Here is a 56,701-nt window from a genome sequence, read left to right as displayed (position 1 = left end):
ACCCGGCCCAGCCGCCGGTCGTCGCCATCGACCAGTCCAGGATCGCGTTGAACGGGAATCCGACGAAACCGGTTTCGTTGAAGCTCGGCGCATGAGTCAGGATCACGTTGAACAGCCTCAGCATATGCTGGTAGTCGCGCACCTGCGGCAGCCCGAGCAGGGTTTTCTTCTTGTCCGCCGGAACTTCGTCGAACATCTGGTTGAAAAACATGTAGGCCTTGGCGTCGGTTTCGATGAAATTCTTCAGATTTTCGACGACCGGCAGCAGCGGACCCGTGTCCTTCTCCGCCTTGTCCATGACTTTCTGCATCCAGTTGACCAGCGTTTCGCGGTCCCTGGGCATCCACTTGCCGGCTGTAAACGTCTTGTTGATCGGTTTGATCGTTGTGCTCATGATGATTTCTCCTCTTTTGGTTTTTTTATTGAACGGCGTCGATGACGCATCCCGCCGCCCAAACCTGAATGGGACCTGAAGTGTTCAGGCCCTGATCTTCTCCTCATACCAATGACTATAGCCCCGAAAAATGAAAATGCAAGAGTTTTTATGCCGAATTTTTGTAAATTCCGTTTTTTTCGCCTCAAACGGCCCGGGAGGGGTCTATCATCTTTATTTCAGATGACTTAACTATCTGCACGGATATCACGGCCGGCCCGGGGCGGCCGGAATGAGTCCCGTTAAACGCAATACTGCTCGTGAAACGCGGCCGGCGGGGGAATGCCGGCTTCCCGGAAGCTGTTGTCCGGTCCGGGCGGTTTCCTCAAAAATCGGGAAAAACGGCGGAGGGCTCTTGATTTTTATCCGCTGCCCGGCTAATGTATCACAAAGACAAGGACAGCAATGAAATACCGGAAAGCACCCATGTTTCCCCGCGAAGGAGCGGCTGCGGGGAGAGAATTCCCGACCATGCGCAGCTCCCGCTTTAATTGTGAACGCGCCGGCGCACACGCGAAAAACGAATCGGCATCTGCTGCGTTGCGGAAACGGATCACAGGGAAGGGGAAAAATGGAGCGGGTGACCGGAGTCGAACCGGCGTCGCCAGCTTGGGAAGCTGGAGCATGACCGTTTTGCTACACCCGCAATTCCGGAGGCATGTGAAAGAATATAACCGTTTTTTGCGGAAATGCAAATGGAAAAGGAGCATGATATGAAAAATTTTTCGAGGATTCTTATGGCGGGGGCGGCACTCGCCGTTCTGGCCGGGTGTGCGACCAAACGCCTGCCTTCCGAAGATCTTGAGGTGCCGATCCTCTATCCGGAGGAGATCGCCATCCTGAAGAATCCGAACATCCCCTCGAACAGCGAGGAGAAGTACAACGCGATCAAGAGGCTGATCAAAAAAGTCGATTTCACCTTCACCCGCGAAGCGAAAACCATCAATGACCTGCTCTATTTCGGCGACGGCGTTCCGGATTCGACCGACCGTCCCGACCGGACCATCACCTTCAACTACCAGTACGGCGACCACTATGTCCGGCTTGTGTTTGCGCTTTACCAGACCGTTGTCCTGCGGGCTGACGTCATCGAGAAATGATGAATTCCTGCGACCGGCGGTTTATGGCGCTTGCGCTTGAGCAGGCGGAGGAGGCGGCGCGGGCCGGAGAGGTTCCGGTCGGCGCCGTCGCCGTCGTAGGCGGCAAGGCGGTCGTCTCCGCCCGCAACCGGGTCGAGGAGCGCAGAAGCGCAACCGCCCACGCCGAGCTTGAGCTGCTGCACAAGCTTGAACTGCTGCGCGGCGACTGGCGCATGGAGGACGTGACGGTCTATGTCACGAAGGAGCCTTGCCCGATGTGCGCCGGCGCGCTGGTCAACGCCCGGGTGCGCCGCATCGTCTACGGAGCCGCGGACCCGCGCTTCGGCGGCTGCTCCGTGTTCGGGATTCCGGCCCACCCCGGTTCCCTCTGGAAACCCGAAGTCACGCCGGAAATCTGCGCCGCCGAAGCGCGGAATCTGCTCGCGGCCTTCTTCCGCGAAGCGCGTTCGGCCGGGCGGGAGCTGCCGATCCGGATGCGGAACGGCTTCGACCCGGAATATGCCGTGCAGCTGAATGTCCTGATGCGCGAGGTGTTCGACTTCGACTTCGATTTCTGGTTCCGGCGCGGCATGTGGAGCGACAAGTACGAGAGTTTCTCCCTGATCGACGCCGGGCGCATGGTCGCCCATGTCGGCGTCTCGCGCATGAAGCTGCGCGTGAAGGGGAAAGAGTTTTTTGCGATTCAGCTCGGCGGAGTGGCCACTTCTCCGGAAGCGCGCGGGCAGGGATATATGAGGCGGCTGCTCGGCGGCGTCCTGCGGCGCTATGCGGAGACGCCGGTTTTTCTGTTCGCGAACGATTCCGTGTCGGACTTCTACCCGAAGTTCGGATTTTCTGCGGCGCGTACGATGCGGCCGGTTGCGCGGTTGTCGATCGACAACCCGTTCGAACCGGAGAGATGCACGCCGGACGCGGCTGCCCCGCTGGCCGGAAAACGGCGTTTCCCGTCCGCCGTGTTCGATGTGCTCGACTGCCGGGAGCTGCGCTGCTTTCATCTCTTCGGCGGATATGCGGACCGGCTGCTGCGGCTCGGCCCCGGTCTCGCCGTCGCGGCGGAGCAGTGCGGGGACACGCTGCTGCTGCATGAGCTTCTCTGCGACCGTCCGGTCGACTGGGAGACGCTGGCGGCGCGCCTGCCGTTCCGGAATATCCGGCGGGTGGAATTCGGTTTCCCTCCGGACCGGCTCGGCGTCGAATTCGACTGGGAGACGCCGCCCGAACCGGAGCATCTCTTTCTGCGCGGCGGCTGGGATCTGCCGGAGAATTTCTGCATTCCCGCATTCGCCGTCACCTGATTCGCGATGGAGCGGGAGTCGGGCTGTCCGGTTCGGCCGGCACCTTGAATCGCAAAAAAACGGGAACCGGTTGTCCAGGCCGGTTCCCGTTGAAATTCCCGGACCCGTGAGGAGCAAATCCGGGAATTTCCGGGGAGGTGTTGTTACTGATTGCTGAAGAACTGGAATCCGGGATAGGCTTCCATGCCGTGTTCTCCGAGGTCGAGGCCGCGCAGTTCCTCCTCTTCGCTGACCCGCAGCCCCATGGTTTTTCTGATCGCGTAGAAGATCAGCAGGGCTGACGGAAAGGCGACCGCTCCGACCGCGAGCACGCCGGTCAGCTGGGCGAGGAAGCTGTAACCGGCGTCGGGGAAGGCGAAGATGCCGACCGCGAGTGTTCCCCAGATGCCGTTCACGAGGTGGACGGAGAGCGCGCCGACCGGGTCGTCGAGCTGCAGTTTGTCGAACATGAGGACGGAAGGCACGACGATGACGCCGCCGACGAGCCCGATGATGATTGCGCTGGTCGGGCTTACGCAGTCCGCGCCCGCCGTGATCGCCACGAGTCCGGCCAGGCATCCGTTCAGCGTCATGGAGAGATCCGGCTTGTGCAGCAGCACCGAGCTGCAGACCAGCGCGCCGATGACTCCGGCGGAGGCGCCGAACATTGTGGTCACGAGGACGAAAGAGATCTTGGTCGGTTCGGCCGAGAGGATGGAGCCGCCGTTGAACCCGAACCAGCCGAGCCACAGGCAGAATACGCCGATCGTCGCCAGCGGCATGCTGTGTCCCATGATCGGCATCGCCTTGCCGTTCACGTATTTGCCGATACGGGGCCCGAGCAGCAGCACGCCGGCGAGCGCGCCCCAGCCGCCGACGCTGTGGACGAAGGTGGAGCCGGCGAAGTCATGGAAGTTCAGATCGGCCAGCCAGCCGCCTCCCCAGCCCCAGGAGCCGATCACCGGGTAGACGAACATGACATAGAAGAACGTGAAGATGAGGAAGCTGCTGACCTTCACGCGCTCCGCCACCGCTCCGGAGACGATGGTCGCGGCGGTCGCGGCGAACATGCCCTGGAAGAAGAAATCGCTCCAGTAGGTGAAATGACCGTTGTAGGCCATCGCCTGTGCGATGGTCGCGTCGGGATCGGCGCCCATGCCGAAGCCGGCGAAGCCGAGCACCCTGCCGACCTGCCAGGCTTCGCCCGGATACATGAGCGAAAAGCCCATGATCGCGTAGGTGATGAAACCGATCGCCGGAACCAGCGTGTTCTTGAAGAGGATGTTCGTGCAGTTCTTCGCCCGGCAGAGGCCGGATTCGACCGTCGCGAAACCGAGGTGCATCAGAAAGACCAGCATGCCGCCGATCAGCACCCAGAGGTTGTCGATGTAGAACAGAGCCTCCGCGGCGGTTGCGGGTGCGGTCGCGGCAGCCTCCTCCGCCGGAAGCGTCGCCGCCGCTCCGAGGAGGGCGAGGATGGAAACTGTTTTCAATTTGTGCATCATGATGTTATCTCCGAAAGTAATGGAATCGTTTCTGGCTGGCATACCGGTCATCCGATGGCATCCGGGCCGTGTTCGCCGGTGCGGATGCGGATGCAGTCCTCCATCGGCAGAACGAAGATTTTCCCGTCGCCGATCCGGCCGGTCCGCGCCCCGGCGATGATGCCTTCGAGCGTGGTTTCGACGAAGTCGTCGTTGACGCCGATGGCCAGCCGGACCTTCTTGAGCAGATTGACTTCGGCCATCGCGCCGCGGTACGCCTCCACATACCCTTTCTGCTGCCCGCAGCCGAGCGCGTTGCTGACCGACATCTTGAAGACATTGCGCTTGTAGAGCTCCTGCTTCACTGCGTTCAGCCGTTCGGGCTTGATGTAGGCAATGATGAGTTTCATGAGTTCACCTCCCTGTTTCTGATTGGGTTCGACTGTGTTTCAGCAGAAAACGTGCCAGTTTTGTGGGGCGCATGGCATTATCTTCATCCGGAAATGGTTGCGCTGTTTTTACCGGCGGGGATGGTTTTACAATTTTGTATCATCCGGCCCCCCGGCTGAACAAAAATGTTTCGAACGGAATGTTTTGACCGGAAATGGATTTGCAAAAACTCCGGCCGGGCGGTATGTTACCGGACAACGCAAACCGGGAGGCTCCTTGTCATGAAAACACTGATTCTGTCGTTCGCCGCCATGCTGCTCTGTTTCGTCTGCTCCGCCGGAGTGCTCTATATTTCGCACCGCGGGGAGAGCGCCGATGCGCCGGAGAACACCATGGCCGCCTTTCGCCTGGCCTGGGAGCGCGGCACCGACGGCATCGAGTGCGACGTTCACCGGACGGCGGACGGGGAGGTGGTCGTGATTCACGACGGCGATACCGGCCGCGTCGCCGGGACGAAGCTGCCGGTCGCCCGCAGTTCGGCGGAGGAACTGCGGAAACTCGACGTCGGCAGCTTCAGGGGCAGACAGTTCGCCGGAGAGAAATTGCCGCTGTTTTCGGAGCTTCTCACCGCCATGCCGGGGAAGGGGCTTGTCTACATTGAGCTCAAAGACCGCGAGCCGGGCCTTGCCGAAGCGGTTGCCGCCCTTGTCCGCCGGCACGGGAAGGGACCGGAGCAGGTGCGCTTCATCAGTTTCCATGCCGATGCGGTCCGGGCGATGAAGGAACTGCTGCCGGAATATCGCGCGTATTTTCTCGCCGGCCTGTCGTGGGACGCGGAGAAAAAACGGCTGAAGCAGGATCTTGACGAGATGGTAAAGACGGCGAAGGAGGCGAAGGCGGACGGCGTCGACCTGTCGTTCGGCATGTTCTGGGATGAGGCGCTGGTGAAGAAATTCCGCGATGCCGGGCTTGAAGTCCACTGCTGGACGGTGGACGATCCCGTCCTGGCCGAACACGCCCGCAAGCTCGGCGTCGATTCGATCACTTCGAATCGCGCCCGCTTTCTGATGGACCGGGTCGGGAAGACGAAATGAGCGTTCCGCTGGGGGTTTATACACGTTATGACCGGCTTGGCGCTTCGAGCCGCCTGCGCTATTACGGTTATCGCGCCGCGTTCGAAGCGGCCGGTTTCGCGCCGGAATTTCACCCGTTTTTCAGCGATGCCTACCTGACCCGGCTCTATGCCGGGCGGGGGAAGTCCCGGCTGCTGGCGGCGGCGGCGCTGGTCCGGCGGTTTGCCGCGTCGACACGGCTGCCGGAGAAGCTGCTGATTGAATACGAGCTGCTGCCGGAACTTCCGTACGGCATAGAGGCGCGTTTTCTGCGCGGCCGGCGCTACGTGCTGAATTTCGATGACGATGTCTGGATCAAATACGAGGGCAGGGGGCGGCTGGCGGACAAGTACGACCGGCTGGTCGCCGGGGCGTGCGGCGTGGTCTGCGCGAACGACCTGCTGCTGGAAAAGGTGCTGAAACTTAATCCGGATGCGGTCAAGATCCCGACTGCGGTGGATCTCGATGCGTTTCCGCTTCAGGCGGAGAAGTTCCCGCGCTTCACGGTCGCCTGGATCGGAACGCCGGTCACTTACTCCTATCTGGAGCGGCATGCCGAGGCATTGCGGGCGATGTCCCGCGCGGCGGAGTTCGAGCTGCTCGTCATAGCGAAGAAGAGCCTCGGGCCGCGTGCGGTTCCGGGCGTCCGGATGCGGTTCGAGGAGTGGTCGCCGGAAAATGAAGCGGCGCTGTTGTCGCGCTGCCACGCCGGGATCATGCCGCTGCCGGCGGACGACGCGTTTGCGGCCGGAAAATCGGCCTTCAAGCTGATTCAGTATCTCGCGGCCGGACTGCCGGCCATTGCGAGTCCGGTCGGGGAGAACCGCCGGGTGCTGCGTGCCGGGGAGACCGGATTTTTCGCCTCGGCGCCGGGTGAGTGGGCCGAAGCGCTCCGGCTTCTCGCGGATGATGCCGTCCGCATCCGCCTGTCCGCGAACGCCCGTTCCCTCGCACGCGATTATTCGATTCAGAAATACGGTCCCATATACGCGGAGTTCCTCCGGGAAGCGTTGGAGTAGGCAATGGCGATCGAGAACACACCGCAGCGCAAAGAACTTTTCGATATCAGCGCCGATGTGATCTGCCATTCACGTTCACATTGCGCCTCCTGGCTTCCACCCGAGGCGGAGACGCTGCCCCTCTGGCCGGAATTCGTCGGCCGAGTCACCTACCGGCCCGGCGGTTATGTCGCGCACGATTCTTACTATTTATATGCGTTCGAATTGCCGCTGGAGGGAAGCTTGCGGATCGTCGAACGCGATACCGAAACCCGGATCGATCCCGGCATGGTCGGCATCATCCACCGCGGCGAGGATTCCCGGCTGTTCACATCGGATGCGGACGGCTGCCGGAAGCTCGCGTTCGGAATGCGCGGCGTAGCGCTCGGCGGCATTGTCGCGGCGGCCGGACTGGCCGGCCGGATTGCGGTTCGGTTACGCAATCCGGAGCGGCTGATCCGCCTGGTGCTGCGGCTTGAATCATTGCTCGGCATGAGACGGGTTGCCGACATTCCGGCGATTGCCGGGCTCGGCATGGAGCTGCTGACCGAGCTGGCGCTCTCTGTGACGCTGCCGCGCGATGAACGGCTTGAGCAGGCGGTGAATCTGTTCGCGATCAATGTTCCGAACCGGATTTCAGTCAGCCGGATCGCGGCATCGTGTCACGTCAGCCCCGCGACGCTCGGGCGGCTTTTCCGGCAGGAGTTCGGCCGGTCGCCGCAGGCCTATTTCCGTGACCTCAGGATGCAGACCGCGCGCGGGCTGCTGGCCGATCCGGCAATGCCGGTCAAGCACGTTGCCGCGCAGGTCGGTTTTTCGGATGTCTTTTCCTTTTCGCGCGAATTCCGCAAGGCCGAGGGCATTTCGCCGCGTGAATTCCGCCGCCGGTTGTCCGAAGCGAGGCCGGAACGGAATCCGGATGATCGACTCGGATAAATTTTTGATCGATTACGCCATGAATTCCGAAAACAGACCCTTCCGGTATCCCGTGTTCTTTTGTATAATATAATCATCCACCGCTTATCGGAAAGTAATCGAAAGGGAAACACGGGATGAAGAGACAACTTACCTTGATTGAACTGCTGGTGAATATGTCACAATATAACTGTAATTACGCATAATACCGGGTATGTGAAACGAAACAGTATTGCCGCCCGGCGAAAAAAGCGCGGTATGCGCCGCGCAGCGGATGTGAACGGTATAGCCGCAGGCGGACAAGGGCGCAACCCACGGGAAATGAAAGCCCGGCACAGAGTAAGAAATGGGGGTGCGGGGGAAATGTATTTCCCCCGCGAATCCCACGACAATGCAGACGGACGAGACCAGGAAGAGCAGATGGAACATTTCTGCCGCCAGAGGCCAAACAAATTCATTTAACCAAAAGGAGTTACATCATGACAGACCGCACACGGAAACTTCACATACCCGGTATTATGCGCAAACCGTTCACTCTGATCGAACTTCTGGTGGTTATTGCGATCATCGCGATTCTGGCCTCGATGCTGCTGCCGGCGCTGAATCAGGCGCGGGATCGCGGCAAATCCACGTCATGCGCGGGCAATCTGAAGTCGCTCGGCATGACGGTCGGCATGTACGCGCAGGAGAGCGACGATTTCCTTCCGGCCTGCAGTCCGACCGATACGAATACCTGGGTCCACCAGCTCAGGCGCAATTCGCCTTCGCTGACCAACAAACAGTTTCTCTGTCCGGCCAATAACGGCTTGCGTCCGGCCTGGATCGACAGCCCGGTGAACTTCTGGAATACGCCGGTAAATGCGCAGTCGACCGAATACGGCTTCAACCTCGGCATTGCGGCGCCTTACACTCCTGGGAGTTACGTCAAAATCACGAAGGTGAGGAATCCGTCTTTCAAGGTGTTTCTGATGGATGCGGTGACGAACCGTTATCTGAATGACGGCAGCACCTCTGGAAAATGGCGGGTTTCACCGACCAACCATATCGGTAACTGGCAGACCGATACGGGGTGGGGACGCCCGGCGGTCCGCCATGCCCGGACGGTCAATGTGCTGTATGCCGATTTCCATGTTGCGGGGGCGAATGTGCCGAATACGGTCGTGGCGTTCGAGGTCGCGCCGTTCCGCTGGCTCGGTGAGAACGAGAGATGTCAGATGTACGGGCTGAAGTGAGGTGGAGTGCGATGAGAAGAACGATTTGGGTTGTGCTGCTGACCATGTTTGCCGGCATCGCCTGGGCGGCGGAGATTTCGATCGCCGGATTCCTGCCGGACCCCGGATTTGAACGGAAACATGAACCGAACGCGCAGTTGAATGCGGAGGGCGTGAAGGAGATCCACGGTTGGAGCGCCCGGCCGGAAAAGGGTAATCCTTGGACCTCGGTCAGTTACGTCGATCGTGGCGGCCGGACGCTCGGAGAGCGCTCTCCTGCGATCGAACCCGCCGAGGGAAACAGTTATCTGCGGATGTTCACCTTCAAATCGTGCAGCTGGCTCGTTCTGGCGTCGCCGGAGTTCCCGGTGAAGAAGGGGAACTCCTACGGTGTTGCGTTTCAGGTCTCCGCCGACCGCAGCGCACCGATGGCGAAGATGCGGCTTTCGCTCGAAGTCAACTGGAAACAGTATTGCACTGAGACCTATGACCTGATCCGGCTTGAACCGGGATGGAATACGGTCGTCTACCGCGCCGCCTATCAGGGACCGGACGGCATGGCGAGGCTCGTGATCCGCTGCGAACGTGAGGAGAACGCGACCGGCGGCGCATTGAATTTCGACGGCTTCCGCGCCCCGGCTCCGGGGGAGGCGAACGGCATGGGGACGGCGGCAGGCTCGGAGGTGGACGGTTTCGCGGTTGCGCTGCCGTTCGGCGGAGGTTCGCAACCGGTGCGGAACGTTTCGCTCGGGAAGGGGCCGAAACAGTTCCGGCTCGGCGCTCCGGCCGGGCGTTACCGGCTGCTGGTCAACGTCAAATCCTCGGACCGTTCCGGCAACGAGGGCGATTCGATGTTCGGCGGTTATAACTATTGGATGCCGGAAAATGTCTACCGTTTCCGGCTTGACGGCAGGGAACTTGCCCCCGAAATCAGCGGCCGCATGGTGAAAGCGGCGGGCCGCGATGAAGACGGCAACGGCATTTATACCGGGTGGCTCTGGTTCCGTGATCCGGTCGAGGTTCAACCGGATTCCGAGCTTTCCGTCGAATGTTCGCGGGCGGGCGGATTCGTCACGCAGATCGTGTTGCTGAACGAAACCGAATGGAAGGCCGAACAACTTCGCATGTCGAACCTTTTCTGTTCTCCGCCCGGAAAGGGATTCGGTGATGCATGGGCTGCCGCGGTTAAGCGTCCGGAGCGCTTCTTCCCGGTTGATTCGCTGCGGTATTTTGTAAAAGGGCTGGAGACGTTCGGAAAGCGCGGAGTGTTTCCCTCCTCTCTCTCCGGCTTTCTGTCGGAAGGGACGGCGCTGGCCGACCGGGTGACCGCTTATGTCGGGCAGAGACACGGCTCGGCGGAGGAGGGGGCGGCATTGGCCGATGCGTGGAACGCTTACCGCGACCGGCTCCGGCGGGAATTCGCCGCGCAGTTTTCAGACAGGGCGGGAAACTGCATCGCCGAAGCCGCCGGAATGGAAAAGGGGGCCAATCCGAATTGTCATGCCGGGCGCGAAGCCGCTTTTTGGGCCGGGATCGCCCGACGCTATTTTGAGGCGGCCTCGAAGGAGCTGAAAACGCCCGCGACTGATTCGGGCGTCTATGACTTTGCATTTTTTACACGGATTCTGACCGATCTCGACAATGGATCGCGTTATCTGGAGAAAGCGCGGAAGTTTATGAAGCAGCCGCAGGAAACGGTCGAATTCCCGGAATTCTTTGTCGAACGCGATGCTTCGCTGCCGGAACACCGGCTCGGCGGGACCGAGCGGCTATTGCTTTCCGGCGTCTGGCAGTTCGCGCCGGGCAGGCCGGATGTGCTGCCGGATAAGTGGGTCGACGTTCCGATTCCGAATGATTCGCCGTTCGCTTTCTACAATATGGCGAATATCTCCGACGAGGAATTCGGCCGTGCGGCAGGCGCTTACTGGCGTGCGGCCTCTATTCGCGAGGCGTGGTTCAGGACCTCGTTCACAGTTCCGGCCGGCTGGAACGGCGAACGGCTGTTCCTGAAATTCGACGAAGTCATGATGTGTGCCGATGTGTTCGTGAACGGCCGTTTCGCGGGTCGTCACTGCGGTGGGCTCATTCCGTTCGAGCTCGATGTGACGGCGTTTGCGGTTCCGGGGAAGGAGAACCACCTGCACGTTTTCGTCGCTTCGTCGGAGAAGGTGGCGATGGGGGAGCCGAGTGACGTGCCGCGTTATCACAAGCTCAAGGCGCACTATCTGTATCCCGTGACCGAAGCGCACGCTTATCCGCTGCGGATCTCGGGTGATGTGGAGCTGCTCGCCAGGCCGCCGGTTCGCGCGGAGGATGTCTATATCCGCACCTTGCTGGCCGGGAGGAAGATCATCGTGCGGACCACGCTGGTCAACGACGGGAATGCCCCGGCCGAGGCGGTGCTGAATGCCGAGGTGCGCGATGGGGAGACGCAGCTTCTCGTGCTTCCGGAACAGCGCGTAACGCTCGCGCCCGGCGGGGAGAAAACGGTTGAAGCTGAAGCGGCCTTTGAAAAACCGAAGCTCTGGGGGGTCGGCGGCGAATACGGCGATCCGCACAACCGTTACACGCTCGTTTCCTCCGTAACGACGGCCGAACGGAGCGCTGTTGCGCACACATTGTTTGCATTCCGAGAGGCTGAAATCCGGGGGAGGAAGCTGTTCCTGAACGGAAAGGAGTTTGCGGTTCAGGGCAGTTCGTCCACCGTTACCGAACGGGTCACGGCTCGCAACAACAAACACGCGGAGTTGTTCCTGAACCGGGCGCGGAAGGAGGCGCATATCAATTTTCTGCGTTATCACCGCTTCAACCTGCACGACTGGCTGGTAGCCGCCTGCGATGATGCCGGAATCCTCTCCGAAGGAGAGGGGCCGTGGTGGAATCTTTTCGCGCCGGTCGACATCAATGGCGAAGCCAATTACGACGATCCGGTCTGGCTTGAAAATTGCCGCGAGTACTATGTGAAAACCATGCGGAAATTCCGCAACGCTCCGTCGATGCTGTTCTTCTCGCTCGAAAACGAGACGCTGGATGCGGCGAATCACCGGGCAATCGCCCGCTTTCGCAAGTGGGCGCAGGCCGAAGCGCCGCATATGATCCTCATGAACCACTCGCACGCTTCGGCGATGCTGCCGGAAGCTCCGGTCGCGGTACTGCATGATTACGACCTCGGCAATGCGCGATTGGCGGAGTATGCCCGGAATGCGAAGAAGCCGGTCGTCATCGGGGAGTTCTGGAATCCGGAAGTGTCGAAGGCGATTCAGGACGCGCGGCAGGCACGCGGCGCCGAGCGCCTGATGAAGATGTGGCTCGAACGCACGGTCAGGGCCTATCAGAAGGCCGGGGCGGATGGCGTCATGCCGTATACCTTTACCGGACTCGGCGGGATTTCGACCAAACGCGACGGGAATTCATGCGGTCCGTGGAGCGATCTCTACATGGCCGAGCCGCGGCAGGTGTTCTCCGTGCCGGTCGAGTGGCCCGCGTTTTCGGGCGGCGGCGGAATCCGGGCGGAGAAGGTCTGGCTCGATTACATGACCATGCGCCACCCGGTCAATTTCTTTGATCCGTTGCGCCCGGCCTATACGCTTTCGGGCGTGGCGGACGCTTACCGGAATGTATTCAGGCAGGTTCCGGGCACGGAGGTCCGCCGCTCTCCCGAACTTCTGGTCGAAGTGCGTTCGGGCAGCGGGCCGCTCTCCGGCGTTAACGTCTGGGTCGAAGGACCGGAATTCGGCCGCCGCGCAGTGAAAGCCGATACGGAGGGCCGGGCGTGGTTCTTCTTCGGCCGCCCCGGAACCTGTACGGTTTCGGTCGAGGCGGCGGGAAAAGTGCTGCGGCGCAAGATCGAACTCGGCTGTACGCCGCTCGGCGGACCCGGTTGGGCGTATCTGCCGCGGCTGCGGTTTGATGTCGAACAGGGCGAAGCGGAATTTCTGCCGGGAAAGAACACCACCGGCGTGGTTGCCGCCGCGAAAATGCGGAAGACGCAGAAGATTGCGCTGCGTCCGGACAAATCTGCTTACGACGGACTTCCGGCGGTCGGCCCGGAGGGATTCATCCGGCGCTGGCTTGTGCTCGGACCGTTTCCGAATTACGCCAGCCGGACGAATCTGAAGGATGACGGCCTCGACCGTGACTTTCTCGGAGGAGAAGCGCAGCTCGTGCCGTCGCTCGAACTGCCGCCGGTGAAAGCGGAGTTCAAGCGCAATCCCGAAGCATTCTGGGCGCCCGGATTGCTGTCGCTCCGCTGGGACTGGCTGATTTCGCCGAAGGACACGGTTGACCTGACCGGAGCTTTCCTGATCGATCACCCTGGCCTCGAAGGCATCATTCAGTTCATTTTCGGTTATGCCGCCTGCTATGTGAAGAGTGAAACGGAGCGCGACGCCGTATTGACCATCGGCAGCGATGACGGCTACAAGATCTGGCTGAACGGCGATATGATCGGCAAACTGCGCACCTACCGCGGCTGTAAGCCGGACGAAAACCGTATTCCGGTTCGGCTGAAAGCAGGCTGGAACCGTCTGCTGGTCAAGATTGAACAGGAGACGGGCGGCTACGAATTCGCGCTGCGTTTCCTTGATCCGGCCGGAAAACCGCTTGTGCTCGAAACGAGCCTGACGCCCCCGGTTCCGGTTGCGGCGGTGACGCGCGGCGGATTCGTCCGCGACTGGATGCTGCTCGGGCCGTTCCCGAATGCCGGGGAACGGCCGAAGTGCGTCGGTCTCGAAACCGCTTTCCTCAAAGACGAGGAGGGAGCGGTTCCGGATGCCGGGGCATACAAGGCTGAATTTCCGGCTTACGAAAAGGCGTACTACGAGCCCGGAATTGTCGTGAACCGCTGGAAAGCGCATCGTGCCGCGGCGGACGGCATGGTCGATCTCGGCAGCGCTTTCGTACGGGCGGATGTGCCGGGGCTCGATGTTTCGCCGCTTCAATACGTAACCGGTTATGCCGCCGCCGTCGTTGAAGCGCCGGAAGCGGGGGAGTATGAGCTGGCGGTTTCGACCTTCAATGGCATCCGGATCTGCGTGAACGGAAAGCCGGTGATCGACGACCACATCCACACCTTCAACCGCGATCCGAACTCGCCGGTGCTGTCGCCTTCGTTCCGCAAGGAACTCAGGTGCAGGGTCCGGCTGGAGAAGGGGAAAAACCGGCTCCTTGTGAAAGCGGACGTCGACTACGGCCCATTCGATTTTTCGCTGATGTTCAGGTGACGTTTTTTCTGGTTTCCGTGGATGTTGTGTCCGTAACAGAGGAACGGGACCGGTATGGGAATACGCCGTCTTTCGGATTGGCGCGGATCATCAGGTAGCGGAATTCTCTCGCGGTAAGTCAGGGCGGAGTTCCATGCCAGTCTGTTCGGGGCCAAGTTCGGGCGGGGCGCCGTTGAGGGACGGGGGCTCCGCCGGCGGAGGCGCGGGGAAGCCGATGCCGGATTCAATCTCCCGCTTCTGTTTCCTCCGAACGGTCCGCATCTCCTCCGGCGGAACTTTCTGCTTTTCCTGCAGTTGTATCCGGAGACGCTGCATGCAGGCGCTGGCGGCAAACGCCGCTTTCCGGAGCGCCGGGGGACCGGCTCCGTTCCGGGTTTTGCATGACAGTCAATCTCATCGGGCTCCGCCGCCGGAAAGGCCGGCGGTTTTATAGGAATATAAAAAAACGCACCGTGAAAACGGTGCGCTTTTTCACTTTGTTCCGGTCTCTCAGTTGCCGGGGATCATCAGGAGCAGGTTCTTGGACAGCTTGCCATCCGCCGGAACCATGCCCTCGTTCAGTTTCCTGATCTCATCGGCCGTGGTCTTATGCTTCGCGGCAAATGCCTCGAGCGTGGTGTCCTCGTCGACGATGATCGGAATCGTATTCGGAACCGTCACGCCGCCCTCTTCGACAACCGGCACCGTCGGATCGACGGGCTGGACCGGAGTCACGTCAATCGGCTGGCTCGTCGGCGGGTTCTTCACATCGGAACCGGCAAGCACGTCGTCCAGCGGATCTTTCTTCTCCGGCGCCGTAACAACCTTCTCCGTCGGCTTCACCTGCTGCACCGGCTTCGTCACCGCTGCGGCCGCGCCGCTCTTTGCGCCCTTGCCCGGCACGACCAGCTTCTGGCCGACCTGGAGACGCTTCGCGGATTCCGCCGTCAGATTGTTCGCCTTCATAAGCTCGGACTCCCTGACGCCGAGCTTGCGGGCGATCTTGCCCGGGAAATCGCCGCTCTGAACCGTGTAAGTGCCGTCGCTGTTGACGGTTCCCCGGACCGCCGTCGCTCCGGCCGCCGTGCTCTTGCTCCCTCTGCCGCGCTTTGCGACAACCGCGCCGCCGGCGGGAATCACCAGCTTCCGGCCGACCTGGATGCGTCTCGCCTTGGCTTCGTCGAGATCATTCGCCTGCATGACGGCTCCCACGGAGACCCCGTACTGCCGGGCGATATGACCGACCGTGTCGCCGGCCTTGACCACATGTGTCCGGGCGGCCCCCGAAACCGCGGCGCCGGACGCCGTTCCGGCCGGAACCGACGTGACGGGAGCGGAGGTCAGCTTCTCCATGGGCTTATAGCCGGTGTTCCGCGGGGGCTGCTGCACGGGCTGGGACGGCTGAACCGGCAGCTGCGTCACCGGCGGAGCGGAGACTTCGCCGGGCATCGGCGCGACCGCCGTATCCGGCGTGGCCGGAACGTAGTCGCGTTTTCCCATCACCTGATTGTTGCAGCCGGTGAAACCGAGCATCCCCACACACAGAGCCGCAGCTCCGAGCACAACGGTCTTGTTTTTTCTCACTGTCAAATCCCCTTCTGTACAAAAAATTCGTACGGTATCGTCAATTCGCCGCGCTCCCCGTTCCCGGCCTCGCGGGCCTCGGAAAAAACACCTGGGAAACGTCTTTTCTATAATATAGAAACCTGTTTGTCAAATGCAACAGAAAAAAGGCAGAAAATGTGAAATATTTGACGACCGTCCGCACGGAAATCCATTCCGGCCGGGAAGGCGCGCCGCACCGGCCGGATTCCCCGGCCGGTACGCCGGGAAACCTAACGCCTGTCCTTCTCCGGAACCGCGTATTTGATCACCCGCTCCCCGTCCTTCACCAGACCGAACTTTTCGCGGGCCACCTTTTCAACCGCGGCCGGTGAGCGCGACAGCTCGCCCACCTCGGTATTGAGCCGGGCGCTCTCGTCGCGCTTGTCGTTGAGCTGTTCATTCAGGGTGCCGAGTTCCGCCTGCTTCTTCTGGTAGCTGCGGTAAACCGGCAGCAGCAGCACTGCCGCCGCCGCGAATACCAGAGCCAGAACAAACAGCAGCAGATAGGTGGACACCGCGCTTTTTCTCCTGTTCTCCGCCATGGACTCCTCCTGAAGGATTTCTGTCGTCAGTTATTGTTCGGCTGCAGCGTCAGGAGGAATTCGATATTGCTCTTGACCTTCTTCAGCCGTCCGAGCAGAAGCTCCATCGCCTCCGCGGCCGGAACGCCGTTGATCGCCTTGCGCAGCATCCAGACCTTGCTGAGTTCATCCGGGTGGAGCAGCAGCTCCTCCTTGCGGGTGCCAGATTTCTCGACGTTGATCGCCGGGTAGATCCTCCGGTCCGAAACATTGCGGTCGAGGTGCAGCTCCATGTTGCCGGTGCCTTTGAACTCTTCGAAGATCACGTCGTCCATGCGGCTGCCGGTTTCGATCAGCGCGGTCGCGATGATGGTCAGACTGCCGTGGTTTTCGATGTTGCGCGCCGCGCCGAAAATCTTCTTCGGCTTGTGCAGCGCGGTCGCGTCGACGCCGCCGGTCAGGATCTTGCCGCTGTGCGGCTGAAGCGTATTATAGGCGCGGGCCAGGCGCGTGATGCTGTCGAGCAGAATGACGACGTCGTGCTTGTATTCGACCAGCCGCTTCGCCTTCTCGATGACCATCTCCGCCACCTGGACATGGCGTTCGGGCGGTTCGTCGAAGGTCGAGCTGACCACTTCGGCGTCGACGCTGCGCTTCATATCGGTCACTTCCTCCGGACGCTCGTCGATCAGCAGGATGATGAGCTTCACTTCGGGGTTGTTCGCGCGGATGCTGTTCGCGATCTTCTGCAGCAGCACGGTTTTGCCGGTGCGCGGCGGCGCCACGATGAGTCCGCGCTGCCCCTTGCCGATCGGAGTGACCAGATCGACGATCCGGGTCGAAAAATCGGCCGGGTCGCGTTCGAGCACAAGCCGCTGGGTCGGGAAATACGGCGTCAGGCTGTTGAACGGAATGATCTCCTTCTTGCGCTCGGGCGAATCGTTGTTGATCGTCTCGACCTTCAGCATCGCGAAAAAACGCTCCTTTTCGCGCGGCGTGCGGATCTGCCCGGCCACGTAATCGCCGGTTTTCAGGGCGAAACGCTTGATCTGGGAGGGCGACAGATAGATATCCTCCGAGCACGGCAGGTAACAGTAGCTCGCGCTGCGGAGGAAGCCGAAGCCGTCCGGCAGGACTTCGAGATAACCCGAACCGTACATCTGCCCGCACTTCTCGGCGTTCGCCCGCAGGATTTCACAGACCAGCGTCGATTTGTCGAGCGCGCCGATGCCTTCGATGCCGAGTTCGGCGCCCATGACGGCAAGCTCCTGCATCGACTTTTCCTGCAGCTCGGAGATATTGAGCGAAGAGACCACATGGTCACGCTGGACATCCCGTTCCCGGCGGTTGTTGCCGTTGCCGTTGTAATTGCCGTTGCCGCGGCGGTGATCGCGGTCCTGGCGGTCGCGGTCCTGGCGGTCGGACCGCTCCGGGCGTTCCGGGCGCGGCTCCTGCGCGGACGGCTGCTCGGCGCGTTCGCCCTTTTCCGCCGGTTCCCGCCCGGCGTCCCCGGCCGGAACTCCTTCCCGGCGGCAGTTTTCGTTCGCATTTTCCGCGGCGGCGGAGTCGGAGAGTTCCTCGATCAGCAGTTCCCGCATGACATCTTCGGCCGAAGACTCCGCCATGTTCGGCAGCTCCTCGGCGGCGCCGTCGGCCGGAGCCTCCTTCGGCTGCGTCCGCGGCTTGCGCGGCCTGGGGGCCGGGCGGCGCGTTTTGCCGTCTTCTCCGGGGGCGGCGGCTTCCGCGCCCGGAGCGGTTTCGGCCTTCGGTTTATTCGTACTGCCGGGGCGGCGTCCGCGCTTTTTCGGCGCCGGAGCGCGGCTTTCACCGGAGTCGTCGTTCATCGGGATCAGATCATCGGAATCGTTCATATTTGTTTTACCTTGCTTGAGATTGGTTGAAAAATCGTTATGGCCGGCGGAAGCTGCCGGGTTGTTTCAGCGGACACTCCCGTTCAGAAGCCGGACCAGCCGGCCGATCTGCAGTTCGAGCTCCGCAAGGCCGTCGTTGTTGATCACTCCGAAATCGGCGCGTTCAAGCTTCGCATCGGCCGGAAGCTGCCTGGCTTCGCGCAGCCGGATTTCGTCCTCCGAAAATTTGCGCTGTTCGCGCAGCCTCGCGTGCCGGATTTCCGGCGCGGCCCAGACCGCGGCCACCCGGTCGAATTTATCCCCGTAGCCGGCTTCATACAGGAGCGGAAGCTCAAACGCGCCGTCCTCTCCGGCCCGCCGGCAGTCGGCAATCAGCCCGTCGAGTTTCCGCGACAGCTCCGGATAGAGCGTGCCGGTCAGAAACTCAAGCTCCGTCCGGTCCGCGAAGACGATCGCCCCGAGGCGGCGGCGGTCCACTGCTCCTTCCGGAGTCAGCACTTCCCGCCCCCAGCGCGCCGCGAACTGCCGCGCCAGCGGTCCTTCCGGCTCCGCATAAAGCTCATGGCAGAGATGGTCCGCATCGGCCGTGCGCCAGCCGTGGGCGGCAAACGCCGCAAGCACTGCGCTCTTGCCGCAGCCGAACGCACCGGTAACCCCTAAAATCATGTCTGTCGTCTCGTAAATTCCGTCCGGTCAGAAGAATGCAATTCCCGGAGATATGTCGCTTTGAAATAGAGCTCCCCGCCTCGAGAAACCGTTGCAGATCGGCAGCTCCGCCAAGAAAAAGATCTTTGAATGAGACGAATTCCCCAGTCGCCCCGACAGCACGGAAACCGTACTGTTTTTCTATAAATTAACTTGAATTATCCAATTTGCAAGTGCATTTTAAATAAAAATCACGATATTGAGTGGAAAATGAAACCTGAAGCAAAATTGAAACGTGTGCTCGGCGAAGGGCGCTTCCTGGTCCTGCGCGAGCTTGAATACGACAACGGCAGCGGTCCGCGCCTGTGGGAGGCATGCGACCGCAACGGAACCGGTTCGGCGGCCTTCATCCTCGCCCGCATCGTGCCGGATGACGAAATTTTACTGGTCCGCCAGTTCCGTCCGCCGGCCGGCAGGCTTATGCTCGAGTTCCCGGCCGGGCTCATCGATCCGGGCGAGACCGCCGAACAGACCGCCGTGCGCGAGCTCTATGAGGAGACCGGTTACTGCGGCCGCGTGCTCGGCTGCAGCCGCCCCGGATGGAGCTCTCCCGGACTCACCGGCGAAACCATCTGCATGGTCCGGATGGAAATTGACGGCGACGCCTGCCGCGGCAGGCGCATCGAGCCGCACCCGGAGGAGAACGAACGCATCGAAGTCTTCCGGGTCAAACGGTCCGGACTGGCGGATTTTGTCGCCGCGCAGGAGGCTGAGGGCGTCGGCATCGACACGAAAATCTACACTTATCTCGCCGGCATGGCGTAAGACGCTTGCATTCCGCGTCGAACGGGGTTATAGTTGGAATAGTTCAACTAAAATGATTCAGGAGATCGATGAAAATGACGGATCAACAGCTTCTCGATGCGGTCAGGCGGAATCTGGAGTGGTTCTGTAATTCGGGCGTCATGGATCCGCCGGACGGCAGCTGGGGCGTCGCCGAACGGATCGCGGTCACGAAGGACAACACGGCAATCGAAAAAATCTGCCGTGCCTTTCCTGCCTGGAACGAGTTCGACGGCTACTGCGTGATCGAACCGCGCCGGCCGGACTGCAACTTCGAAACCGCGCTGCTCTTCCTGCTGGCCGGCCGGAAGTTCGGTTCGGAGGAGTTCACGCGCACCGGCGAAAATCTGCTGATGTACCTCTACAACCGCAGCGGAATGATCTTCCCCGAAAACAGCGTCTGGAACTGGTCGAACATCACCAAGCAGCCCGGCCGCTGGTTCGATGACAACGGCTGGTGCGGCGCAATTCAGTTCCGGATCGCCGCGCTGCGCCCGGACCTCGACCGGAAATACCGGATGCGCGGCCGGGCGCTCCGGCTCGCCCGGCTCCTGGCCGCCGGCGTCGACCGTTCGCTCGGAGCGGATCAGGAGATTTCGCACGGCAGCTGGCCGGATCCGGAGGGGTTCTGGCTCGGGGAACCGAGGCTGCCTCACTGGGGAGCGGTCGCGCTGCTGGCCGGAACTGCGGCGCTGGCCGTCGAGCCCGATCCCGTCCTCGCGATACAGTTGCGGCGCTATTACGAGTATGTCGGCGGCCGTCTCGACACCTTCATCGCGAGCGAGCTGTGTTATGCGCTGCTCGGCGCCGCTTTTGCGGCGAACGTCACCGGGGAGGAGTTCTATCTTGATCTGACCGCCCGGATCGCCGCCGCCGTGCTCCGCCGTATCGATCCGGCGACCGGCAATCTGCCGGCCGAGCACTGCGAAGCGCCGAAGGGAGCGCATCTCGTCGACCTGATCTACACGGCGAACTGGGCGCTGCTCGGGCTGCAGGCCGCCGCCGGAGTCACCGGGGACGAAGCGGTCCGCGAAGCGTACCGGAAGCTGCTCGAACTTCTGACCGCCGTTCAGGATCGGTCGGACAATCCGGCTTTCCGCGGCTGCTGGCGCGGCATGTACGATCTCCGGGCCGGGGAGTGGGGCGGCGGAGACCTTTTCGAAGGCGGCCAGAACAGCATCTACACCGGCTGGACCAACGCGCCGATCGCGCTCGGGCTGCTGCTCGCGGCCGACCGGACCTCGCTTGCGGCGCTCTGATTCCTCTGCCGGGCCGCTTCCGCATCGGCGTTCGCATTCGCGGGACTCGAGAAGAAGGAGCGGCTTCCTTCTCCGGGACCCGCGGCATTGCCGTCAGAGCGGGGTCAGGGTTACTTCGAGTTCGACATTGCCGGATTCGGGGGCGGGAACGGTGAAACTGACCATGCCGGCGCCGGGGTTGGCGGATTCGAGCGGGTCCCGCAGGAGTTCGGCCGGCACGATGCTCCAGCTGCCGGGCACATTTTTACGGATGAGCAGCTCCTGCTTCCCATACCGCAGTTTGAGGGAGCCGTCCGGCAAAGCTTCGGCCTCGGCCCGGGTGCACATCTGCCAGGTGATCCGGGCGTTCGGCCTGAGGCCGGTCAACCGGTCGCTGAGCCGGAGCGCGCGGCCGGGCAGCAGCGCGGCCGCGCGGGTCACCTTGCGGGCGGCGGGGGCATAGAGGGAGGTCAGGTCCATTTCGGCGCTGTCTGCGGCGAATTTCGTGATTTTCGCGTTGCCCTCCACGTTCTGCGGGGCGCCGTCGATGCGGAGGATGTTGTGGCTGGCGGGGCCGAGGCGGAAGAGCTTCCAGCGGTCGCCCTCCCGGCTGCCGTCCCAGAGCTGAAAACGGGTCGCCTCGATCTTCGTATAGTTTTCCATGCCGAGATCGACCGCCCAGCGGCGGCCTTCGGATTCGAAGACGAAGGAGCCGCCGTCCATATGGCCGTGCGGACCGGCCGGAGATCCGGCTTTGAGCCCGACCCAGGCCGCTTTCGAAGTGTGGTCGGAGCGCAGAATGCCGATCGGCACGATCGACCCGTCGCCGCTGTAATAGGAGAGCGGCGGCCTCCCTGATTCCGCCGGGATATCGAGATAGAGCAGCGCGAGCGGCAGCAGGCGGTTGCCTCCCCGTTCGACGGATTTCGGGCGCGCTGCCGCGACATCGGCGAAAAGCTTCCGCTCGACGGCGTCGAACCAGTCGGACCGGCCGAATTTTTTCGCCAGATAGATCATCGCGAACGAAGCGCCGCGCCGGGTGTTGCAGTCGGCATAGTTGAACGGCTGCCCGGAGGGGCCGGTCGTCGCTTGGATAAAATCCCCGGTGACGGAAAATCCGGGTTGCGCGGCAAGCCCGAAGTCCTCGCCGAAGGCGGCATCGAGCATGGCGAGCAGAACCGCCGTGAACTCCGTTCCGTATCCCCAGTACATCGGCCCTTCGGGATAGGCGCCGTTCGGAGCGTAGCCGGCCTTCATCGAGCGCGGCAGGTTTTCAAGCGCGCGCCGGACCGTTTTTTCGGCCAGCGCCGGCTCGAGGTCGACGACGGCGAGCGCCCCGGCGACCATGCCGGCATGGCAGACCGGATTCCAGTTGTTGCTGCCGGTAATCCACCACTGCTTTCCCTGATAAGAGGGCTTGAGCCCCTTGTCGACGATGGCGCGTTCGATCAGGGAGCGTTCGTCCGGAGTCAGCAGTTCATACAGCCAGTCGTAGCCGATGGAAAGGGCGAGGGTCATTTCGCCGACGTCGAGATAGTGGGACGGATTCCAGTCGGAGTAACCGGCCGCATTGGTCATTTCGCGGATCGCACGGTCCGCATATTTGCGTTCGCCGCTGAGCAGCCAGGCTGCCGCGAGCGTGTTGATGCGGTACAGCACGTTCCGGCTGGCGGAGAGCAGCCGGCGCCCCTCCATCTTCCTCGGCTGCGGCGGATAGCCGAGCAGGAGCTCCGCATCGTGCAGAAGGCGCGCTTTGAAAGCCTTCCCCTCCGGCGACGCCGCATTGCGTTTCAGGACGGAAAATCCGAATTCCCCGACCAGCAGCCGGGGGTGGGCGGAACTGATTCGATCCATGGGAATCTCCTGTGATCCACGAAAAGTGGCCCCCCTTCCTCCTTCGCCGAGGCCGGGAGGACAAGCCGGGCTTGTCATCCTCTGCGCTTGTGCGGCGGATGATACTTTTCGGGGGCCCCGTTCTCTGAAATGATTGTGCCCGACATTGCGTGTCGTGCGCGTCTCAAAAGACCATGCCCGACACTGCGTGTCTGGCTCCTCTCCGGTGTTCCGTGCGGCTCCGCCGTATTTACTCTTTCGGGGGAGGCATTGTCCGTCTTGACGGGATTGACACACCGTACCGTTCGCACCGGCTGCGAAGAGCATTCCGGCGGCAGTGCATGTCGTCAATGATTTTACGATACGGCGCATGGCGCCCGTTCTCCCGGCTTGTCATGAATCCGCGTTACGGTAATGAAATATAGCACACAGAAAAACGGCTTCCAGCGGCGAACCGTTTTTTTTCGATTTTTTTCAACCGGCGGACGTCTGCTGTGCCATCGATAGCACATTTTCTTGAATTTTTTTTGGAAACGACTTGCTTTTCATCGGGGAAGCACCTATTTTAATGACAATGCCAACGATGGCATTGGAATGGAACACGATACCGGGGATTTATGGCGGCAACACTGAAAATGGTGGCAGAGGCGGCGAATGTGTCGATCCGCACGGCCGGGCGGGCGCTTTCGGGTTCCGGGCCGGTGAAATCCGAGGTGGCGAAGCGGGTGCTCGCCGCCGCGCGGGAGCTGCACTATGTGCCGAACGCCGCCGCCCGCAACCTCAAGCAGCAGGCGAGCCGGATTGTCGGAATCATTTCCGGGAAGAGCTTTTTCAATGAATGCGGCCAGCGCCGGGTCAGGATGCTCGAAGAGGCCCTGCGCGAGGCGAAGCACTACACGCTGCTCGGCGGACTGCCGGGGAGCCAGGAGGAGCTGAACGAGCTGTTGCGGAGCTGGACCGGCATCGTCGAAGCGGTGATCTTCCTGGCTTGGCCGCCCGGCTGGAATGCGGAACGGCTTTCGAGTCTGCCGATCCGTTTTCTGTTCATCGACTGCGAGCTTTCCGGCGACGGATACGACCGGATCGAGACCGACCGGACGAGCGGGGTCGCCGCCGCCGTGACGGAGCTGATCCGGGCCGGCCGCCGCCGCATCGTCCGGGTCGGCATGGACGGCGCCGTCGGGCGCCGCGCCGGATTCGAGCAGGCGGTCGCCGCCGCCGGAGAAATCACGAGCGGTTTTATCGCGACGGAGGGGCTGGAATTCGCCGACGGCTTTACGGCCGGAGATGCGATCATCGCCTTCGGGGCGGATGCGGTTTTCTTCGATACCGACCGCATGGCGCTCGGCTTCTACCGTTATGCGAGCGAACGCGGTGTGACGATTCCGGAGAAGGTCGCCGTGGCCGGCTTCGACGACGACGCCGCCGGAGCGTTTGCGATTCCGGCGCTGACCACGGTCGCGCACCCCGACGCCGAAACCGTGGCGCGCGCCGTCGAAAAGATCCTTTCTCCGGCGGAGGGGGCGCCGGAGCTGGTCGTTTACCCCGCCCGGCTGGTGCGCCGGGAGAGCATTTCGTCCTGAACATCCTAAAAACAAGGAGATTACAATCAAATGAAGAAACGTTACTGCATCGTCGGGACCGGCGGCCGGTCGGAAATGTACATCAAGGCGATCCTGAATAAGTTTCAGGACCGGGCCGAGCTGGTCGGGTTCTGCGACTCGAACCGGAAGCGGATGGAGTATTACAACAACGTCTTCCTCAAGAAGCATTGCAACAACCATCCCGATATTCCGACCTACATGGCGCAGGATTTCGATAAAATGATCGCCGAGTGCAAGCCGGACATCGTCATCGTGACTTCGATGGACCGCACCCACCACAAGTACACCTGCCGCGCCATGGAGCTTGGCTGCGACGTGATCAGCGAGAAGCCGATGACCATCGACGCCGAGAAGTGCCAGCAGATCATCGACACGAAAAAGCGCACCGGCAGGAACCTGACCGTCACCTTCAACTACCGTTACGCGCCGCGCAACAGCAAGGTCAAGGAGGTGCTGAAGTCCGGTATCGTCGGCGAGATCACCAGCGTTCACTTCGAGTGGCTGCTCGACACCTGCCACGGCGCGGACTACTTCCGCCGCTGGCACCGCAACAAGGTCAACTCCGGCGGCCTGATGGTCCACAAGGCGACGCACCACTTCGATCTGGTGAACTGGTGGATCGACTCCGAACCGGTGACCGTGTTCGCGATGGGAGATTTGAAGTTCTACGGCAAGATCAACGCCGAAAAGCGCGGCATCACCGAGTTTTACAGCCGCGCCCGCGGCAGCGAAGTCGCGGCGAAGGACCCGTTCGCCCTGAAGGTGAACGAGAAGGACGAGGCGCTGATGGGCCTCTACTACAATGCCGAATCCGAGGACGGCTACTACCGCGACCAGAGCGTGTTCGGCGACGGGATCAGCATCGAGGACAATATGGGCGTCATGGTCCGCTACAAGAACAACGTCGTCATGACTTACAGCCTCTGCGCGCATTGCCCGTGGGAGGGCTACCGGGTCGTCTTCAACGGCACGAAGGGACGGCTTGAGTTCAATGTGGTCGAGCGCTCGTTCTGCGACGCCGAGGGCGAGGATTTCAACAGCTTCGGCATGCGGGAGCTCGCCGAGGACCGCTCGAAGCTTTCGCCCGAGATCATCTTCCAGCCGCACTGGGGGAAACCGCAGGTCATCGAATACACGACCGACACGCTGGCCGGGCACGGCGGCGGCGACGACCGGCTGCTGAAGCACCTGTTCGTCGGAGTCGACGAGGATCCGCTCGGCCTCGCCGCCGGTTATATCGACGGCGCGAAGTCGATCCTGACCGGCATCGGCGCGAACCTCTCGATGCAGACCGGCGAGCCGGTCAACGTACAGAAGCTGATTCAGTGGTAAAAAAACGGCGGCTGCGGCAGCAGTCGTCCGGCGGCGGATTTCGACGGAAATCCGCCGTTTTTCATTTCGCGGCTTGAAAAGCGCTCCCGGGCGGATAGATTAAAAACAAATCGGTCAGTGGAGTTCGAAGGGGAAACTTCAACGGAGGTGCGCTTATGTTTTGTTCGAATTGCGGCAGCCGGCTTCCGGACGGCGGCAAATTCTGTCCGAATTGCGGAGCCTCTGCGGAGAATCCGGCGCCCTCCGCTCCCGTTCCGGCGCAGCAGAACATCCATGTCGTGATTCAGCCGCCGCCGGCTCCGCCGCGAAGCCGGGTCGCTTATGTGCTGCTGGCTTTTTTCTTCGGCTGGGCCGGAATCCACAACTTCTATGCGAAGCGGACCGGAGAAGGGCTCGTCCAGCTCGGCGTCACGCTCCTGAGCTGCGGCCTCATGCTCTGGGCGGTGGAGCTCTGGGTGCTGATCGAGATGTTCACCGTATCGCGGGACGGCCGGAACGTTCCGATGCGCGGCCGCGGCATTCTGACCGCGGCGATTCTGCTTGCCGCCGGCGCATTGCTGTTTTTCGGGGCGGTCGGCTATCCGTTCTATCTCCGCTGCCGGCAGGAGGCTGCGCTGACCGGCTGCCGGGAGCACCTGAGCAGGATCGGGGCCGCCCTCCTGCTGTATGCAGACGAAAACGGCGGCGCATTTCCGGCTGCGGACGGAATTCCGGGATTCGAGGCGCTGCCGCTGGCGGAGGCGGAGGTATGGGTGTGTCCGTCCGGCTCGGAGCAAGTCGACTTCAGGCGGCTTTCCCGGCGCAACTGCAGCTATGTTTATCTCGGCGGAGCGAACCGGGAACAGGCAGAGTGTCCGGTCGCTTTCGAACTGCCCGGCAACCACGCACGGAACCGCGTGAATATCCTGTATGCCGACGGCCGGGTCGAAACGCACGTCTTCCCCGGTTCCGTCCGCTCCGACGTCGAAGTAATCGGGGCGCTCGCCGATCTCGAACCCGATCCGGAACTCAAAGCCTTTCTGCTCCGGAAGCGGTGAAACTTCTTCCCGTGCCGGGGGAGAGGCAGCGGACCTCGACGAGGCTGTCGTCGGTCAGAAAGACGACTGAATTCTTCACATTGCCCGGGAAGACGCCCCGGGCGCACGGGAAGAGCAGCCGCGGCGACTGCTCCGGCGCACTCAGCCGGAAATGGACCGCCATCTTGTTGGCCGCCCAGCCGCCCGCTCCCCAGAAATTGTCGCCCTCGATCCAGAACGGCCCCGAGAAATTCAGCCGTTTCCCCCACGGCGAAGCGAGGCCGAGTTTCTTCAGGATCGCCTCGTCGCCCCAGCCGTAGAGCTCTTTCTTTCCGGTCCTGACATCATAGCGCAGAAAGAAGGCGGCCGGACCGTCGCCGACGGAACGGTAGCCGTAAATGCCGAGGCAGAGCAGATCGCGCTGCTGGGTGAAGAACGCCTGTCCGTGCGAAGACATGACCAGCGTGCGGCCGTCGGCGGCGTTGCAGAACAGGCGGTTCGCCTCCCCGGTTTCCGTGTCGAACTCCCAGAAGCCGGAAGGGCCCCGGCCGTTGGCAACCGTATGGAAATAGAGTTTGCCGCTGCCGATTTTGCGCCCGAGCCCGGAGACGGTGAAGGTCGATGCTGCCCGGTCGAACAAATTCTGCTTTTCCGCCGCCGGGCGGTCGGTGGCGATATGCGTTTTCATATCCTTGCCGTCGAGGCGGCAGGAGATGAGCCGGATGAACTTCGGGGAGAAGTTGTCGCCGTCCGCGATAAAAGCGTAGACGCGCCCGCGGTTCAGCGTCATCGACATGACGCGGCCGGGCAGGTTTTCGATGATCTGCGGTTTGCCCGGGGAGGTCCGGGCGATGACGATCTGGCTGCCGGTCCCGATGAGGACGCAGTTGTCGATGGCGTTCATCGGGATGTTTCTGGACGGAAGGTTATCCAGTTGCAGCAGATCGTGCGGGAATTCATAAAGCTGCTTCACCCGGCGCGCGCCGGAGTCCCACATCGAGAGCGTCAGTCTGCGGCCGCGGGCCGGGACGCCGAGGATGAAGCCGTTCCTGCCGTCGAAAGCCCACCCGCGGATCGAACCCTTCTCCCACGCCCAGCCGTAACGCGTGAAGCGGTAGCCGGGGTTGAAAGAAGCGAGTTTGTCGATATCCAGGGAGGAAAATTCGCGGTGCAGAACCTTCGCCCACTTTCCGCGGTGCATTTCGAGCGCATCGACCTGCCGCTTTTTGAGCAGTCCGAAAAGCGCGGCGGGCGAGGCGTTCGCCGCGGACTCCGGATCATCTGCCGGAAGCGTCCGGGAGCGGCGGAACGCGACCGTTCCGGCAACGGCCTTCTGCTCCTCCCGTGAGTCGAGCAAACTCCAGATTGCGCTGTGAGCCTCGGCATCCCGGCAGTGCGGCGGCAGCTTGAGCAGCGCATCCGCATAGGCGTTGCGGAGCTGCTCCGCCTCGGAACCGGACAGCGGCAGCCGGAGCCGGTAATCGAGCGTAAGTCCGAACGCCTTCCAGGCGCTGCCGGGGGAGGCGGTCAGCTTCCGGGCGAGTTCCCGCAGAATCTTCCGCTGCGGCTCCGCCCCCGGCGGCAGCAGTTCCACGACCGGCATAAATTCCGCGCCGAACGACAGAACGGCACGGTAAAACGCTTCGTCCTCATTTCCCGGCGCATCTGCCGCCATCGCTTCGAGCGCGGGAACGGCCTCCTTCAGGAATGCATCGTCATCGAAATAGAGGGACGGCGACAGCGATTCAAGCGGCGCGGAAACACGCGGAGGCGGCAGGTCGGGCCGAAAGCCGCAGAGAATGAGCGGGCGGCAGCCGCTGAGCCACGCCGCGACCTCTCCGCGCAGCGCCGCCGGGCATTCGCGGGATTCGTAGAGCCGCCGCAACAGCCCGCGGAACAGGCGGGCGGCTTCGGTTTCGGAACTCGCCGGCGGGAGCTCCTCAAGCAGTGCGGCGGCTTCCCGGAGCGAGGCGAACTGCTCTTCCGGCTCCGCATTGAGGACACCCCGGCTGTTCAGGGCGGCGCGAAGCGCGAACACGGGGCTCTGCGCCTTTCCCGCCGCGAGCATGCCGGCGGCGGCGGCCTTGCGCGTATTTTCCCGGAAACGGCCGGCTTTCCAAAGATATTCGCATTCCGCCAGGAGGCGCGGATACTCCGCCGCGGCGGACGGCGCCGGGCCGGGTGTGACGCCCAGATGAGCAGCCAGATCGTTCAGCATGGCTTCAACCGGGGTTCCGGCGGCCGGATACTCGCGGCCGTACCGCTCCGCCCCGTTGCCGTCGAAGGCCCGGAGGCGGATGCGGAACGATTCTCCGTCCGGCAGGAATTCGAGCTGCAGCAGCGTCTGGTCGTGCGGAAGCCTGCCGCCGATTCCGGTCAGGCGCGTCTCTTCGGCCAGGTCGTTCATCTCGCTTTTTCCGGCGGTGATGACGCCGGGCAGATAGCGGAGTCGAAGCTCCAGCGCGGCGGCGATATGCGCGGCGGCGGCGCGGCGGTTCAGCGGGAGCTCCGTAAAAAACGTTTCCACCACGGCGGCGAACTTCCGTTTCTCCGGGCTGCCGGCGTTCAGCGCCGCGTCGCGGAGCGCCTGAAGCAGCACCTGTTCCGCCTCTCCCGGCGCGGCCGGAAGCGACCGGTCGACCAGCCGGCAGCTGCTCTGCCGGTCGAACACGGCGACGCGGGCCGGACGGAAAGAGCTGTCGTTCAGATGAAAACCGGCCGCGACGACGGCGATCAGCCCTTCCTCCCCGGTCTCTTCCAGCAGAATCCGCCCGGCCGTTCCCGCCGGGACGAGCGGGCGTTCGGCGAGCGGGGCGAAGTCGATCCCCTCCGGCCGCAGTTCAGCCGCGCTTTTCAGAAACGGCAGCATCCTTTCATCTTCGCAGACGAGGACGGTCTCGACGGCGGCGGCGGCAAACGCGGCGAGAACGGCGGCGAACAGAACGGCGGAACGGAACATCGGAACGGCGACTCCTTATCGGGTTGCGGGAAACGGCATTTACCTTGCCGCTTCGACGAAAGTGACCACGACCCGGCGGGTGCGCGGCCCGTCGAATTCACACAGGTAGATGCCCTGCCAGGTGCCGAGATGCAGCCTGCCGTTCCGCACCGGAACCGTGACGGAAAAGCCCATGAGCGACGATTTCAGGTGGGCGGCGCTGTTTCCTTCGGCGTGACGGTAATAACTTTCGTGCTGCGGCACGAGCGCGTCGAGTTTGGCCAGCAGGTCGTGCTGCACGTCCGGATCGGCGTTTTCGTTGACCGTCAGCGCGGCCGTGGTGTGGAGGGAGTGGACCGAACAGAGCCCCGAACCCAGATCCGGCGGGACCAGTGCGGCAATCCGGCGGGTGATATCGACCAGCTCGCAGCATTCGCGCGTGACAACGGTGATTTCAGGCATCAGACATCCTTTCTTCCTGTAAATGAAATTTTTCTCCGGTATCGCGGGTCACTCCTCCGCCGGGACGGCCGCCTCCTGAACCTTCTGCATGGTCCGGTAGAGAACATGTCCGGTTTGAGGTTTGAGCGTCCGGAGCTGCGAGAAGTCGAAGGCCGCACAGCTTCGCGCCGCCAGAGAAAGCCCGAGCAGCTCGTTCATGACCGCCCGGTCCATGCCGATGCGCTCGAACTCCTTCCGCATGACGGGGGGAATCTCGTCGATGCTGCGGATGCGGCTGAACACGGTCAGAATCATCCTGGCCGCGTCGATGTTGATCCCGGTTTCGGCAACTTCACGGGCCGCTTCGTTCAGAATGACCGGCGGCGGCGCGGAACGCCCGGCCGGGGACGGCGCGGCGGCCTGCCGCGGCGGAACGGAAAAGTTCGGGGAGTCCGCCGGCTGTCCGACTTTCGGAACCGGACGGGTCGTCGTGTCGCGGCGCGGTTTGCCGACATGGGCTTTTACCGGTGCGTTGGTCACATTCGGCATCGGCGGCAGAACCGGGTGCTTCGCATCCGGCATGGGCGGATTATGGTATTCGCCCGACCGCAGGACCCGGCGTGAAACGGAGAGCATCAGCAGAACGATGAACATCAGCAGCACCAGAAACATCGCGATGCCAAGCAGTAAAAGCCACTGCGCCATATTCATTCTCTCCTTTTCCTGACAAAGTTGCGGTCATACGGCCATAAGATATTGCGGACCGGCTGGAAAAGCAAGACCGGAACGCAAAAAAGCCTGATTATCCCGCCTCCGCCCCCTGAATCGAACGGGCGATGACCATGTCCTGCCAGGCCGTTTCGAGCGTCGCAAAGCGGGCCGACCAGCCCGAAATGCGGACGGCGAGATTCGGATAGCGTTCCGGGTGCGCCTTCGCATCGACCAGCATCTCGCGGCTGACCGCATCGACCTGAAGATAGTATCCGCCGAGTCCGATAAAGCTTTTCAGCAGCCCTTCGAGCATCGCGACTCCGGACGGGGACGCAAGCGCGGCCGCGTCGAACCGCAAATCGAGCGGGCAGCCGTTCGGAATCTGCGTGAAGTCGTTCCGGCAGCAGGATTTGACGACGGCGCCGGGCCCGTTGCGGTCGGTGCCGGGAGACGGAGCGAGGTTGCCGGACAAATAATCGTGCGCACGCCTGCCGAACGGCGTGGCCAGCCGGGAGGGCGCAAATTCGACTTCGCGCCCGAAGGTGCTGATTCCGGCCGGATGCAGCAGGCCGTCCCGCTCCCGGAACTCCGCGGCGGCGGCGGCAAAACCGGAGACCACCCGCGCCAGCATCGCGTCGGCCGCTTCGTCGTCGTTTCCGTACCAGACGGCGCAGCGTTCGAACATCCGGCGCAGCCGCTCGTCCCCGCCGAAATCCCGCAGCAGGATGCCGCGCAGTTCGTTGAGCGTGCAGCACTCGTCCTCATAGACCAGCTTGCGGACGGCGGTGAATGAGTTCGCCACATCCGGCAGCCCGCCCGCGTGCAGCGCAACGACATTGTACTTCGCTCCGCGCCGGTTGTACGGCCGCCCGGAACGGATGCAGGAAGGCATCAGCAGCGACAGCAGCGGCGTCGGCGCGGTCCGGTCCGGGGCGTTGAAACTGCCGGAGCAGCCTGCGCAAACCTGTTCGAGCCGCCGCCTGAGCGCGGCGGAATAGGCCGCGAACAGCGATTCGAAGTCCGGATAATTGCAGTCGGCGAAAAACACGTCCTGCCAGACCTGAAGCGCATCGAACGGACAGTAGCTGAAGGCGGTTTCGCCCGGAATCAGCGTCTCCCAGCAGCCGTCGTTCGTAAAATCACACGCCTCTTTTTCGGGATAGCCGAACTTCACGAGGGCGGCGATGACGACCTCTTCATTGTAGATCGAGACGATTCCTCCGCCGCGGCTCTGAAGCTCGGCGACCCGGCGCAGCAGCGGCGGCGGGCTCTTCCGCGACAGCCGGACGCCGAGCGGAAAATCGCTGATGTGAAGCTCTTCGACGATGTCGAAAATCAGCATGGTGACCCGGTTGCAGACTTCGCGCCCGTCGCGGCCGGTTCCGGCCAGGATCACATTCTGATAGAACTGCGCGTCGCCGCCGGCGACCCGGCGGCCCGTGATCCACTCGGTGCCCTTGATCCAGAAGCAGGCCAGAATTTCGCGGGCTTCTCCGAGGTCGAGCCGCCCGGCTTCGAGATCGGCATCGAGAAAGGGCCCGAGCAATTCGTCAATCCGCCCGAGACCGGACCAGTTCCCGGCGAGACGCTGAAAGGTCCAGAACAGCCAGAGCGACTGGACCGCTTCGAAAAAATCGCGCGGCGGGCGCTCCGGCACCTGCGTGAGCGCGGCGGCGATCCGCGGAAAAAACGGCGACTCCTCGAGACGCTCCGCCAGCTCCGCCCGGTAGCGCTCCACCCAGAGCCGCATCGCCCCGATGCACGCCGCAAGCTCGTCATAAAAAGGTGCTCCCTCCGGATTGGCGCGCCGCCCGGCGGCGATATCGGCCTCGAGTCCGGCGAGGCCGCCCGTCACCGCGTGCCGGAAATCCGCCGTCACATGGCTGACCGACGGCCGGTCGGTGCCGGGGAAGCGGTGAAAGGTCGCCTCCAGCCAGCGCGCCGCTCCGGCCAGCCGTTCGTCGGGAGAGAGCGCCGTCTCCGCCTCCGCCGCCAGCCGCCGCAGCTGAACCGGACACGGTTCGTCTCCGGCAGCCTGCGGCGCGGACCGGAGCGTCGAACCGATCTCCCCGGACAGATAACGGGCGGCGAGTTCACGGGTCGCGGCCGAAAGCCGACGCGGCGTCCGGTCGCCCAGCGGGTTGAAGGAATGCAGCATCCGGGACCTCCTGATTTACCTTTTATCCACTTGTCCGCCGCCGTCACGGACGGCGCAGCGGCGGCAGCTCCAGCCGCGTCCGTTCGGCATTCGCAAACTGCCAGAGCGCCGGGTCGCGGGCCAGTTTCTTCACCAGGGAACTCGGCGTGCAGCCGATTTTCGCGGCGACGGCTTTGAGCTCCCACTTCTCCTCCGCCGCCACGTCGAGAATATGGGCGAGCCAGAGCGGATATCCGGCGTGTCCGAGCGCGCATTCGAAACGTTCCGGGGGCTGCGCGGGAGTTTCGCGTTCGCCGAAGGCGACGGCGATCCGGAGCTTGGCGAGCGCGGCGGCGCGGTTCCGGTGCTGGCTGCGCTCGGTGCAGTCGGCGGCGGTGTAGGCGGTTCCGGCCAGGCGGACCCGTGCGGCGCTGGAGGTTTTGTTCCGTTTCTGGCCGCCGTTGCCGGTTCCCTTGAAAAATTCGAGTTCGCAGAGCCGGGAGAGCTCCGCATCGTCCATTTTCAAGATTTCGTCGCGATTTTCCAACATGTTTACTTTAACTTTCCGAAATTTGCGCTATTGTTATAGTAATATCAAAACAAGCGGATTGCAAGCGTTTTTTCCGCGGAAAACTCCGGAAGCGCGCAATCCCCGGCATGGAGAAGAAATGAAAGTACTGGTGATCGGTTCGGGCGGGCGCGAGCACGCGCTCGTCTGGCAGCTCAAACAGAGTCCCGAAGTCGAAAAGATCTACTGCGCGCCCGGCAACGCCGGCATCGCGGCGGACGCCGAATGCGTGGCAATCAGGGTGAATGAACTCGAAAAGCTCGCGGATTTCGCGGAGAAGAACGGCATCGACCTCACTGTGGTCGGCCCCGAAGCGCCGCTCTGCGACGGCGTCGCGGACGTGTTCCGCGCCCGGAACCTGGCGGTGTTCGGCCCGGACAAGGCGGCCGCGCAGCTCGAGGGGAGCAAGGATTTCGCCAAGGCGTTCATGCTGAAATACGGCATTCCGACCGCGAAAGCGGCTGCCTTCGATCATGAGGAAGCCGCCGCCGCCTACATCCGGCAGGAGTTCGCGGCCGGGGAAAAGGGAATCGTCGTCAAAGCCGACGGCCTCGCCGCCGGCAAAGGGGTCTTCGTCGCGGACAATGCGGAGGAGGCGCTCGCCTTCCTGCACGACTGCTTCGACGGCGCCTTCGGCTCAGCCGGAGCGAAGGTGCTGATCGAGGAGTGCCTGTACGGCGAAGAGGCGTCGATCCTCGCGCTCTGCGACGGCAAGACGATCGTGCCGCTGGTCTCGTCGCAGGACCACAAGCGCGTCGGCGACGGCGACACCGGGCTCAATACCGGCGGCATGGGCGCTTATTCCCCCGCCCCGGTGGTGGATGACGGCGTCTGGCGGCAGGTTCACGATGAAATCCTGACGCCGTTCCTGAAGGGCGTCCAGGCTGAAAAACTCGATTTCCGCGGCGTGATCTTCGTCGGCATCATGGTCTGCGGCGGCAAGCCGAAGGTGCTTGAATTCAACGTCCGTTTCGGCGACCCCGAAATCCAGCCCGTGCTGCGCCGCTTCGACGGCGACTGGTTCGACGTGCTCGACAAGGTCGCGCACGGCCGCCTTGCCGAAGCGGAGCTGGTCTGGTCCGATGATCCGGCCGTTTCGGTGGTGCTCGCCTCGGGCGGGTATCCCGGCGACTACGAAAAAGGGTTCGAAATCCGGGGGCTCGAAGAGGCCGCCGCGACCGGGGCTGTCGTCTTCCATGCCGGAACCGCCTTCAAAGACGGCAAAATCGTGAACGCCGGCGGCCGGGTCCTCGGCGTCTCCGCCCGCGGCAAAACCATCGCCGAAGCGATCGACAAAGCGTATCAGGCGGTGGACAAAATTTCATTCAAGGGCGGCTTCTGCCGCCGGGACATCGGCGCCAAGGCGCTGAAATACAGCAAGTAACCAAAGGAGTTCTTTCATCGATGAAACACGTTTTCGCATGGGTTTCCGGCGGCTGTGCCGCCTTGCTGATGCTCGCCGGGTGCACCTCGGTTGAATCGACGCAGAAATTCAACGGCCTCGGGCTTTCGGACCGGGCGGACAAGGCGGTCTGCCACACCTCGGTCGAAATTCCGTGCTACACCTTCTGGGGGCTCCCGATCATCGGCGGCAGCGCGGCCGGGTCGGGGAAAGTCGCGATTTTCCAGAACAACGCGGATGTCGAAAGCGTCATGCACCTGCTGACGCAGGAGATCCGCTCGAAGAACGGCGCGCGCGTCATCAACGCGCAGACCTTCGCCTACGAGCAGCCGGCTTTGCTCGGCCTGTTCACGAAGCGGACCATGCAGGCTTCCGGCACGGGTGTGCGCACCCGCAGCGAAGCGGTGAGCCGGGCCGGGCAGCAGTTCGACCAGGAGCCGCAGCCGATGTATTGACGAACAGCGCCGGCCGCAACGGCGCATGGCGGAAGGAGGGCTCATATGACAGTGAAAGCCTTTGTGCTGGATACCAATGTTCTGCTGCACAGCGCGCAGAGCATCGAATCGTTCCACGACAACGACGTCGTCATTCCGATGGCGGTGGTCGAGGAGCTCGATAAGTTCAAGAAAAATTCCGACGAGCTCGGACGCAACGCCCGGCAGGTCATCCGCCGGCTCGACAAGCTGCGCCAGGCGGCGGGCAAGCCGGGGCAGCTCCGCAGAGGAGTGCCGCTGTCGGCCGTCTCGGCGAGCGCGACCGGGCGGCTCTTCGTGCTGAGCGCGGCCGAACTCGGCAACGGCGAGATGGATTCGAAGATCCGGGAGGTATTCCGGCTCGACCTCGGCGGCGATTCGCCGGACAACCGGATTCTGAAGGTCGCTTTCGGGCTTCAGGAGCAGGGCCGCCGGGTCGTCTTTATCAGCAAGGACATCAACCTGCGGCTCAAAGCCGATGCGATCGGGCTCAAAGTCATGGACTTCGAGCGCGGCAAAGTCGATGAACGCGCGCTCTACACCGGCTTTCAGGAGGGGCATCTGAATGCGGCCGAACTCGATGCGCTCTACAAAGGCCACGGCATTCCGAACGGAAACCGTTCGCTGCTGGTCAATGAATTCATGGTGATCACCGCCGAGGGGAACTCGAAACAGAGCGCGCTCACCCGGCTCCATGCCGACGACAAGCTCGAGGTCATCGATTCGAACCGGACCAACCGGGTCTGGAACGTGGCGCCGCGCAACAAGGAGCAGCGCATGGCGCTCGATTTGCTGCTCGACCCCGAAATCCGGCTCGTCACCCTGGTCGGCGGCGCCGGCACCGGCAAAACGCTGCTGGCGCTGGCCGCGGCGATGCAGCTCGTGCTGAATGAGAGCGCATTCGAGCGGATTCTCGTGTCGCGCCCGATCATTCCGCTCGGCAACGACATCGGTTACCTGCCCGGCGACAAGGGCGCGAAGCTCGCGAGCTGGATGCAGCCGATCTTCGACAATCTCGACTTCCTGCTCGGCGGTGAGGCGGAGCGCAAGGCGAAAAGCTCGTCGCGTTATTCGGTCGAAGGGCTGATGAACAGCGGCAAGCTTGAGCTCGAAGCGCTGACCTATATCCGCGGCCGCAGCATTCCGCGCCAGTTCGTGATCGTCGACGAAGCGCAGAACCTGACGCCGCACGAGGTCAAAACCATCATCAGCCGTTCCGGCGAAGATACGAAGATGGTCCTGACCGGAGACCCCCACCAGATCGACAATCCGTACCTGGACGCATCAAGCAACGGGCTCAGCTACACCGTCGACCGCATGAAGGGGCAGCCTCTTTTCGGTCACGTCACGCTGGCCCGGAGCGAGCGCAGCGAGCTTGCTGCGCTCGCGGCGGCTTTGCTCTGATTTCCCGCCCCGGCCGCGGGAGTCGCCGGGGAGCCGGAGGAGGGCGGCCTGCTTCCGCCGGCTCCCGGAATTCCGTGAACGGGGCAGGGGAGTCAGCAGTCTCACTTCCGGCATCACCGATTACGGGCCGGTCGTCGCGGAGTTTCTGGAACTCGGCGTCCCGCCGGCGATGGAGCATGAGGACGGAAACGACGCGGCTTCCGGAGCCGGCGGCGACCTCGCGGAGCTGCTGCGGCTCATTGCAAATAATCGGGGAATCGAAAGCGTCTGAGATTGCATTTTCGTCTCTGAAATGGTATTGTACCGGAATTACGTCAATACCGGTTATTTTGGAGAAGGATGTTATGGATTACTCACGTTATTTTCGCGATTACCCGACGCCGGACGGCCGCTTCGGTCCCTACGGCGGCTGTTATCTGCCCCCCGAACTCGAACAGGCGTTCCGGGAGATCAATGCGGCCTACCAGTCGATCGCGCGGTCGGCTTACTTCATCAACGAGCTGCGCCGGATCCGGCGCGAGTTTCAGGGGCGGCCGACGCCGGTCTACCATTGCGACCGGCTGTCGCGCAAGATCGGCAACTGCCAGATCTACCTCAAACGCGAGGACCTGAACCACACCGGAGCCCACAAGCTCAATCACTGTATGGGCGAGGGGCTGCTGGCGAAGGTCATGGGCAAGAAGCGGCTCATCGCCGAGACCGGGGCCGGGCAGCACGGCGTCGCGCTTGCGACGGCGGCGGCCTATTTCGGGCTCGAATGTGAAATCCATATGGGGGAAGTCGATATCGCCAAGCAGGCGCCGAACGTGACCCGCATGAAGATTCTCGGCGCGAAGATCGTTCCGGTCAGCTTCGGGCTCAAAACGCTGAAGGAGGCGGTCGATTCCGCTTTCGAATCGTATGCGCGGAATTACAAGGACTCCATCTACTGCATCGGCTCCGCCCTCGGGCCGCACCCGTTCCCGCTCATGGTCCGCGATTTCCAGTACTGCATCGGCGAAGAGTCGCGCGAGCAGTTCAAGACGATGACCGGGCAGCTGCCGGATGCGATCTGCGCCTGCGTCGGCGGCGGCAGCAATTCGGCCGGTTCGTTCGCGGCCTTCCTGAACGATCCGGTCGACATCTACGGTGTCGAACCGATGGGCAAAAGCTCGAACCTCGGCGACCACGCCGCGACGCTGACTTACGGAACTCCCGGCAATATGCACGGCTTCGACAGCTATGTGCTGAAGACGGATTCCGGCGATCCCGCCCCGGTCTATTCGATCGCGTCCGGGCTCGATTATCCGTCGGTCGGGCCCGAGCACGCGTTCTGGAAGGATCTCGGGCGGGTCAACTATGTGAGCTGCACCGATGAAGAGGCCGTCGATGCGTTTTTCAAGCTGTCGCGTTACGAAGGCATCATTCCGGCGCTCGAAAGCTCGCACGCGATCGCCTACGCGATGAAGTGGGCCAAAACGCATCCGTACGGGTCGATTCTCGCCACTTGCTCCGGCCGCGGCGACAAGGATGTCGACTATGTGATCGAGCATTACGGCTACGGCGAAGATCACAGGTTCGAAGATGACAAGTGAACTCCTTGAGGTCGGCGGCGTCCCCTTCTCCGGCGCGAAGCTGGAGACGGAACACGCCTCGATTCTGCTCATCCGCGGAAAGAAGGCCCACCTCGGCTGCGGCTACTTTTCGCTCGCGCCGGCCGACAGGCTCGGCGACCGTTTTGCGATCGTGACCGGCGTGAAATGCTTTGCCGACATGCTTCAGGCGCGCGTCGCGGCGGTCAGCGCCGCAGCCGCCGCCTGCGGTGTGGCGGAGGGCATGACCGGCCGTGATGCGCTGCTCCTCATGGAGCGGGCGTGACGTTCATGCGCCGCCGGGCTCGGAGCGGTATTCGAGGCGGGCGAGCGTGAGCGTCTGCAGCACGCCGCTGGTTCCGCCGCCTGAACAGTAGCCGAGCAGGAGGGCGTCTCCGGTAAAATGCATGGCCGTGTAGCAGTAGCCGTGGTCGGGGGCGTTTTCGAGTTCGATATGCCCGTGCCAGCTCTTTCCGCCGTCGCTGCTGCGGGCAAGCACGAGCGGCGTCCGGTTCCAGCTCTCGGGCGTGCGCGGGATCTTCCGTTCCGGGCTGAGATCGTCCCAGACGGCGAAGAGTTCGCCGGTGGACGGATTGCGCTTCATCGAGAGCGGCGCGGCGGGCGACGGAAACGCTTCGTTCCGGACCGGGTCGCTCCAGTGCTCGCCTCCGTCCTCTGAGCGTGCGGTGTACTGGGCGCCGTCGCCGGTGCGGAAACAGGCAAAAATCCGGCCGTCGGCGAGTTCGACGGCGCCGGGCTCCTGAAAACCGGTGTCGAGCTGCCGCGGCGGGAGAATCCACTCCGGCAGCTCCCGCCAGCTTGCTCCGCCGTCGTCGGATGCGTAGAAGAGCACGATGCCGCGCGCTCCCGGTTCGACCCGCCCCTGCGCGTTCCGGCAATAGCGGTGAAATGCGGCCGGCAGGAGCAGCCTGCCGCTTGAGAGCTGGATCAGCCGGTCGTTGTTGACCACGAAATAGCCGGGCAGCCCGATGATGTCGGCCGGGGCGCTCCAGCTCTCGCCCTCGTCGGACGAGGTACGCAGATACGGGCGGCAGTCGCAGGCGTCGCCGCCGCTTTTGCGCAGGTAGACGAGCGCGATCCGGCCGTCGGCGAGCCGGAGCAGCGAGACGCTCATGACGTTCCTTCCCTCATTCGGCACGATGATCCGCTCGTCCGGCAGGTAGCTTCGACCGCCGTCGGTGCTGATCCGGGCGGCGAGTTCGGCCGGGGCATGGTCGTCCCAGGATTCTCCGTAATAGCGGGTGTAGACGAAGAGAATCCGGCCGTCCCGCAGCGTGACGAAGCCGCCTTCGGAGTTGCGCGGGTTTCCGGGTTTCGGGGGCAGTTGCAGGACGCGGCGGAGGGTGAAGGCTGGTTTCATGATCTGTCATCTCCTGTTCTGGTGGTTCCGGGAAGAATATAGCATGCCGCGCCCTGTTCCGCCGGGGGAAAAGGCTGTAATTTCCGAAATTGCGGCATGTATCTTCCCCGCCGCCCGCGATCACGGGACGGAATGGCGCCCGCCGACGCTGTCGCGTTCGATGAGGCGGTACGGGATGACGGTCCGCTGCGGGAACGGGTTGCCGCGGAGCCGTGAGTCGAGGGCGTCGGCGACGGCGGCGGCCTGGGCGGCGTAGTCCTGCGTGATCGTGGTCTGCGGCGGAATCGCATAGCGGGAATACATCGTGCGTTCCGAGGCGACGAGCGAAATGTCGTCCGGAATGCGCCGGTTGTAGAGCGACAGCGCATAGGCCGCGAGGATTCCGGCATCCCCGCCGGGACAGAAAAGGCCGTCGATGCCGTACTTCAGGAGCCTGCCGACCTCTTCGACGTAGGACTCGGTGAGGGCGAAGCGCACGAGCCGGCCCGAAACCGGCAGCCCGCAGCGGCGGAGCGCGGAGAGCGCGGCTTCCCGCCGCAGTTCCGCGTTGCCGATTCCGGGTTTTCCGTAAATGATGATGCCGACCCTGCGGCAGCCGTGTTCGGCGAGGCAGCCGACCCCGAGTGCCATGGCCTGGTTTTCGTCGGAGCGGACCGAGTAGATCTCGCCGGGGCCGGCCGGGGCGTCGCGGTCGACGACGATGAGCGGGGCGGCGAAACGCTCCTCCCAGTTTCCGAACTCCTCCGCGTCGATGCCGATCGAAACCGCGCCGCAGAAGCGGATGCGCTCGAGCTGCCCGAGATTGTCCTGCGGCAGCATCTCGATGCGGTAGCCGCGCGCGGAAAGCGCGAGCGCCAGCTCGGAAATCACCATTTCGACGTAGCTGCGGATCGGGTAGATCTCGTGGTACGGACTGACGATGACGACGTTCTGCTGCTTCGAGGAGAGGCGCGGATGGTAGCCGTACTTCCGCGCGACCGCGAAAACCTGTTCGCGCACCTCCTCGCGGATGTTCGGATGGTTGGCGAATACGCGCGACACAGTCGCCGGCGAGACGCCGGCCTCCCTCGCAATCTCCTGAATTTTCATGAAAAGCTCTCCCGGTTGATTCATTTTCAATATACACCGGAATCAGTTGAAAACAAAATTTATTTTCATCCTGTTTTGCATGAATGAACCGGGCCGTGCTCTTGTTTTCGGGCGGAGCCGGGGTATAATTAAAGACAAACAAGGGCGGATTTCAACCGGAAACACGGAGGGAAGAATGACCGGGAAACGAATCGTCTGGCCGCGGGCCGGGGAGGCGGAGCTTCAGGAATTCGAAGTTTCGCCGCCGGGGCGCGGAGAGGTGCTGATCGGAATGGAGTATTCCGTATTGAGTGCGGGAACCGAGCGTGCCTGCCTGATTGCGAAACCGAATACGCCGCAGACATTTCCGCAGTATCCCGGCTATTGCGGCATCGGGCGCGTCGTCGCTGCCGGCGGGGACGTGGAGACGGTACGGGTCGGAGAGCGCGTGCTGGCGGACCATGCCGGGCATTGCAGTTTGTTCGTGAAACCTGCCGCCGGGCTGACCGTCGTCGATCCGGCGGCCGATCCGCTCGAGGCGGCGTTCACAGTCATTGCCGCGATGTCCCTGCAGGGGGTCCGCAAGGCGCGAATCGAGCTCGGCGAGGCGGTTCTGGTCGAAGGGCTGGGGCTGCTCGGAATCTTTGCCGTCGAACTGGCGAAGCTCGACGGAGCGCTTACGGTGATCGCAACCGACTTCGAGGAAAAGCGACGCGGCCTTGCGCTCGCGCTCGGCGCGGATCTGGTGTTTTCGCCGGACGACCCGGAGCTGGCGGAGAAGGTGAAAGCCGCGACCGGCGGGCGCGGGGCGGATGCGGTCATCGAAGTGACCGGTTCCGCACACGCTTTGAACCAGGCGCTCGAATGCGCCTCGTTCCGCGGGCGGGTCGTGCTGCTCGGCTGCACCCGGATTTCAGACGAGCCGGTCGATTTCTACCGCGATGTGCACAGGCCCGGAATCTCAATCGTCGGCGCGCACAACTTCGTGCGCCCGAAGGAGGACTCCTCGCCGGGATACTGGACGTACCGCGACGATTTCCGCACGCTGCTCGGGCTGGCCGCCGCAAAGCGGTTTCGCGCCAGGCCGGTCATTTCGGAGATCGTCCGCCCGGAGGAGGCTCCGGCGGTTTACCGCAGACTGGCCGAATGCGCGCATCCGCCGCTCGGCATCGTATTTGACTGGAGGAAGTTATGATGGAACGGATCAGAATCGGACAGATCGGCATCGGGCACAACCACGGTTCGGAGAAGATGAACACGCTGCGCCGCCTCTCCGACCTCTTCGAAGTGGTCGGCGTGGTGGAGGATGACCCGCAGTGGCGGCGGAGGCGCGGCGACTGGGAGTGCTACCGGGGGATTCCGTGGATGAGCGAAGAGGAGCTGTTCCGGGTTCCGGGGCTGCAGGCGGTCGCGGTCGAGACCGACGGCTTCGGGCTTGTTCCGGCGGCGCGGCGCTGTGCGGAGCATAATCTGCACATCCACATGGACAAGCCCGGCGGTGAGTCGCTCGGCGCGTTCCGGGAGCTGCTCGATGAATTCGAGCGGAGGAAGCTCTGCATCCAGCTCGGCTACATGTACCGGAACAACCCTGCGATCCGCTTCTGCCGCGACGCGGTGCGCAAAGGCTGGCTCGGCGAAATTTTCGAAATCCACGCCGTGATGAGCCGCTACGACGGCGGCGACGAGGACTATCGCCGCTGGCTGTCGAATTTCCGGGGCGGCGCGATGTACATCTTCGGCGGCCACCTGATCGATATTGTGATTTCGATGCTCGGCCGGCCGGACCGGGTTACGCCGTTCCAGCGCAAGACCCGGGACGACGCGCTGTTCGACAATGGTTTTGCGGTGCTGGAGTATCCGCGCTGCACGGCTTCGATCCGCACGAGCGTGGCCGAGGTGGACGGCATGAAGCACCGGCGGCTCATCGTCTGCGGGACGAAGGGCACGGCGGAAATTTGTCCTCTCGAGCACCCGTCCGACCGTTACGACCGCGACCCGCTGCATGTGCGGCTCACATTGCTTGAACCGTGCGGCGATTTTCCGGCCGGGACGCACATCGTCGATGCCGGCGTGATGCCGGGACGGTATACGGAGCAGCTGGCCGAGTTCGCGCGGATCGTGCGCGGCGAGATCGCCAATCCGTATCCGTACGGACATGAATTTCTGGTTCAGGAGGCGCTGCTGGCGGCGTCCGGATACGAACGGCAGGAGAAGAATCATGACGATGAAGCGGTTTGAGGGACGGAGCGTGATCGTGACCGGCGCGGCGGGCGCCATCGGACGGGCGATCGCAAAACGGTTTGCGGCGGAAGGCGCGGCGGTCTGCGTCTCCGATCTGAAGGCGGAAGGCGCCGAAGCCGTCGCGGAAGAGATCCGGCTGATGGACGGAAACGCATTCGGCTGCGGAGTCGATGTGACGCAAACCGCCGATGTCGCCGCAATGGCGGAACGGGTTCTCGCGGAGTGCGGAAAGATCGACATTCTCGTCAATAACGCGGGCGGCAGCGCCGGGCTGTTCGGCAGGCTGAGCCGGTTCCGGGATGCCGGCGAGGAGGTGTGGAGCCGGGTGCTCGATCTGAATCTGCACGGCACGCTGCGCTGTATTCGCGCTGTGCTGAATCCCATGATCGAACGCCGTTACGGGAGGATCGTCAGCATCGCGTCGATCGCGGCGGCGGTCGGGATTCTCGACCGGGTCGATTATTCTGCGGCAAAGGGAGGCATCGTTTCGCTCACGAAGGCGCTGGCGATGGAAGTCGGCGGATACGGCGTTACGGTCAACTCGGTTTCTCCGGGGGCGATCGCGCGCCGTCCGACGGATTCGATTCCGGGCGGAACCTATGTCGGACGCATGGGCACGCCGGAGGAGGTCGCTTCGCTCGTCGCGTTCCTCGCGTCGGAAGAGGCCGCGTTCATCACCGGCTGCGATTACATCATCGACGGCGGCCGCGTGCTCGGTCCGGCCCGGAGTATGGAAACCACACAGCATAACTGATATCGCAAAAGAGGTGCAGCATGAAAAAAGTTCTGGTTCTCGGCGCATCCGGGGCCATGGGGAGGTATCTTCTTCCGCATCTGGCGGAAAGGGGGTACCGGATCGACGGCGTCTCCCTCGACGGGGCGGGGGAGTCCCTTCCGAACGTGAATCACATCCGGGCGAATGCGAAGGAGAGGGCCGTCTACCGCAGACTGCTGGAAAACGGTTACGACGGAATCGTGGATTTCCTGACTTACGGCACCGGCGAACTCGCCTGGTATCTGCCGCAGGCGCTGGATCATACGGAGCATTACATCTTTCTCTCCAGCTGCCGGGTTTTCGACGACCGGGAGCATCCGGTCCGGGAAACCTCGCCGCGGCTGATCGATACGGCCGGGGACGAGCTTCTCCGCAATTCGGATGACTACTGCATCTACAAGGCGCGGGGTGAAAATATCCTGTACGCCTTTCCGCGCCGGAACTGGACGATCGTCCGCCCGGCCACGACCTATTCTCTGATGCGCTACCAGCTTGTGACGCTGGAAGCGGCGGATACGGTCGGTCGCGCGTTCGCCGGCAAAAAGGTCGTCGTTCCGGAACAGGCGCGGTACAGGCAGGCGACGATGAGCTGGGGCGGAGACGTCGCCCGGATGATCGCCGGACTCCTGTTCAACGAAAAAGCCCTCGGCGAAGCATTCAACGCCGCGACGGCGGAACACCGCTCCTGGGACGAGATCGCCGCCTGTTACAAGGACATCTGCGGGCTCGAAGCCGTCTGGGTCGACAAGGAGGATTACCTCCGCATCCTCAATCCGGACCCGTACGACATGGGACCGCGCTGGCAGCTCGAATACGCGCGGCTTTTCACCCGTGTCACGGACAACTCCAAAATCCTGGCCGTGCTCGGGATGAGGCAGAGCGAGCTGACCCCGCTTTACGACGGGCTCAGGAAAGAGATCTCCCGCTGCCCGAAGGATACCGTCTGGCCGGTTAACGCCGCCATGGATGAATACCTTGCGGCCATGAAAAGGTAACGAAAGGGAACTGCCATGAACCGCTCCTGGAAAATCGGCATCCTGCACGATACGGCCCGTCCCGGCCGCGGCGGCCACGGGACGCACCTCGCGTTCAGGGGGCTCCCCGGCGTCGAGACGGTCGCCCTGGTCGATTCGAATTGCGGCGGCATCGAAAAGAAGCTCGCCGAAACCGGTGCGAAGCGCCACTATGCGGCGCTTGATGAAATGCTCGAATGCGAAAAGCCCGATGTCGTCGTCTGCGGTTCGCGCGTGCCGGAAGGACGGCTCGACGAACTTGAGCCCGTCATCCGGCGCGGCTGTCATATCCTCTGCGAGAAGCCGCTCGCGGCCACGCTGGAGGAGGCGGACCGGCTCATCGCGCTTGCGGACGAATACGGCGTGAAAATCGCGGTCGCCCACCTGGCGCGTCACGCGCAGGTGTTCCGCACCATGAAGGCGATGATCGAAGCCGGTGAAATCGGCCGGCCGCTGGCCTTCTACGGGCGCGGCAAGGAGGATGAACGCGGCGGCGGAGAGGACTTCGTCGTACTCGGCACGCATATTCTCGATATCGGCTGCTTTCTCTTCGGCGCGCCGGAGTATGTATTCGCGGACTTCACCTTCGGGGGACGCCCGCTGCGTTCCACGGACCGCTGTGCGACTTCGGAGCCGCTCGGTCCCGTCGCGGGAGACGAGCTCATGGCTTACTACCGTTTCCCGAACGGTGTGCGCGGATTTTTCGAAAGCCGGAAAAATCTCGCTTCCTGCGGGCTGCGCATGGGAGTGACCGTCGCCGGAACGGAGGGAATGCTGGCGGTCCGTTACGACGATAAACGCGAACTGCGGCTCTGCCGTTCGAGCCTGCCGCCGGAGGACGATACGCGGTTCGAGACGGTCGGGCTGCCGCCGGAACCGGAGATTCCCGGAGCGGAGCCGCTCGATCCGGCGAAGATCGGGTTCATGCCGTACTTTGCGGTGAACAACCGCCGCGCGGCGTGGGATCTCCTGCGGGCGGTGGAGGAGAACCGCGAGCCCGCCGCTTCGGCGCGCGACGCTCAGATGGTGCTCGAAATGATCCAGGGCGCGTACGCGTCGCAGCTCGCCGGAGGCCGCGCGATGGCGATTCCGCTCACGCAACGAAAACATCCGCTGGAGGCATGAAACAGATGTATGCAATGAAAGTCGATGAAAACAGGGCCATGCGCTGGACGGTAGTTCCAGACCCGGCTCCGGAGCCCGATGAAATCCTGCTCGAAATCCACGCCGCCGCTCTGAACCGCGCCGACCTGCTCCAGAGGGCCGGAAAATATCCGCCGCCGCCGGGATGGCCGGAGTGGATGGGGCTTGAGGTTGCGGGAACCGTCCTGGCCGCTCCCCGCGGCAGCCGGTGGAAAGCCGGAGACCGGGTTTGCGCGCTTCTCGGCGGAGGCGGATACGCGGAAAAGGCCGCCGTGCCGGAGGAGCTGGTCCTGCCTGTTCCCGAAGGGCTGTCGATGGCGGAGGCTGCCTCGCTGCCGGAGGCGTTCGCCACCTCTTACCTGAATCTTGTGATTGAAGCCGGGCTCAAGGCCGGGGAGACCGTCTTGATCCAGGCGGGCGCGAGCGGTCTCGGCATCGCGGCGATCCAGCTTGCGAAGGCGTTCGGCGCCAAGGTGGTGACCACGGTCGGTTCGGAGGAAAAAGCCCGGGTGGTCCGTTCGCTCGGGGCGGATGTCGTCGTCAACCGCAGAACGGACGACCTCGGCGGAATTCTTGACGAAAATCCGGTCGATGCGGTGCTGGACTGCGTCGGCGGTGCCGCTCTCGGCAGACATATCGAAAAGCTTGCTCCCGGCGGCCGCTGGGTTCTGATTGCGACGCTCGGCGGCGAATTTGCGGAAATCAGTTTGCGCCCGATCCTGAAGCGCGGACTTCGGCTGATCGGCAGTACGCTGCGCAGCCGCCCGCCGGAGATGAAGGCGCGGATATTGCGCGAGCTGGGCGAGCGGCTCTGGCCGAAATTCGCATCGAAGGAGCTCCGCCCCGTGATTCACGCCGTGATGCCGGTCCGGCGTGCCGAAGAGGCGCACGCGATCCTCGAGCGGAACGAAAATATCGGCAAGGTTGTGCTGGAGATCCGTTGAAATGCCGATCGACGCGCATGTGCACCTGCCGTATCCGCGCGATTTCGGCAGGCATTGTTCGGAGGCGCTCTTCCGCGATGTTTCCGAAGCAGTCAAGCTTGCGCGGGGCGCGGGCGTGACCGGAATGGTTTTCAACACCTGGCTCGGCGTCTTCTGCGACACGGCGGAGGAGGTCGACGCCGCGAACCGCGACGCGCTTGAACTTTACGACACGATGCCGGAGTATCTCTACCCCGGCGCCGTCATCCATCCGCGCGCGGTCGAAACGTCGCTCGCGTGGCTGGACCGCTTCCGGGAACGCGGCCTCGTGTGGGTCGGCGAACTTGTGCCGTACCGCTGCGGGATCGACTTCGACCGTCCGGAGTGGACGCCCCTTTTCGAACGCTGCCGCGACAACGGGCAGATTGTGCAGCTGCACAACTCCGCCGGTGTCGTTGCGCTTGCGGAACGGATGTCGGAGCTGAACATCGTCTGTGCGCACATCACGGCCGAATGGCTCGCGCCGCTTGCCGCGCTTCCGAACGTCCGGCTTGATCTGAGCGGAGCGAACGGCGGCCTGCGGCTCGGTTCGATGGAGTCCGCGCTTGCGGCATTCGGGCCGGAGCGGCTGCTCTGGGCGACCGATTACACGGCGTTCGACCCGGCCTGCTTCGTGATCCGGCTGGAACGCGCGGTTCCGGACCCCGTCATGCGCCGGAAGATCGGCTCCGGAAATTTGCTGCGGCTTCTCGCCTCCGCCGGGAGCGTTCCCGCATTCGGGGGCGGGCGGTGACGTGAAACCGATGTTTCTCCGCTGCCGGCTCCGGCTCATCCTGTTCGGAAGCGCGCTCTACTTTTTCGCGAACATCCAGCGCGTTGCGATTCCGGGGGCGATCTTCGACCGGCTGCAGGAGGAGCTGCATCTCTCGGCCCCCGGCGTCACGGCGCTGGGGTCGAGTTTCATGTACGTTTACGCGCTGAACCAGCTTGTGATCGGGCTCTTCGTGAACCGGTACGGCGGCAGGCGGGTCATGCTGCCGGGGGCGCTGCTGTTCTGCCTCGGGTCGCTGCTTTTCCCGTTGTCGGACGGAGCGTGGCTTTATTTCAGCCGCGCGCTGACCGGCTTCGGGGCGAGTTCGATCTATTTGTCGCTCATCGACGAGACGATCAGGAGCTTCCGGAAGAACCGCACGGTCGCGGTTTCGCTGGTCATCATGACCGGCTATGCGGGCGGAGTCGCGGCGAATGCGCCGTTCGTCGCCGGCGTCCGGGCGATCGGCTGGCGGCTGATGCTGGAGGCCGTCGCCGCCGCGACGGTTCTCTTCTATCTGCTGTTCGCGGCCGCCTCGTTCGCCCGGAAGCCGCCTCCGGTGCGGCGCGGCGTCCCGCTCGATTTCTCCGGCTTTTCCGGCGTGCTGGGGAACGGCCACAATCGGGCGCTTTTCGCCTTCAGCGGCGTGAATTTCGGACTTTACTACTGCATCCAGACGGTGATCGGCAAGAAGTTCCTCGAGGACTTCTGCGGATTTTCATCGCCGGATGCGGCATGGGTCCTGTCGCTGATGGGGGCGATTTCGGCGGTTTCCGGCGTTCTCTTTGCGGTGCTGAGCCGCCTGGCGGGAAACCGGCGGCGCATTTTCTGCCGTGCCGCCGGAACGGTCTGCATTGCGGTTTTCGGTTCGATTGCGCTTCTCGTCTTTTCCGGAATCCGCAGCGGCTGGATCGCAGTGCTGTTCTGCCTGCTCGCCTTTACGGGGAGCATGTCGTCGATCGCAATTCCGCTGCTGTACGAAACGAATCCGCGCGACCATGCCGGTCCGGCGGTCTGCTTCATGAATTTCTGCTTCTATCTCGCGGTCGCGCTCTTCGGGAACGCGGTCGGGCTGCTGCTGAATGTCTGCAGGCCGGAGGCTGCCGCCGGAGCGCTCGTCTATCCGCGCGGCTCCTATCTTGCGGTGTTCGCGCTGCTGTTTCTCTGCTCGATCGCGGTTTTCGCCTGTTCGCTGAAGATGCGCGAGACGATGGGCAGGCAGATGTCGTGAACGGGACCTCCTGCCGCCGCTCAGCCCGGGGAATCGGGGAAAAGAAGTGGTGGATCCGGCCGGATTTGAACCGACGACCAAGAGATTATGAGTCACCTGCTCTGACCGCTGAGCTACGGATCCACGTGAAGCTCCATACTATAGTTCCGGTTCGGCGCCTTCGCAAGCCGCGGACGGCGCATTTTTGAGAAATTCGGAATCCGCATTGCATTTTCCCGTTTCGGAGATATGGTATATTCAGCTCGCAACCGTGGGAGGAGGAGAATCATGGATTACGGCGAAGGACATTACAACTGGCTGGTTTACGGCGGTTTTCTGCTGCTGCACATCGGTATTTCCCTGCATATTCTGCTGACCAAGCGCGAGCAGCCGAACGAAGCGCTTTTCTGGCTGCTGCTCGTCGCGCTGTTTCCGGTCGGCGGCATTGTGTGCTATCTGCTGTTCGGCATTGTGCGTCTCGAGCACGCCCAAAAGAAAGTGCTCGAACTCCAGACCCGCATGAAGAAGGACCCCGGAAAATATTTCGGGCCCGAACTCGCCGCGCTGCAGGACGCGCTGAAGAAATTCGCGCCTCCGGCGGAGGTCGCGGACAACCCGCACAACCGCACGCTTGACCGGCTGTTCCCGGACTATCCGGCCCTCGACGGCAACAGCCTTGAAATGCTGCGCGACGGCGTCACCGCCTATCCGCGTATGCTTGAGGATATCGCCGGTGCGCGGCACTGCATCCGCATGCAGTCCTATATCCTGATGAGCGACGAAGTCGGCCGCGCTTTTATGAGCGCGCTGGAGGAGCGCGCCCGCGCCGGCGTCGATGTGAAGGTGATCTTCGACAGCCTCGGCAGCCTGAAATCCTACTTTTCGCACTATTTCCGCCGTCTGCTGCTCCGGAAGCAGGCGAACTTCAAAATTCGCTCCTTTTCCCCGTTCCACCTCGTGACGCCGTGGCATTTTCAGCTGCGGAACCACCGCAAGCTGCTCCTGATCGACGGCAGGATCGCCTATTCCGGCGGAATCAACATCTCCGACGGCAACGAGCACCTGACCCGGGTTCCGGCCAGCCGCCACATTCACGATCTGCATGCGCGCATCGAGGGGCCCGCAGTGGCGGAATTCGCCAAATCGTTTTTCATCGACTGGTCGTACACGACCCGGCGCAAATGGATCGACGGGGTCGGCCCGTGGGATTTTCCGCTGCCGGAGCGGCGCGGCCCCGCCGTCGTCCGCGTCCTGTCGAGCGGGCCGGGCGGCAATTACGAGGGGACCCGGCGGCTCTTTTTCGCCGCTGCGATGGCGGCGAAAAAATCGCTCTGGATCATGACGCCGTATTTCGTGCCGGGGGCGGAGTATATCGACCTGCTCTGCCTGACGGCCGCGCGCGGCGTCGACGTCAGGATCATCGTTCCGGCCGACAACGACCACTTCTTCGTCTCGTGGGCGGCGCAGAACTATTACTCGACCCTGCTCGAAGCCGGGGTGAAGATCTACAACAAGCAGGGGCTTTTCTCCCACATCAAGGCGCTTCTGGTGGATGAGGGCAGCTGGGGCTTCATGGGGTCGAGCAACTGCGACAGCCGGAGCTTCCGGCTCAACTTCGAGCTGGATTTCTGTTACGAGGCCGGTCCGTTCGTCGAGAAGATGCACCGGCAGTTTCTGGATGAACTCGCCCATTCGACCCCGGTCACGCTCGAGGAGGTGCGCCGGAAATCGTTTGCCCGGCAGCTCGGCGAAAACATTTTCGCCCTGTTCACGCCGATTCTGTGATTCCGGTCAGGGGCGGTTCTCCTGCCCGCGTCTTTTCAGGCACTGTCTGGCGGCTTCGGAGTCCGGCGCGAGGCGCGCGGCGCTCCGGGCGAGCGACAGCGCCTCCTGCTTTTTCCCGAGCGCGGCTTTGACTTCGGAGAGGTTCAGCAGCACCGGCAGCGACTGCGGATTGTCTTCGAGAAGCCGTCCGTACAGAGCTTCCGCCTCGGTATCCCGCCCGGCCAGAGCGGAGAGATAGGCGCGCCGGTAGTCGACGGCCGGGGAAGGCGGCAGTTTTTCGAGGGCGGCCAGCGCGTCGAGATAGTGTTTCCGGGCTTCGTCCGGGCTGTTCCCCGCTTCGGCGGCCCTGGCCTGCTGGAACGCGGCGAGATGGCGGGCCCCGGGCGTGGCGGGCAGCGCGACGGCGAGAGCCGCGATTTCGCCGCCGCGTTTCCGGTCGATCAGGAAGGCGGCGTAGCTCTCGAACAGCACGGGGTTGCCGGGCGCCTGCCGCCAGGCAGCCGCGTACATCCTGTCGGCCTCATCCGGCTTTTGCTGCATGGCGAAGGCGCGCGCTTTGCCGAACTGCGCGGTCGGGCTGTCGGCCGGAAGCCGGTTGAAGCAGTCGAGCGCCGCGTCCGGCTTCCGCATGGCCAGCTGCGCATCGCCCATGGCCAGATTGGCCGCCGGGTGATCGGGATTCTCCTTCAGGAGCGCGGCCGCGCTGCGGAGTATTCCGGCGGGATCGCCGGCCGCCGCCGCGGTCTGAAGCCGGACTTCGAGCGCTGTCGTCCGCGCCGGCGAGGGCTGGTCGGAGACGGACAGAATCAGCTCCGCGCATTCAGCCGCTTCGGTTCCGGCGTCGCGGCGCGCCAGCTCCAGCAGGAGCGGAAAAAGTTCGCTGACGACCTGGCTGCGCGCCTCCGGCGTCGGTGTGAGCCTGAGCAGCGCATTGACGCTCTCCGGCAGCATGCCGACATCCTGCCGGGCGATCCGGCACTGCATGCGGATCGCCTGATAGAGCGGGCGGCCGGCGAAGGCCGCCGCCGCCGACAGGGATTTTTCCGCATCGGCGAACCGGCCTTCGAGCAGGGCGCGCATGGCTTCGATGTAGCTGAACGCTTCGGCTTCCGCGCGGTTGTTCGGCTGGCGGAGCAGCTGTTTCAGCCCGGCGGTGTTTTTTTCTCCGGCATACTGCTCGGCAAGTTCGACGCGGGCGGCGGTGAGGAGCGGGTTCGCCTGAACGGTCTCCTCAAGCTGAACCCGGTATTCGCGTTCTCTGCCGGTCCGGCGGTAGAACTGCGCGAGCAGGTAATCGCCGGTTTCCGGCACTTCGGCGGCGAGCAGGCGGAACGCTTTTTCGGCCTCGGCTTCGTTTCCGGCAGCAAACTGAACCGCTCCGGTCATGCCGAGCAGCCGGAGGCGCGCCGGAACCGGCAGCGCGCCGTCCGGAATCTTTGCAAATGAATGAAGAGCGGCTGCCGGATCGTTTCGTTTCAGCGCCAGAAATCCGCGCTGGTAGGCGATGCGTGCGGCCTCGTTCGGTTGTCCGGTTTTCAGGACGGCTTCGGCCGCTTCGGATTTTCCGTCGGCGATCAGCGCTTCCAGATAATAGAACAGGTCGTCGCCCGACAGCTTTTTCCGGTCGAAATCCTGCTTGAAGCTGTTCAGCAGCGTCCGGGCGTCGCCGACGGCGCTCAGCATTTCGGCGTACTTTGTCTTCAGCGCCGGGTCCTGCGGGTCGAGCCCCTTCGCCTGGCGGTAGCAGAAGAGCGCCGAGGAGTAGTTGCGCTCCGATTCGAAAATGGCGCCCAGCATGCGATAGGCCGCCGCGTTGGACGGGTCTTTTCCGACGACCGCGGCGAGCCGGGGCAGCGCGCTCCGGTAGTCTCCCTGTTCGAATGCGCCGGCAGCTTCGGCGAATTCTGCCGCGTCCCGCCTGCCGGCGACGGCGAGCCAGACGATGACGGCGAGGCAGAGTGCGGAGAGTGCGGTGACGGCGGCCGGCAGGAGAAACTTTGCTTTTTTCATGCGGTGTTGTTCCGGAGGTGGTGAAACTTGGTGTTTCCACATAATATACGCCGGTACATCCGCTCTTCAATCCCGGAAACGATTTTCTTTCATTATTTATTCATTCGTGGCGATTTACGGATTGCAAAAGGTGCCGGAGATGGTATGTTATGCTCCGATCCGTCGTGCAGCCGTTTCTCCTTTTCTTCAATCAAGAGGTCGTGATGGAGTCGTTTCCGCTGGTGAGAGAGCGTTTTTATCCGGCCTGGGTCATGGCGCTGGCCGCGGCTGCCGTGTTCGGCAGGCTGCTGCTCGACGGCGGGACGGCCGGGGCGTTCGTCCTCTGGCTGCTCGGCGTGCTGATGGGCTTTTCCGCCCTCCGCGAAGCGGTTCCGCGCCCGTTCCGGTACGATTCGGCTGCGGCGTGGAGTTTGCTGGCGCTCGGCGTCGCGGCGGCGTTTTATTCCCCGGCCGTGCCGGCTGTCTGGGCGTTGTGGCTGGGCGTCTGTGCATTGTGTGCCTATTCGGGCGGAATTTACATGCTGCTGCGCCTGGCTCTGCCGTCGTTTCTGCTGGTCGTCGTCGCTCCCTCCGCCGGATTTCTCTATCTGCTGCTGAGCTTTCCGCTGAGCCGCCTTTGCACGGTTCTGACGGTTGGGATGCTGCGGATTTCCGGCGTCGATTGCGGCTTCGAACAGGCGATCATCTTCATCGGCGGGAACCGGGTTGCGGTCACGTCGGCCTGCAGCGGCATCGAATTGCTGGAGGCCATGCTGCTGCTCGGCTGGCTGATCGTGCATTTCGAGCACCGGACGCTGCCGGTCCGCTTTGCGCACTTCCTGACGCTGCTGCCGATTGTCGTGCTGTCGAACACGTTGCGGCTGGTCCTGGTGATTTTGCTCTCGCTCGCCATCGGGAACCGGGCCTTCGAGGAACCGCTTCATACGATTTTCGGATACGGCGTCGTGATCTGTTCGGCGCTGCTCATGGTCGGCGTCGGCAGGTATTTCCGGCGATGGGAGCGAAAATGATGAAACGACGTTACCGGCTGCTGATTCCGGCAGTTGCGCCGCTGCTGCTGAAATCCGGGTATCTGCTGGAGGCCTGGCGCCATTCCCCGCTCGACCGTTGGGACTGGTGTTTCTTCCTGCTGGCGGGAATTCTGACCGCCGCGGGGTGGAAACGGATTCGCAACTGGGCCGGGCGCCCCGACTGGCGCGGTCTCTGGTTCCTGCTGCCGGCCGTCGCAGTCTGGGGAGCGGGCATCGTGAAACAGGTGAATGCGGTGCAGACGGGGGGCGCGCTGCTGATTCTCTTTTCGTCCCTCTTCGTGCTGGGAGGAGTCCGGCTGTTTTCCGGCATGCTGCCGATTCTGCTGATTGCGCTTGCCGGCTGCCCCTCCACGACTTACTGGAGTGAATATTATATCCGGATTTCGGCCGGGACGGCCCCGGTCGGCGGGTTGGCCTTCAAGTGCTGCGCCGCAGCGGCGCTGAGCGTCTATTTTCTGCTGGTCCGGCGGGTTTACCGGCTGCAGACGCTGCTGTTCGTGCTCGGCGTCCTGCTGTTGTTCGGCGTTCTCTACAGCCGGGAGAGCCGGGCCGGATACGGGCAGCCGCTGCTGATCGATCCGGAACGGACCGAGGTCGGCGGATATCTCGGTTTCCCGTCCGTGCTTTCCGAACAGGAGCAGCGTTTTTTCGAGGGGCACGCGGTGCGCCGGGCGGTCTACTACGGCAGCGTGGAGAATATCCGGCTTCTGGCGGTGGGCGTAACCGGGGACATTCATCGGATTCATCCGGCGGAACTCTGCTTGAAGAGCATGGATTGCGATGTGCTTTCGTCCCGTGAGAAGATTCTGAATCCGGGCGGGAGGCCGCTGGCGGTGCAGGAGATCGTCGCGCTCTTTCCGAACCGGGCGAAGGCGCTGATCTACGTCTGGTACAGCGGGCCGGAATGGTCGAGCGGAAATTTCCCGGCATTCCGCCGCAGCTGGAAACGGAGCGAGCGCTGGTTCGCGTATCAGCTTTCGACCCCGATGCCGGATTCCCGGGAGGCGGCTGAGGAGAGACTGCGGGATTTCCTCGTGAATACAGTCTTTTCGTCCGGTACGCGGCCGGAGAGATGACAGGTTCAATCGTGATGATTTCGGCAAATTATTTCGATCCGGGCTTGCTTTTTGTCTGCGGGTTCGGTATAATATTAATAATGATTTCCAAAAAATAAAGAAACAATAAGGGCGGGCATGGTGAAAAAGGCATGGTTGTCGGTTTTGGCTGCGGTTCTGTGTATTCCCCTGTTGGCCGCCCATCAGTATGAGCTGAATTTCGGCGGAAGAGGCGAAAACGGTTCGATCTCGGTTCTCGAGAACCTCGAATCGCTCTCTTTGCAGGTCAGTTTCAAAAGCGCCGGCGGCGCCGGCCTCGGTTATTACACGTACCGGGACGAACCTTCGAAAAACACACCGGGCGACCGGCTTTTCGGTAAGCAGGATGGTGGAACCATCGACCTCGGTCCGTTTGCCGCCGGGGACAACATCGGTTTTTTCCTGAAACGGAAGAACGGGAGCATCGTCTCCGATTTCAGTTTTCTGGAGAAGGACGGTGTGCTTTATCTGACCTTCGACAAGAACGGCGGCAGCGGCGGCGATGAGTTCGTTCAGATCGGCTCGATCACGGCGACGCCGTCCGCCCCGGCTCCGTCGGGGCAGCCGCTGCCGGGAGTCGTTGCGGCTCTTGCCGTCGGCGGCATGGCGGTGGCGGCCGGCCGGTGGCGCCGCCGTAAAGCGTAAGACGGTGCGACGGGCGATGCGGGTCCGGTGGGGCATGTGTCCGCCGGATTTTTTTATGCCGGTTTTCTTGCTTTTTCGCCGGGCGCGGCCTATACTATGAAAATGAAACTGGTAGAACGGGCCGGATGAACCGGCCGGGAAAGAAGGAAATTTCGAATGGACAAGCGGGACGGTATGAATTACGCGCCGGTCGGCAGGCCCGATCCGGTCGTGAAGCCGGGTGAATTCACTTTTGCGGCGATCGGCCTCGACCACGGCCATATTTACGGCATGACCAACGGACTGCTGGAGGCGGGAGCGACGCTGAAATGGGTTTATGATCCCGACCCGGCGAAGGTTGCGGCTTACTGTAAATGTTATCCGCAGGCCGCCGCGGCCGCCTGCGAGGCGCAGATTTTCGATGATCCCGAAGTCCGGCTGATTGCCGGCGCCTGCGTGCCGGGCGACCGGGCCGCGCTTGGAATCCGCGCCATGCGGGCCGGGAAGGACTATTTTACCGACAAGGCGCCGCTGATTTCGCTTGAACAGCTCGATGCCGCCAGGGCGGCGGTCCGGGAGACCGGGCGCAAGTATATGGTCTGCTTCAGCGAGCGGCTCCAGTCCGAAAGCGCCGTCTATGCCGGGGAGCTGATCCGGCAGGGAGCGATCGGCCGGGTGATCCAGGTGCTCGGCATGGGACCGCACCGGCTGAACGCCCCGTCGCGCCCGGCCTGGTTTTTCGAGCGGGCCCGCTACGGCGGCATCCTCTGCGACATCGGCAGCCACCAGATCGAGCAGTTCCTCTTTTACACCGGCGCGACCGATGCGACGGTCGCCGCGAGCAAGATTGCGAATTACAACCACCCCGAGTATCCCGAGCTCGACGATTTCGGCGATGCGACGCTGATCGGCAACAACGGCGCGACCGGCTATTTCCGGGTCGACTGGTTCACGCCGGACGGGCTGCGTTCATGGGGGGACGGCCGGACCTTCATCCTCGGCACCGATGGGTATATCGAGCTGCGCAAGAATCTCGATGTCGGCCGCGGGGGGGACGGGGACCATGTCTTCTGGGTCGACGGGAAGGGGGAACATACATTTGACGCCCGCGGCAAGACCGGTTTCCCGTTTTTCGGACAACTGGTGCTCGACTGCCTGAACCGGACCGAAAATGCGATGACGCAGGAGCATGCCTTCAAGGCGTCCGAGCTCTGCGTCAGGGCCCAGCTTCAGGCGGTCAAGGTCGAGTAGCGGCGGAGCGCCGGCTCCGCCATGCTTCACGGCATCCTGATTCCCCTTGTCGTCGGAATCCGCATTTTTG

The 56,701-nt window shown here is 63.0% G+C and carries 48 protein-coding genes and 2 tRNA genes (2 of these 50 cut by a window edge); 32 read left to right on the top strand and 18 right to left on the bottom strand.

Annotated elements, in window-relative coordinates; genetic code table 11:
• Together FYJ85_RS02715 and FYJ85_RS02710 are read right to left on the bottom strand one after the other, a co-directional pair.
• Positions 1–394, bottom strand: the start of a protein-coding gene (locus tag FYJ85_RS02715) for a phosphatidylserine decarboxylase family protein (protein WP_106054928.1). The gene continues 878 nt to the left of window position 1, outside the view; only the first 394 of its 1,272 coding nucleotides appear in the window; the start codon lies at positions 392–394; its stop codon lies beyond the left edge, outside the window.
• A gap of 611 nt (positions 395–1,005) precedes the next feature.
• A tRNA-Gly gene (locus FYJ85_RS02710) sits at positions 1,006–1,079 on the bottom strand.
• Positions 1,080–1,146: 67 nt separating this feature from the next.
• On the opposite strand from FYJ85_RS02710, the gene FYJ85_RS02705 reads away from it, so the two are divergent.
• Both FYJ85_RS02705 and FYJ85_RS02700 read left to right on the top strand, forming a co-directional pair.
• On the top strand, positions 1,147–1,533 hold the full coding sequence (locus tag FYJ85_RS02705) for a hypothetical protein (protein WP_154416913.1): 387 nt from the start codon (positions 1,147–1,149) through the stop codon (positions 1,531–1,533).
• The gene (locus tag FYJ85_RS02700; RefSeq protein ID WP_154416912.1) at positions 1,530–2,828 is read left to right on the top strand and encodes a GNAT family N-acetyltransferase; all 1,299 of its coding nucleotides are present in this window, start codon (positions 1,530–1,532) and stop codon (positions 2,826–2,828) included. The genes FYJ85_RS02705 and FYJ85_RS02700 overlap by 4 nt, the downstream gene beginning before the upstream one ends.
• A gap of 143 nt (positions 2,829–2,971) precedes the next feature.
• On the opposite strand, the gene FYJ85_RS02695 is transcribed toward FYJ85_RS02700, so the two are convergent.
• Together FYJ85_RS02695 and FYJ85_RS02690 are read right to left on the bottom strand one after the other, a co-directional pair.
• On the bottom strand, positions 2,972–4,312 hold the full coding sequence (locus FYJ85_RS02695) for an ammonium transporter (protein WP_206212938.1): 1,341 nt from the start codon (positions 4,310–4,312) through the stop codon (positions 2,972–2,974).
• Between the two features lie 47 nt (positions 4,313–4,359).
• A complete protein-coding gene (locus tag FYJ85_RS02690; protein ID WP_106054931.1) occupies positions 4,360–4,701 on the bottom strand; it encodes a P-II family nitrogen regulator in 342 nt (113 codons plus the stop codon).
• A gap of 261 nt (positions 4,702–4,962) precedes the next feature.
• Between FYJ85_RS02690 and FYJ85_RS02685 the strand changes: the two genes are divergently transcribed.
• The 5 genes from FYJ85_RS02685 to FYJ85_RS02665 all read left to right on the top strand — a co-directional run bounded on the left by FYJ85_RS02685 (position 4,963) and on the right by FYJ85_RS02665 (position 14,139).
• On the top strand, positions 4,963–5,775 hold the full coding sequence (locus FYJ85_RS02685) for a glycerophosphodiester phosphodiesterase (protein WP_158704245.1): 813 nt from the start codon (positions 4,963–4,965) through the stop codon (positions 5,773–5,775).
• On the top strand, positions 5,772–6,812 hold the full coding sequence (locus tag FYJ85_RS02680; RefSeq protein ID WP_154416911.1) for a glycosyltransferase: 1,041 nt from the start codon (positions 5,772–5,774) through the stop codon (positions 6,810–6,812). Before FYJ85_RS02685 ends, FYJ85_RS02680 begins: the two co-directional genes overlap by 4 nt.
• Positions 6,813–6,815: 3 nt before the next feature.
• Complete coding sequence (locus FYJ85_RS02675) at positions 6,816–7,727, top strand: helix-turn-helix transcriptional regulator (RefSeq protein ID WP_154416910.1); 912 nt, start codon at positions 6,816–6,818, stop codon at positions 7,725–7,727.
• 458 nt (positions 7,728–8,185) lie between these two features.
• Positions 8,186–8,938, top strand: coding sequence for a type II secretion system protein (locus FYJ85_RS02670; RefSeq protein ID WP_154416909.1), 753 nt, complete (start codon positions 8,186–8,188; stop codon positions 8,936–8,938).
• Positions 8,939–8,949: 11 nt separating this feature from the next.
• Positions 8,950–14,139 carry a sugar-binding domain-containing protein gene (locus tag FYJ85_RS02665; protein WP_154416908.1) on the top strand — a complete coding sequence of 1,730 codons (5,190 nt, stop codon included), beginning with the start codon at positions 8,950–8,952 and terminating at the stop codon, positions 14,137–14,139.
• A 489-nt stretch (positions 14,140–14,628) separates the two neighbouring features.
• Here the strand turns inward: FYJ85_RS02665 and FYJ85_RS02660 are convergent, their stop codons facing one another.
• The 4 genes from FYJ85_RS02660 to coaE form a co-directional block, all read right to left on the bottom strand.
• Entirely contained in the window at positions 14,629–15,702 is a 1,074-nt protein-coding gene (locus tag FYJ85_RS02660; RefSeq protein ID WP_106054938.1) for a LysM peptidoglycan-binding domain-containing protein, read from the bottom strand.
• Positions 15,703–15,953: 251 nt separating this feature from the next.
• Positions 15,954–16,265, bottom strand: coding sequence for an FtsB family cell division protein (locus tag FYJ85_RS02655; RefSeq protein ID WP_106054940.1), 312 nt, complete (start codon positions 16,263–16,265; stop codon positions 15,954–15,956).
• Between the two features lie 26 nt (positions 16,266–16,291).
• Positions 16,292–17,842, bottom strand: a complete 1,551-nt coding sequence (rho, locus tag FYJ85_RS02650; RefSeq protein WP_420856443.1) for a transcription termination factor Rho — start codon at positions 17,840–17,842, stop codon at positions 16,292–16,294.
• A gap of 339 nt (positions 17,843–18,181) precedes the next feature.
• On the bottom strand, positions 18,182–18,781 hold the full coding sequence (gene coaE, locus FYJ85_RS02645; protein WP_106054941.1) for a dephospho-CoA kinase: 600 nt from the start codon (positions 18,779–18,781) through the stop codon (positions 18,182–18,184).
• A gap of 249 nt (positions 18,782–19,030) precedes the next feature.
• Between coaE and FYJ85_RS02640 the strand changes: the two genes are divergently transcribed.
• Both FYJ85_RS02640 and FYJ85_RS02635 read left to right on the top strand, forming a co-directional pair.
• Positions 19,031–19,585: an NUDIX domain-containing protein gene (locus FYJ85_RS02640; protein ID WP_154416907.1), complete on the top strand. Its 555-nt coding sequence runs from the start codon at positions 19,031–19,033 to the stop codon at positions 19,583–19,585.
• 74 nt (positions 19,586–19,659) lie between these two features.
• On the top strand, positions 19,660–20,862 hold the full coding sequence (locus FYJ85_RS02635; RefSeq protein ID WP_154416906.1) for a hypothetical protein: 1,203 nt from the start codon (positions 19,660–19,662) through the stop codon (positions 20,860–20,862).
• A gap of 93 nt (positions 20,863–20,955) precedes the next feature.
• Here the strand turns inward: FYJ85_RS02635 and FYJ85_RS02630 are convergent, their stop codons facing one another.
• Positions 20,956–22,695: a heparinase II/III domain-containing protein gene (locus tag FYJ85_RS02630; RefSeq protein ID WP_206212937.1), complete on the bottom strand. Its 1,740-nt coding sequence runs from the start codon at positions 22,693–22,695 to the stop codon at positions 20,956–20,958.
• Positions 22,696–23,291: 596 nt separating this feature from the next.
• Here FYJ85_RS02630 and FYJ85_RS02625 point away from each other — a divergent pair.
• From FYJ85_RS02625 to FYJ85_RS02615, 3 genes are all read left to right on the top strand, one after another.
• Positions 23,292–24,257, top strand: coding sequence for a LacI family DNA-binding transcriptional regulator (locus tag FYJ85_RS02625; protein WP_106054945.1), 966 nt, complete (start codon positions 23,292–23,294; stop codon positions 24,255–24,257).
• 30 nt (positions 24,258–24,287) lie between these two features.
• Positions 24,288–25,610, top strand: a complete 1,323-nt coding sequence (locus FYJ85_RS02620) for a Gfo/Idh/MocA family protein (RefSeq protein WP_106054946.1) — start codon at positions 24,288–24,290, stop codon at positions 25,608–25,610.
• Between the two features lie 155 nt (positions 25,611–25,765).
• Positions 25,766–26,647 carry a TM2 domain-containing protein gene (locus FYJ85_RS02615; RefSeq protein WP_154416904.1) on the top strand — a complete coding sequence of 294 codons (882 nt, stop codon included), beginning with the start codon at positions 25,766–25,768 and terminating at the stop codon, positions 26,645–26,647.
• Here the strand turns inward: FYJ85_RS02615 and FYJ85_RS02610 are convergent.
• From FYJ85_RS02610 to FYJ85_RS02590, 5 genes are all read right to left on the bottom strand, one after another.
• Positions 26,619–29,585, bottom strand: a complete 2,967-nt coding sequence (locus tag FYJ85_RS02610; RefSeq protein ID WP_154416903.1) for a hypothetical protein — start codon at positions 29,583–29,585, stop codon at positions 26,619–26,621. The two genes, FYJ85_RS02615 and FYJ85_RS02610, sit on opposite strands and share 29 nt — an antisense overlap.
• Before the next feature lie 39 nt (positions 29,586–29,624).
• Entirely contained in the window at positions 29,625–30,026 is a 402-nt protein-coding gene (locus FYJ85_RS02605; RefSeq protein WP_106054950.1) for a secondary thiamine-phosphate synthase enzyme YjbQ, read from the bottom strand.
• Between the two features lie 48 nt (positions 30,027–30,074).
• Positions 30,075–30,710 (bottom strand): hypothetical protein, encoded by a 636-nt coding sequence (locus FYJ85_RS02600; protein WP_154416902.1) that lies wholly within the window; start codon positions 30,708–30,710, stop codon positions 30,075–30,077.
• Positions 30,711–30,807: 97 nt separating this feature from the next.
• A complete protein-coding gene (locus FYJ85_RS02595) occupies positions 30,808–32,874 on the bottom strand; it encodes a pyruvate formate lyase family protein (protein ID WP_154416901.1) in 2,067 nt (688 codons plus the stop codon).
• A 43-nt stretch (positions 32,875–32,917) separates the two neighbouring features.
• Complete coding sequence (locus tag FYJ85_RS02590; RefSeq protein WP_106054953.1) at positions 32,918–33,403, bottom strand: peptide chain release factor family protein; 486 nt, start codon at positions 33,401–33,403, stop codon at positions 32,918–32,920.
• Between the two features lie 118 nt (positions 33,404–33,521).
• Here FYJ85_RS02590 and purD point away from each other — a divergent pair, with 118 nt between their 5' ends.
• From purD to FYJ85_RS02560, 6 genes are all read left to right on the top strand, one after another.
• Positions 33,522–34,805, top strand: coding sequence for a phosphoribosylamine--glycine ligase (gene purD, locus FYJ85_RS02585; protein WP_106054954.1), 1,284 nt, complete (start codon positions 33,522–33,524; stop codon positions 34,803–34,805).
• Positions 34,806–34,825: 20 nt separating this feature from the next.
• Positions 34,826–35,278 (top strand): hypothetical protein, encoded by a 453-nt coding sequence (locus FYJ85_RS02580; protein WP_106054955.1) that lies wholly within the window; start codon positions 34,826–34,828, stop codon positions 35,276–35,278.
• 45 nt (positions 35,279–35,323) lie between these two features.
• The gene (locus FYJ85_RS02575) at positions 35,324–36,700 is read left to right on the top strand and encodes a PhoH family protein (protein WP_106054956.1); all 1,377 of its coding nucleotides are present in this window, start codon (positions 35,324–35,326) and stop codon (positions 36,698–36,700) included.
• The gene (locus FYJ85_RS02570; RefSeq protein WP_154416900.1) at positions 36,672–36,971 is read left to right on the top strand and encodes a hypothetical protein; all 300 of its coding nucleotides are present in this window, start codon (positions 36,672–36,674) and stop codon (positions 36,969–36,971) included. Before FYJ85_RS02575 ends, FYJ85_RS02570 begins: the two co-directional genes overlap by 29 nt.
• Positions 36,972–37,044: 73 nt before the next feature.
• A complete protein-coding gene (trpB, locus tag FYJ85_RS02565; protein ID WP_106054958.1) occupies positions 37,045–38,274 on the top strand; it encodes a tryptophan synthase subunit beta in 1,230 nt (409 codons plus the stop codon).
• On the top strand, positions 38,264–38,557 hold the full coding sequence (locus FYJ85_RS02560) for a DUF1805 domain-containing protein (protein WP_154416899.1): 294 nt from the start codon (positions 38,264–38,266) through the stop codon (positions 38,555–38,557). Before trpB ends, FYJ85_RS02560 begins: the two co-directional genes overlap by 11 nt.
• A gap of 3 nt (positions 38,558–38,560) precedes the next feature.
• On the opposite strand, the gene FYJ85_RS02555 is transcribed toward FYJ85_RS02560, so the two are convergent.
• Positions 38,561–39,652, bottom strand: a complete 1,092-nt coding sequence (locus FYJ85_RS02555) for a sialidase family protein (protein WP_106054960.1) — start codon at positions 39,650–39,652, stop codon at positions 38,561–38,563.
• Positions 39,653–39,772: 120 nt separating this feature from the next.
• Positions 39,773–40,741, bottom strand: a complete 969-nt coding sequence (locus FYJ85_RS02550) for a LacI family DNA-binding transcriptional regulator (protein ID WP_154416898.1) — start codon at positions 40,739–40,741, stop codon at positions 39,773–39,775.
• 175 nt (positions 40,742–40,916) lie between these two features.
• Here FYJ85_RS02550 and FYJ85_RS02545 point away from each other — a divergent pair, with 175 nt between their 5' ends.
• The 8 genes from FYJ85_RS02545 to FYJ85_RS02510 are packed head-to-tail and all read left to right on the top strand — an operon-like array spanning position 40,917 to position 48,857.
• Positions 40,917–41,915, top strand: coding sequence for a zinc-dependent alcohol dehydrogenase (locus FYJ85_RS02545; RefSeq protein WP_158704248.1), 999 nt, complete (start codon positions 40,917–40,919; stop codon positions 41,913–41,915).
• Positions 41,912–42,958: a Gfo/Idh/MocA family protein gene (locus FYJ85_RS02540; RefSeq protein WP_154416897.1), complete on the top strand. Its 1,047-nt coding sequence runs from the start codon at positions 41,912–41,914 to the stop codon at positions 42,956–42,958. The genes FYJ85_RS02545 and FYJ85_RS02540 overlap by 4 nt, the downstream gene beginning before the upstream one ends.
• Entirely contained in the window at positions 42,939–43,715 is a 777-nt protein-coding gene (locus tag FYJ85_RS02535) for an SDR family NAD(P)-dependent oxidoreductase (protein WP_177995518.1), read from the top strand. Before FYJ85_RS02540 ends, FYJ85_RS02535 begins: the two co-directional genes overlap by 20 nt.
• 20 nt (positions 43,716–43,735) lie before the next feature.
• Positions 43,736–44,731: an NAD-dependent epimerase/dehydratase family protein gene (locus tag FYJ85_RS02530; protein ID WP_106054965.1), complete on the top strand. Its 996-nt coding sequence runs from the start codon at positions 43,736–43,738 to the stop codon at positions 44,729–44,731.
• 15 nt (positions 44,732–44,746) lie between these two features.
• Positions 44,747–45,874 carry a Gfo/Idh/MocA family protein gene (locus tag FYJ85_RS02525; RefSeq protein WP_154416895.1) on the top strand — a complete coding sequence of 376 codons (1,128 nt, stop codon included), beginning with the start codon at positions 44,747–44,749 and terminating at the stop codon, positions 45,872–45,874.
• Positions 45,875–45,879: 5 nt separating this feature from the next.
• Positions 45,880–46,836, top strand: coding sequence for an NAD(P)H-quinone oxidoreductase (locus FYJ85_RS02520; RefSeq protein ID WP_106055791.1), 957 nt, complete (start codon positions 45,880–45,882; stop codon positions 46,834–46,836).
• A gap of 1 nt (position 46,837) precedes the next feature.
• Positions 46,838–47,608: an amidohydrolase family protein gene (locus FYJ85_RS02515; RefSeq protein WP_154416894.1), complete on the top strand. Its 771-nt coding sequence runs from the start codon at positions 46,838–46,840 to the stop codon at positions 47,606–47,608.
• A 10-nt stretch (positions 47,609–47,618) separates the two neighbouring features.
• Positions 47,619–48,857: an MFS transporter gene (locus FYJ85_RS02510; protein WP_235903094.1), complete on the top strand. Its 1,239-nt coding sequence runs from the start codon at positions 47,619–47,621 to the stop codon at positions 48,855–48,857.
• 47 nt (positions 48,858–48,904) lie between these two features.
• Here the strand turns inward: FYJ85_RS02510 and FYJ85_RS02505 are convergent.
• Positions 48,905–48,980: transfer RNA gene (locus FYJ85_RS02505), tRNA-Ile, on the bottom strand.
• A 144-nt stretch (positions 48,981–49,124) separates the two neighbouring features.
• Here FYJ85_RS02505 and cls point away from each other — a divergent pair.
• Complete coding sequence (cls, locus tag FYJ85_RS02500; protein WP_158704249.1) at positions 49,125–50,621, top strand: cardiolipin synthase; 1,497 nt, start codon at positions 49,125–49,127, stop codon at positions 50,619–50,621.
• A 6-nt stretch (positions 50,622–50,627) separates the two neighbouring features.
• On the opposite strand, the gene FYJ85_RS02495 is transcribed toward cls, so the two are convergent.
• Entirely contained in the window at positions 50,628–52,631 is a 2,004-nt protein-coding gene (locus FYJ85_RS02495) for a tetratricopeptide repeat protein (protein ID WP_206212936.1), read from the bottom strand.
• Positions 52,632–52,780: 149 nt separating this feature from the next.
• Between FYJ85_RS02495 and FYJ85_RS02490 the strand changes: the two genes are divergently transcribed.
• The 5 genes from FYJ85_RS02490 to FYJ85_RS02470 form a co-directional block, all read left to right on the top strand.
• Positions 52,781–53,641 carry an exosortase/archaeosortase family protein gene (locus FYJ85_RS02490; protein WP_106054971.1) on the top strand — a complete coding sequence of 287 codons (861 nt, stop codon included), beginning with the start codon at positions 52,781–52,783 and terminating at the stop codon, positions 53,639–53,641.
• Positions 53,638–54,738, top strand: a complete 1,101-nt coding sequence (locus tag FYJ85_RS02485) for a hypothetical protein (protein ID WP_154416891.1) — start codon at positions 53,638–53,640, stop codon at positions 54,736–54,738. Before FYJ85_RS02490 ends, FYJ85_RS02485 begins: the two co-directional genes overlap by 4 nt.
• 144 nt (positions 54,739–54,882) lie before the next feature.
• The gene (locus FYJ85_RS02480; RefSeq protein WP_206212935.1) at positions 54,883–55,401 is read left to right on the top strand and encodes a hypothetical protein; all 519 of its coding nucleotides are present in this window, start codon (positions 54,883–54,885) and stop codon (positions 55,399–55,401) included.
• Positions 55,402–55,557: 156 nt separating this feature from the next.
• Positions 55,558–56,631 carry a Gfo/Idh/MocA family protein gene (locus FYJ85_RS02475; RefSeq protein ID WP_154416889.1) on the top strand — a complete coding sequence of 358 codons (1,074 nt, stop codon included), beginning with the start codon at positions 55,558–55,560 and terminating at the stop codon, positions 56,629–56,631.
• A gap of 21 nt (positions 56,632–56,652) precedes the next feature.
• On the top strand, positions 56,653–56,701 hold the start of the coding sequence (locus FYJ85_RS02470) for a DMT family transporter (protein WP_154416888.1). 836 nt of this gene lie beyond the right edge of the window; only the first 49 of its 885 coding nucleotides appear in the window; it begins with the start codon at positions 56,653–56,655; the stop codon falls past the right edge of the window.

The sequence above is a fragment of the Victivallis lenta genome (assembly GCF_009695545.1).
GTDB classification, from domain to species: Bacteria; Verrucomicrobiota; Lentisphaeria; order Victivallales; family Victivallaceae; genus Victivallis; species Victivallis lenta.
Note: the sequence above shows the minus strand (reverse complement) of the source record. Positions and strands in the feature narration are given on the sequence as shown.

What these genes read in the sequence shown, in the direction of transcription:
- FYJ85_RS02615 (WP_154416904.1), top strand. Translation starts at nt 25,766, where the DNA reads ATGTTTTGTTCGAATTGCGGCAGCCGGCTTCCGGACGGCGGCAAATTC.
- FYJ85_RS02485 (WP_154416891.1), top strand. Translation starts at nt 53,638, where the DNA reads ATGATGAAACGACGTTACCGGCTGCTGATTCCGGCAGTTGCGCCGCTG.
- FYJ85_RS02630 (WP_206212937.1), bottom strand. Translation starts at nt 22,695, where the DNA reads ATGGATCGAATCAGTTCCGCCCACCCCCGGCTGCTGGTCGGGGAATTC.
- FYJ85_RS02690 (WP_106054931.1), bottom strand. Translation starts at nt 4,701, where the DNA reads ATGAAACTCATCATTGCCTACATCAAGCCCGAACGGCTGAACGCAGTG.
- FYJ85_RS02530 (WP_106054965.1), top strand. Translation starts at nt 43,736, where the DNA reads ATGAAAAAAGTTCTGGTTCTCGGCGCATCCGGGGCCATGGGGAGGTAT.
- FYJ85_RS02665 (WP_154416908.1), top strand. Translation starts at nt 8,950, where the DNA reads ATGAGAAGAACGATTTGGGTTGTGCTGCTGACCATGTTTGCCGGCATC.
- FYJ85_RS02655 (WP_106054940.1), bottom strand. Translation starts at nt 16,265, where the DNA reads ATGGCGGAGAACAGGAGAAAAAGCGCGGTGTCCACCTATCTGCTGCTG.
- FYJ85_RS02575 (WP_106054956.1), top strand. Translation starts at nt 35,324, where the DNA reads ATGACAGTGAAAGCCTTTGTGCTGGATACCAATGTTCTGCTGCACAGC.
- FYJ85_RS02685 (WP_158704245.1), top strand. Translation starts at nt 4,963, where the DNA reads ATGAAAACACTGATTCTGTCGTTCGCCGCCATGCTGCTCTGTTTCGTC.
- FYJ85_RS02705 (WP_154416913.1), top strand. Translation starts at nt 1,147, where the DNA reads ATGAAAAATTTTTCGAGGATTCTTATGGCGGGGGCGGCACTCGCCGTT.
- FYJ85_RS02590 (WP_106054953.1), bottom strand. Translation starts at nt 33,403, where the DNA reads ATGTTGGAAAATCGCGACGAAATCTTGAAAATGGACGATGCGGAGCTC.
- FYJ85_RS02675 (WP_154416910.1), top strand. Translation starts at nt 6,816, where the DNA reads ATGGCGATCGAGAACACACCGCAGCGCAAAGAACTTTTCGATATCAGC.
- FYJ85_RS02605 (WP_106054950.1), bottom strand. Translation starts at nt 30,026, where the DNA reads ATGCCTGAAATCACCGTTGTCACGCGCGAATGCTGCGAGCTGGTCGAT.
- FYJ85_RS02545 (WP_158704248.1), top strand. Translation starts at nt 40,917, where the DNA reads ATGACCGGGAAACGAATCGTCTGGCCGCGGGCCGGGGAGGCGGAGCTT.
- FYJ85_RS02520 (WP_106055791.1), top strand. Translation starts at nt 45,880, where the DNA reads ATGTATGCAATGAAAGTCGATGAAAACAGGGCCATGCGCTGGACGGTA.
- FYJ85_RS02495 (WP_206212936.1), bottom strand. Translation starts at nt 52,631, where the DNA reads ATGAAAAAAGCAAAGTTTCTCCTGCCGGCCGCCGTCACCGCACTCTCC.
- FYJ85_RS02625 (WP_106054945.1), top strand. Translation starts at nt 23,292, where the DNA reads ATGGCGGCAACACTGAAAATGGTGGCAGAGGCGGCGAATGTGTCGATC.
- FYJ85_RS02695 (WP_206212938.1), bottom strand. Translation starts at nt 4,312, where the DNA reads ATGATGCACAAATTGAAAACAGTTTCCATCCTCGCCCTCCTCGGAGCG.
- FYJ85_RS02540 (WP_154416897.1), top strand. Translation starts at nt 41,912, where the DNA reads ATGATGGAACGGATCAGAATCGGACAGATCGGCATCGGGCACAACCAC.
- FYJ85_RS02550 (WP_154416898.1), bottom strand. Translation starts at nt 40,741, where the DNA reads ATGAAAATTCAGGAGATTGCGAGGGAGGCCGGCGTCTCGCCGGCGACT.
- coaE (WP_106054941.1), bottom strand. Translation starts at nt 18,781, where the DNA reads ATGATTTTAGGGGTTACCGGTGCGTTCGGCTGCGGCAAGAGCGCAGTG.
- FYJ85_RS02700 (WP_154416912.1), top strand. Translation starts at nt 1,530, where the DNA reads ATGATGAATTCCTGCGACCGGCGGTTTATGGCGCTTGCGCTTGAGCAG.
- FYJ85_RS02555 (WP_106054960.1), bottom strand. Translation starts at nt 39,652, where the DNA reads ATGAAACCAGCCTTCACCCTCCGCCGCGTCCTGCAACTGCCCCCGAAA.
- FYJ85_RS02640 (WP_154416907.1), top strand. Translation starts at nt 19,031, where the DNA reads ATGAAACCTGAAGCAAAATTGAAACGTGTGCTCGGCGAAGGGCGCTTC.
- FYJ85_RS02620 (WP_106054946.1), top strand. Translation starts at nt 24,288, where the DNA reads ATGAAGAAACGTTACTGCATCGTCGGGACCGGCGGCCGGTCGGAAATG.
- FYJ85_RS02525 (WP_154416895.1), top strand. Translation starts at nt 44,747, where the DNA reads ATGAACCGCTCCTGGAAAATCGGCATCCTGCACGATACGGCCCGTCCC.
- FYJ85_RS02560 (WP_154416899.1), top strand. Translation starts at nt 38,264, where the DNA reads ATGACAAGTGAACTCCTTGAGGTCGGCGGCGTCCCCTTCTCCGGCGCG.
- FYJ85_RS02635 (WP_154416906.1), top strand. Translation starts at nt 19,660, where the DNA reads ATGACGGATCAACAGCTTCTCGATGCGGTCAGGCGGAATCTGGAGTGG.
- trpB (WP_106054958.1), top strand. Translation starts at nt 37,045, where the DNA reads ATGGATTACTCACGTTATTTTCGCGATTACCCGACGCCGGACGGCCGC.
- FYJ85_RS02490 (WP_106054971.1), top strand. Translation starts at nt 52,781, where the DNA reads ATGCTCCGATCCGTCGTGCAGCCGTTTCTCCTTTTCTTCAATCAAGAG.
- FYJ85_RS02580 (WP_106054955.1), top strand. Translation starts at nt 34,826, where the DNA reads ATGAAACACGTTTTCGCATGGGTTTCCGGCGGCTGTGCCGCCTTGCTG.
- FYJ85_RS02535 (WP_177995518.1), top strand. Translation starts at nt 42,939, where the DNA reads ATGACGATGAAGCGGTTTGAGGGACGGAGCGTGATCGTGACCGGCGCG.
- FYJ85_RS02595 (WP_154416901.1), bottom strand. Translation starts at nt 32,874, where the DNA reads ATGCTGCATTCCTTCAACCCGCTGGGCGACCGGACGCCGCGTCGGCTT.
- purD (WP_106054954.1), top strand. Translation starts at nt 33,522, where the DNA reads ATGAAAGTACTGGTGATCGGTTCGGGCGGGCGCGAGCACGCGCTCGTC.
- FYJ85_RS02515 (WP_154416894.1), top strand. Translation starts at nt 46,838, where the DNA reads ATGCCGATCGACGCGCATGTGCACCTGCCGTATCCGCGCGATTTCGGC.
- cls (WP_158704249.1), top strand. Translation starts at nt 49,125, where the DNA reads ATGGATTACGGCGAAGGACATTACAACTGGCTGGTTTACGGCGGTTTT.
- FYJ85_RS02475 (WP_154416889.1), top strand. Translation starts at nt 55,558, where the DNA reads ATGGACAAGCGGGACGGTATGAATTACGCGCCGGTCGGCAGGCCCGAT.
- FYJ85_RS02610 (WP_154416903.1), bottom strand. Translation starts at nt 29,585, where the DNA reads ATGTTCCGTTCCGCCGTTCTGTTCGCCGCCGTTCTCGCCGCGTTTGCC.
- FYJ85_RS02680 (WP_154416911.1), top strand. Translation starts at nt 5,772, where the DNA reads ATGAGCGTTCCGCTGGGGGTTTATACACGTTATGACCGGCTTGGCGCT.
- FYJ85_RS02600 (WP_154416902.1), bottom strand. Translation starts at nt 30,710, where the DNA reads ATGGCGCAGTGGCTTTTACTGCTTGGCATCGCGATGTTTCTGGTGCTG.
- rho (WP_420856443.1), bottom strand. Translation starts at nt 17,842, where the DNA reads ATGCGGGAACTGCTGATCGAGGAACTCTCCGACTCCGCCGCCGCGGAA.
- FYJ85_RS02510 (WP_235903094.1), top strand. Translation starts at nt 47,619, where the DNA reads ATGTTTCTCCGCTGCCGGCTCCGGCTCATCCTGTTCGGAAGCGCGCTC.
- FYJ85_RS02670 (WP_154416909.1), top strand. Translation starts at nt 8,186, where the DNA reads ATGACAGACCGCACACGGAAACTTCACATACCCGGTATTATGCGCAAA.